This window comes from Streptomyces sp. NPDC050485 (assembly GCF_044458185.1).
Classification (GTDB): domain Bacteria; phylum Actinomycetota; class Actinomycetes; order Streptomycetales; family Streptomycetaceae; genus Streptomyces.
This window is the reverse complement of the sequence record NZ_JBITHR010000040.1, coordinates 1-44,133: the sequence shown is the minus strand read 5'-3', so window position 1 is coordinate 44,133 and position 44,133 is coordinate 1. Positions and strand designations below refer to the sequence as shown.

Genomic DNA, 44,133 nt, shown 5'->3' with positions numbered 1-44,133 from the left:
ACCTTGTACGTGACCTTGAGCACCGGGGAGTAGATGGAGTCGACCGGGATGCGGCCGATCTCCTGGCCCAGCTGCTTGTTCTGCACGGCGGAGACGTAGCCGCGACCGCGCTCGACGGTCAGCTCCATCTCCAGCTTGCCCTTGCCGTTGAGCGTGGCGAGCACCAGGTCGGGGTTGTGCACCTCGACACCGGCCGGCGGGGCGATGTCAGCAGCGGTGACCAGGCCGGGACCCTGCTTGCGCAGGTACATCACGACCGGCTCGTCGTGCTCCGAGGAGACGACCAGCTGCTTGATGTTCAGGATGAGGTCGGTGACGTCCTCCTTGACGCCCGGCACGGTGGTGAACTCGTGCAGGACACCGTCGATCCGGATGCTGGTGACAGCGGCACCGGGGATCGAGGAGAGGAGCGTGCGACGCAGGGAGTTGCCGAGCGTGTAGCCGAAGCCCGGCTCCAGGGGCTCGATGACGAACCGCGAGCGGTACTCGTCAACAACCTCTTCGGTCAGCGAAGGGCGCTGAGCGATAAGCATGTGGATTTCCTTCAGTCATGGGCACCCACTATTTGATGCCCTGCTGTGTACTGCGTACTGCAAGGGTACGGGCGGCACGCCTCAGGAGAGCCGTACCGCCCGGAACCTTCAAGCCGAAAAGCGGCCGAACCACAGATGCGTAACGCACCTGAGGTCAGACGCGCCTCCGCTTGGGGGGACGGCAGCCGTTGTGCGGCGTGGGGGTGACGTCCTGGATGGAGCCGACCTCAAGACCGGTCGCCTGAAGCGAACGGATGGCGGTCTCGCGACCCGAACCCGGGCCCTTGACGAAGACGTCAACCTTGCGCATGCCGTGCTCCTGCGCGCGGCGGGCGGCCGACTCGGCGGCCATCTGCGCGGCGAACGGAGTCGACTTGCGGGAGCCCTTGAAGCCGACGTGGCCGGCGGACGCCCAGGAGATCACGTTGCCCGAGGGGTCCGTGATCGAGACGATGGTGTTGTTGAACGTGCTCTTGATGTGCGCGTGGCCGTGAGCGACGTTCTTCTTTTCCTTGCGGCGCACCTTCTTGGCAGCGCCCTGACGACCCTTGGGGGGCATGTCTTACTCCAGCTGGAGAGGGGAGGTGATCGGTCCTACAGCGAAGACCGCTGAAAAGCGTCCGCTGTGGACTACTTCTTGCCCGGCTTCTTCTTACCGGCGATGGCGCGACGCGGGCCCTTGCGGGTACGAGCGTTCGTGCTGGTGCGCTGACCGTGGACCGGCAGACCACGACGGTGGCGCAGACCCTGGTAGCAGCCGATCTCGACCTTGCGGCGGATGTCGGCGGCGACCTCACGGCGAAGGTCACCCTCGGTGCGGAGGTTGGCGTCCACGTACTCGCGGATCTTGACCAGGTCCTCTTCGGCCAGGTCACGAACGCGGGTGTTCGGGTTCACGCCCGTCGAGGCGAGGATCTCCTTGGACCGGGTGCGCCCGATACCGAAGACGTAGGTGAGTGCGATCTCCACACGCTTTTCGCGCGGGATGTCAACACCGGAAACGCGTGCCATTTACTGGCTCCAGTTGTTTTCGGGGGTCTTCCGCAGTACCGCTCCCGACCGCCGTACTAGGTACGTTTCGGGTCCCCGGCCCCCGCCGGAGGTGTCACCAGCCGGGGAACCCGGCCAGGTGGGTGCTGCGTATGTACGTTTTGCTCGCGTCGCGGGAAGAACTGCGAAGTGCAGGTCGGTCGGCGTGCGTCAGCCCTGGCGCTGCTTGTGGCGCAGGTTGTCGCAGATGACCATGACCCGGCCGTGACGGCGGATCACCTTGCACTTGTCGCAGATCTTCTTGACGCTCGGCTTGACCTTCATGGGATGTCAGGTTCTCCGGGTCAGTGCCACCGCCGCCTGGAACAAGCGGCGCGGGCAAGATCTACTTGTACCGGTAGACGATCCGGCCACGCGTCAGGTCGTAGGGAGAGAGCTCCACCACAACCCGGTCATCCGGGAGGATACGGATGTAGTGCATCCGCATCTTGCCGCTGATGTGCGCGAGGACCTTGTGACCGTTCTGGAGTTCCACCTTGAACATGGCGTTCGGGAGGGACTCGATCACGGTGCCCTCGATTTCGATGGCACCTTGCTTCTTGGCCACGCTTCGCCTTTCGAATCGGCTACCTTGATCGACCCCCGCAGCCGTGTGTGGACACACGGGTACACGAGAGCCGACGCATCAGTCTACGTCAGGCCACGCGGAAAGACGAATCCGGGGAGTTTGCCCGCCATCGTAGATCCTTAAGCGGCCTTACGTACGTGTCTAGGCCAGCGGGTCGGGGGCGGTCGTCACGCCGTACTCGGCCAGCTTGGCCTTGCCGCCGTCCGGCATGGTCAGGACCAGCGGGCCGTTCTCGGTCAGCGCCACGGAGTGCTCCCAGTGCGAGGACCAGGTCCCGTCGGTCGTGATGACCGTCCAGTCGTCCTCCAGCACCTCGGTGCGGGGCGTGCCGAGCGAGACCATCGGCTCGATCGCCAGGCAGAAGCCGGGGATCAGCTTCGGGTTGTGCCGGCCGAGCAGGCGGCGCTTGTCGACGTAGTTCAGCAGGTGCGGGTCCATGTGCATCTCGGACCCGATGCCGTGGCCCCCGTAGTCCTCGATGATCCCGTACTTACCGGTCGCGGGGCGCGGCTGGCGGCGGATGTACGACTCGATGGCGCGCGAGATGTCGAGGAGCTTGTTGCCCTTCTTCACCGCGGCGAGGCCGGCCCACATCGACTCCTCGGTCACCCGGGAGAGCTCGACCAGCTCGGGCGCGTGGCCGGTGCCGACGAAGGCGGTGTACGCGGCGTCGCCGTGCCAGCCGTCGATGATCGCGCCGGCGTCGATGGAGATGATGTCGCCGTCCTTGAGAACGGTCTTGTCGTCCGGGATGCCGTGCACGACGACCTCGTTGACCGAGGTGCAGATGGTGGCGGGGAACCCGCCGTACCCCAGGAAGTTCGACTTGGCGCCGTGCTCGGCGAGCACCTTGCGGGCGACCTCGTCCAGGTCCTTCGTCGTGGACCCGGGCACCGCGGCCTCGCGGGTGGCGGCGTGCATCGCGGCGACGACCAGCCCCGCCTCGCGCATCTTCGCGATCTGCTCCGGGGTCTTGATCTCCACCATTGCGGCTGACGCCTTTCTGGGACGGGGTACGGGGTGCACGTCAACGATAACCGCAACATGTATGAGCCCCTCCGGCGATTGAGGAGCGGGGGTCCGGGGGCAGCGCCCCCGGACCGGCGGCCCGCAGACGCAGAACGGCCGCAGCGCCCCCACGAAGGGGGCACCGCGGCCGTGAAGCAGCGTAAGAACTAGGCAGCGTCGCGCCGCAGCGCATCCATCGCACGCTGGGTGACCTCATCGACCTTGCCCAGCGCAGAGATGGTGATGACCAGCCCCTGCGCGCGGTAGTAGTCGATGATCGGCTCGGTCTCGCTGTGGTAGACCTCGAGCCGCTTGCGCACGGTGTCCTCGGTGTCGTCCCCGCGCTGGTACAGCTCGCCGCCGCACTTGTCGCAGACGCCGTCCTGCTTCGGAGCGTTGTACGCCACGTGGAAGACGTGCGAGCTGTCGTTGCGGCAGATGCGCCGGCCGGCGATCCGCTTGACGACCTCGTCCTCGGGGACTTCCAGGTCGAGCACCGCGTCCAGCTTCACGCCGTCCGCCTTGAGCACCTCGTCCAGCGCTTCGGCCTGCACCACATTGCGCGGGAAGCCGTCGAGCAGGAAGCCGTTCTCGGCGTCCGGCGCTTCCATGCGGTCCTTGGCCATCCCGATGGTGACCTCGTCCGGTACCAGGTTGCCGGCATCCATGTACGCCTTGGCCTGCTTGCCGAGGTCCGTGCCCTGGCTGATGTTGGCACGGAAGAGGTCGCCCGTGGAGATGTGCGGGATCGCCAGGTTCTGGGCAAGGAACGCGGCCTGCGTTCCCTTGCCTGCACCGGGCGGTCCGACGAGGACGATTCGCATCAGCGGAGGAACCCTTCGTAATTGCGCTGCTGAAGCTGGCTCTCGATCTGCTTAACGGTCTCCAGACCCACACCCACGATGATGAGGATGCTCGTCCCGCCGAGCGGGAAGCTCTGGACACCGCCGAAGATGATCAACGCCATTGTCGGTACGAGCGCGATCAGCCCCAGATACAGCGACCCCGGCCAGGTGATCCGGTTGAGTACGTAGCTCAGGTACTCAGCGGTCGGTCGGCCAGCCCGGATGCCCGGGATGAAGCCACCATACTTCTTCATGTTGTCGGCGACTTCCTCGGGGTTGAACGAGATCGCCACGTAGAAGAACGCGAAGAACACGATCAGGAGGAAGTAGCTCACGATGTAGTAAGGATGGTCGCCCTTGGTCAAGTTGTCCTTGATCCAGGTCGCCCAGCCGGCCGTCGAGTTCGAGAACTGGACGATCAGCGCCGGGATGTAGAGCAGCGACGAGGCGAAGATGACCGGGATCACACCGGCCTGATTGACCTTCAGCGGAATGTAGGTCGAGGTTCCGCCGTACGACCGGCGGCCGATCATGCGCTTCGCGTACTGCACCGGGATGCGTCGCTGGGCCTGTTCGACGAAGACCACGAGCCCGACCATGACGAGACCGACGATGATCACGGTGCCGAACTCGATCCAGCCGCCTGCCAGATGACCCTGCTTCTTGATGGTCCACAGGGAGCTCGGGAAGCTGGAGGCGATCGAGATGAACATCAGGATGGACATGCCGTTGCCGATGCCCTTGTCGGTGATGAGCTCACCGAGCCACATGACGGCGGCGGTACCGGCGGTCATCGTGATGACCATCGTGATGGTGGTGAAGATCGAGCGGTTCGGAATGATCTCGCTGGCAACCTGGCAGCCGTTGAAGAGCGCACCGCTGCGGGCGGTGGCCACGAGGCCGGTGCCCTGGAGGATCGCCAGCGCGACGGTCAGATAACGCGTGTACTGCGTGATCTTGGCCGTGCCCGCCTGGCCCTCCTTCTTGAGGGCTTCGAGGCGTGGGATCACCACGGTCAGCAGCTGCAGGATGATGCTCGCCGTGATGTACGGCATGATGCCGAGCGCGAAGATCGTGATCTGCAGCAGCGCGCCGCCGCTGAACATGTTCACCAGGCCGAACAGACCGCTGTTCTGCTGAGCCTGGTCCACACAGGTCTGCACGTTCTTGTAGCTCACGCCGGGCATCGGCACATGCGTACCGAGCCGGTAGATCACGATGATGCCGAGTGTGAAGAGCAGCTTCTTGCGCAGGTCAGGCGTCTTGAACGCCTGGGCGAACGCGGTGAGCACGGTGCCTCCTGCGACCCCCGCGCAGTGCGTCAGAGGTGACGGTCTTGAGGTTCGACGAATAAGGATTGAAGGTCTTGATCTGCCAAAAATCCGTGCCGGAGCCGTCCAGGCACACAGCACGGAACTTAGACAGTGCACGCCACCTTACCGGCGACCGTGCCCCCCTAGGAACGACCAACCGGGGATGCCCCATATGAGAGGCATCCCCGGTCGGATGTTCAAGCCATCAAGCTGTCTCAGACAAGCTCGGTGACGGTGCCGCCGGCGGCGGCAATCTTCTCCTTGGCGGAGCCGGAGACGGCGTCAACCGACACCTGCAGCGCCACGGAGATCTCGCCCTGGCCCAGGACCTTGACGAGGCTGTTCTTGCGCACCGCGCCCTTGGCGACCAGGTCGGCCACCGTGACCTCTCCACCCTCGGGGTAGAGAGCGCCGAGCTTGTCCAGGTTGACAACCTGGTACTCGGTGCGGAACGGGTTCTTGAAGCCCTTCAGCTTCGGAAGACGCATGTGGAGGGGCATCTGGCCACCCTCGAAGCGCTCCGGAACCTGGTAACGGGCCTTCGTACCCTTGGTACCACGACCAGCGGTCTTACCCTTGGACGCCTCACCACGACCCACACGGGTCTTGGCGGTCTTGGCGCCCGGGGCAGGACGGAGGTTGTGGGCCTTCAGCGGGCTGTTCTCACCCATGTCAGTCAACCTCCTCAACCGTCACGAGGTGGCGGACGGTCTGCACCATGCCGCGGAACTCGGGGCGGTCCTCCTTGACAACCACGTCGTTCAGGCGCTTGAGCCCGAGCGAACGCAGCGTGTCGCGGTGGTTCTGCTTGCTACCGATGTACGACTTCGTCTGCGTGATCTTGAGACGGGACATTACGCACCCGCCCCAGCACGTGCACGAAGCAGAGCCGCGGGGGCGACGGCCTCGAGGGGCAGACCACGGCGAGCCGCGATCTCCTCGGGACGCTGCAGGCCCTTGAGGGCCGCCACGGTCGCGTGCACGATGTTGATCGCGTTGTCGGAGCCGAGCGACTTCGACAGGATGTCGTGAACGCCGGCGCACTCGAGCACCGCACGCACTGGGCCACCGGCGATAACACCGGTACCGGGGGAAGCAGGCTTCAGCAGGACGACGCCCGCGGCCTTCTCGCCCTGGATCGGGTGCGGGATGGTGCCCTGGATGCGCGGAACCTTGAAGAAGTTCTTCTTGGCCTCTTCGACACCCTTGGCGATGGCCGCGGGAACTTCCTTGGCCTTGCCGTAACCGACACCTACGGTGCCGTCACCGTCGCCCACCACGACCAGCGCGGTGAAGCTGAAGCGGCGACCACCCTTGACAACCTTGGCAACGCGGTTGATCGCGACAACGCGCTCAACGTAGGCGGTCTTCTCGGCGGCAGCGCCACCGTCGCGACCCTTCCGGTCCCGCCGCTCGCCGCCACCGGCACCGCTTCCGCGGCGCTGGGGTCCAGCCATTGGATTTACCTCTCTCTGTTACGTCCGTTAGTCCCGGAACCGGGGCTTAGAACTTCAGCCCGGCTTCGCGGGCGGCGTCAGCCAGAGCGGCAATGCGCCCGGCGTACCTGTTGCCACCACGGTCGAACACGACGGTCTCGACGCCGGCGGCCTTGGCGCGCTCAGCGACCAGGGCACCGACCTGCTTGGCCTGCGCGGACTTGTCGCCCTCGCCGCCACGGATCGAAGCGTCCAGGTTCGACGCCGACGCCAGGGTGTGACCCTTGAGGTCGTCGATGACCTGGGCGGTGATACCGCGGTTGGAACGCGTCACGACGAGGCGCGGACGCTCCGCCGAACCCGACACGTTCTTGCGGATGCGGATGTGGCGGCGCGCCTTGGCGGCACGCTTGTAAGCGTCGCCCTTGGCGATCTTCACACCGTATGCCATGGCTTACTTACCAGCCTTTCCGACCTTGCGGCGGATGACTTCGCCCGCGTACTTGACGCCCTTGGCCTTGTACGGGTCGGGCTTCCGCAGCTTGCGGATGTTGGCGGCGACCTCGCCGACCTTCTGCTTGTCGATGCCCTCGACGCTGAGCTTCGTGGGCGACTCGACCTTGAAGGTGATGCCCTCGGGGGCCTCGACGGTGATCGAGTGGCTGTATCCCAGCGCGAACTCCAGGTTGGAGCCCTTCGCCTGGACGCGGTAACCGACACCGCTGATCTCGAGCGCCTTGCTGTATCCCTGGGTCACACCGGTGATCATGTTGGCCACCAGCGTGCGGGACAGGCCGTGCAGGGCCTTGTTCTGACGCTCGTCGTTGGGGCGGGTGACGTTCAGAACGCCGTCCTCACCCTTCACGATCTCGATGGGAGCCGCAACGGCGTGCGTGAGGGAACCCTTGGGGCCCTTCACGTGGACCGTACGGCCATCGATGGTGACGTCCACACCGGCGGGAACCTGGATGGGGAGCTTGCCGATTCGCGACATTAGCTTTTCCTCCGTTCCCGACTACCAGACGTAGGCGAGGACTTCCCCACCTACGCCCTTCTTGCCTGCCTGCTGACCGGTGAGCAGACCGTGCGACGTGGAGATGATCGCCACGCCCAGGCCGCCGAGCACCTTCGGCAGGTTGGTGGACTTCGCGTACACGCGCAGACCGGGCTTCGAGATCCGCTTGATGCCCGCAATGGAGCGCTCACGGTTCGGCCCGAACTTCAGCTCGAGGACGAGGTTCTTGCCGACCTCGGCGTCCTCGACCTTCCAGCCGGTGATGAAGCCCTCCTGCTGGAGGATCTCCGCGATGTGCGACTTGATCTTGCTGTGCGGCATCACGACGGTGTCGTGGTACGCCGAGTTAGCGTTGCGCAGACGAGTGAGCATGTCTGCGATCGGGTCAGTCATGGTCATGAATCGGCCTTCGGCCTCTCTCGCCGCGGTTTCCTGTATGCGCCATCCCTCTCCCCACTCAGTGGCGGGACGGGTGCGGTGCGGGGACCTACGGCGTAGTAAGTCGTTATGGGCGGCGGACGCCCAACCCCACAAGCCTACGGCATATGGAGGAGGGCATCCGCCGACCAGATACTTACCGAGAGCGTCCGGAAATTCCCAAGTCCCTAAGGACAGCGGGGAATTACCAGGAGCTCTTGGTCACGCCCGGCAGCTCGCCACGGTGAGCCATCTCACGGAGGCACACGCGGCACAGGCCGAACTTGCGGTACACGGAGTGGGGACGACCGCAACGCTGGCAGCGGGTGTACGCGCGTACACCGAACTTCGGCTTGCGGGCGGCCTTCTCGATCAGAGCCTTCTTCGCCATCTCGCTTACGCCTCCTTGAAGGGGAAGCCGAGGTGACGAAGGAGCGCGCGGCCCTCGTCGTCGTTGGTCGCCGTGGTGACCACGGTGATGTCCATACCCCGGGTACGGTCGATCTTGTCCTGGTCGATCTCGTGGAACATGACCTGCTCGGTGAGACCGAAGGTGTAGTTGCCACGGCCGTCGAACTGCTTCGGCGACAGACCACGGAAGTCACGGATACGCGGCAGCGCGAGCGACAGCGTACGGTCCAGGAACTCCCACATGCGGTCACCACGGAGGGTGACGTGGCAGCCGATCGGCTGCCCCTCGCGCAGCTTGAACTGCGCGATGGACTTGCGGGCCTTGGTCACGGCCGGCTTCTGGCCGGTGATCGTGGTGAGGTCGCGAACCGCGCCGTCCATCAGCTTGGAGTCGCGGGCGGCGTCGCCCACACCCATGTTGACCACGATCTTGACGAGGCCGGGAACCTGCATGACGTTCTCGTACGAGAACTCCTCACGCAGCTTGCCCGCGATTTCCTCGCGGTACTTCGTCTTGAGACGCGGAGTGGTGGTGGTAGCCATCAGATGTCCTCACCCGTCCGCTTGGCAACGCGGATCTTGTTGCCCTCGTCGTCGAAGCGGAAACCGACGCGGGTAACGACCTTGTTGCCGTCCTTCTCCACGACGAGCTGAACGTTGCTCACGTGGATCGGGGCCTCGGTCGTCACAATGCCACCGGTCTGCGAACCGCGAGCGGTCTGGCCGGCCTTGGTGTGCTTCTTGACCCGGTTGACACCCTCGACCAGGACGCGGTCCTCGCGGGGGAAGGCCGCGATGACCTTGCCCTGCTTGCCCTTGTCCTTACCGGTGATGACCTGAACCAGGTCGCCCTTCTTGATCTTCATGCTTACAGCACCTCCGGCGCGAGCGAGATGATCTTCATGAACTTCTTCTCGCGCAGCTCCCGGCCCACCGGGCCGAAGATGCGGGTGCCGCGGGGGTCGCCATCGTTCTTGAGGATGACGGCCGCGTTCTCGTCGAAGCGGATGTACGAGCCGTCCTGACGACGACGCTCCTTGACGGTGCGCACGACGACAGCCTTGACGACGTCGCCCTTCTTCACGTTGCCACCGGGGATCGCGTCCTTGACGGTGGCGACGATGACGTCACCGATACCCGCGTAGCGGCGACCGGAGCCACCGAGCACACGGATGCAAAGGATTTCCTTCGCACCAGTGTTGTCGGCGACGCGCAGTCGCGACTCCTGCTGGATCACGTCTATCTCCTGATCGTCTGCCGGTTCCCGGCCGGGGCTTGATCTCTCAAGCCCCGGCCGAGCCTGGCGGAACCAACCTGAGGGAAACCCCTCAGATAATTACTTGGCCTTCTCGAGGATCTCGACGATGCGCCAGCGCTTGCTCGCCGACAGCGGACGCGTCTCCATGATGAGGACGCGGTCGCCGACACCGGCAGCGTTCTGCTCGTCGTGCGCCTTGAGCTTGTTCGTACGGCGGATGACCTTGCCGTACAGCGCGTGCTTCACACGGTCCTCGACAGCGACGACGACGGTCTTGTCCATCTTGTCGCTGACGACCAGACCCTCACGGGTCTTGCGGAAACCGCGCTGCTCAGTCGTCTCAGTCACATTCTTCTCGCTCATCAGACGCTCTCCACCGTCTCGATGCCCAGCTCGCGCTCGCGCATCAGGGTGTAGATCCGGGCGATGTCCTTACGGACGGACTTGAGCCGACCGTGGTTCTCGAGCTGGCCCGTCGCCGCCTGGAAGCGGAGGTTGAACAGCTCTTCCTTGGCTTCGCGGAGCTTGTTGAGAAGCTCCTCGTCACCCAGCTCGCGCAGTTCGGACGCCTTGGTTCCGGCCGACATCACGCCTCACCTGCCTCGCGCCGGACGATGCGGCACTTCATCGGGAGCTTGTGAGCAGCTCGGGTGAGCGCCTCACGAGCAATCTTCTCGTTCGGGTAGGACAGCTCGAACATCACCCGGCCCGGGTGAACGTTCGCGACCCACCACTCCGGAGAACCCTTACCGGAACCCATGCGGGTCTCGGCAGGCTTCTTCGTGAGCGGGCGGTCCGGGTAGATGTTGATCCAGACCTTGCCGCCACGCTTGATGTGGCGGGTCATCGCGATACGAGCCGCCTCGATCTGGCGGTTGGTCACGTACGCCGGCGTGAGGGCCTGAATGCCGTACTCGCCGAACGCAACCGTCGTACCACCCTTGGCCATACCGCGGCGCTTGGGGTGGTGCTGCTTGCGGTGCTTGACCCTACGGGGGATCAGCATTTCGGTCAGGCCTCCGTTCCGGTGCTCTCAGCCGGAGCGGCAGCGGCGGGAGCCTCGGCCTTGGGGGCCTCGGCAGCCGACGCAGCCTGCTGCGGCTTGCGGCCGCGACCGCCACGCTCGCCGCCACGGCCACCGCGGCCACCGGCCGGACGGTCGTTGGCGCCACCACGGGCCGGGCGGTTACCCGCACGGGCCGCTGCGTTCTCGGCGCGAACCTCGGCGATGTTCTTGACATCGCCCTTGTAGATCCAGACCTTCACGCCGATACGGCCGAAGGTCGTCTTGGCCTCGAAGAAGCCGTAGTCGATGTTCGCGCGCAGGGTGTGCAGCGGCACACGGCCTTCGCGGTAGAACTCCGAGCGGGACATCTCGGCGCCACCGAGACGGCCACCGCACTGGATCTTGATGCCCTTGGCGCCGGCCTTCATCGTGCCCTGCATGCTCTTGCGCATGGCACGACGGAAGGAGACGCGGGAGGAGAGCTGCTCGGCGACGGCCTGAGCGACCAGCTGAGCGTCCATCTCGGGGTTCTTGACCTCGAGGATGTTCAGCTGGACCTGCTTGCCCGTGAGCTTCTCGAGGTCGCCGCGGATGCGGTCGGCCTCGGCGCCACGGCGGCCGATGACGATGCCGGGACGCGCGGTGTGGATGTCCACCCGCACGCGGTCACGGGTGCGCTCGATCTCAACCTTCGAGATGCCGGCGCGCTCCATGCCGGACGTCATCATCCGACGGATGGCGACGTCTTCCTTGACGTAGTCCTTGTACAGCTTGTCGGCGTACCAACGGGACTTGAAGTCCGTGGTGATGCCGAGCCGGAACCCATGCGGGTTAACCTTCTGGCCCATTACCGGGTTCCTTCCTTGCTGCTGACGACCACGGTGATGTGGCTGGTCCGCTTACGGATCCGGTAGGCACGGCCCTGAGCACGCGGACGGAACCGCTTCAGGGTCGGGCCCTCGTCCACGTACGCCTCGCTGATGACCAGCGAAGAGGCGTCGGTGTGGTCGTAGTTGTGCGCGGCGTTGGCAATGGCGCTGTCCAGCACCTTGCCGACCGGCACGCTCGCGGCCTGCGGGGCGAAACGCAGGACCGCCTGAGCCTCCGTGGCATCCATGCCACGGATAAGGTCCACCACGCGGCGGGCCTTCATGGGCGTGACGCGGATGTACCGCGCCTGGGCCCTGGCTTCCATGGTTGTCCCTTCGGTGTAAGTCATAGTCGTTACCCACCCCGCGTTAGCGGCGCTTCGACTTCCGGTCGTCCTTGACGTGGCCGCGGAAGGTGCGAGTCGGCGAGAACTCGCCGAGCTTGTGGCCGACCATCGACTCGGAGACAAACACCGGGACGTGGGTCTTGCCGTTGTGCACCGCGATCGTGTGGCCGAGCATGGCCGGGATGATCATCGAGCGACGGGACCAGGTCTTGATGACGTTCTTGGTACCAGCTTCGTTCTGGGCGTCCACCTTCTTTACGAGGTGGCCGTCAACGAAGGGTCCCTTCTTGAGACTGCGCGGCATCTAAACCCGCTCCTAGCGCTTCTTGTTCGTCTTGCGGCGGCGGACGATGTACTTGCTCGATGCCTTCTTCGGCGAGCGAGTACGACCCTCCTTCTGACCCCACGGGCTGACCGGGTGGCGACCACCACTGGTCTTGCCCTCACCACCACCGTGCGGGTGGTCAACCGGGTTCATGGCGACACCGCGGACGGACGGGCGAACGCCCTTCCAGCGCATACGGCCGGCCTTGCCCCAGTTGATGTTCGACTGCTCGGCGTTGCCGACCTCGCCGATGGTGGCGCGGCAGCGGGCGTCGACCAGGCGAATTTCGCCGGACGGCATACGAAGGTGGGCCATCGTGCCCTCCTTCGCCAGCAGCTGCACCGAAGCACCCGCGGAGCGGGCGAACTTCGCGCCGCCGCCGGGACGCAGCTCGATGGCGTGGATGGTCGTACCGACCGGGATGTTGCGCAGCGCCAGGTTGTTGCCCGGCTTGATGTCGGCCCCGGGGCCGTTCTCAACGCGGTCACCCTGGCCGAGGCCACGGGGCGCGATGATGTAGCGCTTCTCGCCGTCTGCGTAGTGCAGGAGCGCGATGCGCGCGGTGCGGTTCGGGTCGTACTCGATGTGAGCGACCTTGGCCGGCACGCCGTCCTTGTCGTGACGACGGAAGTCGATCACGCGGTAGGCGCGCTTGTGGCCACCGCCCTGGTGACGGACGGTCACACGACCGGTGTTGTTACGGCCGCCCTTGCTGTGCAGGGGGCGGACCAGCGACTTCTCCGGCGTGGACCGCGTGATCTCGACGAAGTCGGCGACGCTGGAGCCACGACGGCCCGGAGTCGTCGGCTTGTACTTGCGGATACCCATTTCTCAGTCCTCGTCCGATATTCGGACCAGGGCGCTCCGTTAGGAGGCCTGGCCGAAGATGTCGATACGGTCGCCCTCAGCAAGGGTCACGATGGCGCGCTTGGTGTCGGCACGCTTGCCGAAACCGGTCTTCGTGCGCTTGCGCTTGCCCTGGCGGTTGATCGTGTTGACCCCGGTGACCTTGACCGAGAAGACCGCTTCCACGGCCTGCTTGATCTGGGTCTTGTTGGAGCCCGGCGCGACGATGAACGTGTACTTGTTCTCGTCGAGCAGCGCGTAGCTCTTCTCGGAGACGACCGGCTTGATCAGCAGGTCGCGCGGGTCCGTGAAGGTCTTGCTGGTGATCTCGGCCATCAGGCCTCGCTCCCCTCGTTGTCATCGGCCTTGGGGCCAGACACGAAGGACTCGAAAGCGGCCTGGGTGAAGACCACGTCGTCGGAGACGATCACGTCGTACGTGTTCAGCTGGCCCGGCTCCAGGATGTGGACCTGGGGCAGGTTGCGGGCGGACAGCCACGCGGCCTCGTCGGCGCGCTCGACGACCAGGAGCAGGTTGGCGCGCTCCGAGATCTTGCCGAACAGCGTCTTGGCGGCCTTGGTGGAAGCCGAACCCTCGACCACGCCGGTGACGACGTGGATGCGGGAGTGGCGCGCCCGGTCGGAGAGGGCACCGCGCAGGGCGGCTGCCTTCATCTTCTTCGGGGTGCGCTGCGAGTAGTCACGCGGCTGCGGGCCGTGGACGACGCCACCACCGGCGAACTGCGGCGCGCGGGTCGAACCCTGGCGCGCGCGGCCGGTGCCCTTCTGGCGGTACGGCTTGCGGCCACCACCACGGACTTCGCCGCGGGTCTTGGTCTTGTGCGTGCCCTGGCGGGCAGCTGCCAGCTGTGCGACGACGACCTGGTGGATCAGCGGAACGCTGGTCTTCGCGTCGAAGATCTCCGCGGGGAGCTCGACGGTACCGGCCTTGTCGCCTGCCGGCGAAAGGATGTCAATGGTGCTCATTACCTCAAGCCCCCTTGGCCGCGGTACGGACCAGGACGAGGCCGCCGTTCGGACCGGGGACTGCGCCCTTGATGAGCAGCAGACCCTTCTCCGCGTCAACCGCGTGGATGGTCAGGTTCTGGGTGGTGACACGCTCGTTGCCCATGCGGCCCGCCATGCGGACGCCCTTGAACACACGGCCAGGGGTGGCGCAGCCACCGATGGAACCGGGCGAGCGGTGCTTGCGCTGCACACCGTGTCCGGCGCCGAGGCCCCGGAAGTTGTGACGCTTCATGACACCGGCGAAGCCCTTGCCCTTGCTCTTGCCCGTGACGTCAACCTTGACGCCGGACTCGAACACCTCGGCAGTGATCTCCTGGCCCAGCGTGTACTCGCTGGCGTCAGGGGTGCGGAGCTCCACCAGGTGGCGGCGCGGGGTCACGTCGGCCTTGGCGAAGTGACCCTTGAGGGGCTTGTTCACCTTGCGCGGGTCGATCTCGCCGAAGGCGATCTGGACCGACTCGTAGCCGTCGACGTCGTTCGTGCGGACCTGCGTCACGACACACGGCCCGGCCTTGATGACGGTGACCGGGACAACCCGGTTGTTCTCGTCCCAGACCTGGGTCATGCCGAGCTTCTCGCCCAGGACGCCCTTGATGTTCTTGCTCATCTCGGCCCGTCCCTTCAGAGCTTGATCTCGATGTCGACACCGGCCGGGAGGTCGAGGCGCATCAGCGAGTCAACCGTCTTCGGCGTGGGGTCGAGGATGTCGATGAGGCGCTTGTGCGTGCGCATCTCGAAGTGCTCGCGAGAGTCCTTGTACTTGTGCGGCGACTTGATGACGCAGTACACGTTCTTCTCAGTGGGCAGCGGCACCGGGCCTGCGACCGACGCACCAGTGCGGGTCACCGTCTCGACGATCTTCTTCGCCGAGGAGTCGATGACCTCGTGGTCGTAGGCCTTGAGCCGGATGCGGATCTTCTGTCCCGCCATGGCTACCTAGTAGTCCTTTGTCTCGTAACGCTCTGGAACCCGGGGGTTCTACCGACTCTGTCTCCGACCCACGCGGTCGGGCGTGTCGCACTCCCTCTACGCAGAAATCCCATCAGGAATTTCCCAACCAAGGGGATGCGGGCCGTGGACCGCGGTGTGCTCAATGAAGAGCAGTCGGGGGCAGAACACCCACCGGGCGCCTGGCCGGTACCCCGCTGACACTTCCCGGAAGATTCCCGTACGTCCGCCCCAGCGCTGCCGCAAGCGACAGTTGGGGCGACGAGTACTGTGGGACTCGCTTCCGGTCCTCCCGGCGGGAGGCGCGCAGCATCGGCACTCAACCGAGCAACCCCGACAGTCTGCCATACCGGGCCATCGCCTGGCCAATCGCAGCGGGGAAGCGTACCCCACGTCACATGCGCTCACGCATCCGGCACGCGGGGTGCCCCCGCACCCCCGGGAGTCAGCCCCCGCTCCGAGGCGGGTACGACGCGTCCAAGACCCAGAAGTCGTCGCCTTCGGCGTCAATGGCGGAGATCCTGTGCCCGTCGAGAGACCGGGCGAGCAGTTCGATGTTGCCGTCGTTCCGGATCGGCCGGGAAATTTCGGATTCCTGAGTGACCCGGACCCGGATCCAGCCCACCGTGAGGCCGCCGGGCGCGGGCAGGGTGGGCGCGCCGGGCGCGGGGTGCGGACAGGAGAGCAGACCGAACGCGGTGGAGAAGTCGGCGAGGTGCTTGACGCCTGCCCGGATGGTCGTCGGGTTGCCGTGGACGAGGTCGGTGGACCGTTCGGTCTGCCCGAGCTGCTTCTCGCCGATGTGGGCGCCGAGGTCGGCCGCGAACGCGTCGCCGAAATCGTCCACCTGATCCGCGAGATGGTATGCACCGACCCGGTCCAAGAAGCCGCCTGCGGCGTGCGCCCCCTCGTCGACGCCGCTGCCACCACTCATACTCGGGCCTCCCCCCTCACGTCACATACGCCGGTGCCGAGCCGTCAGTCACGTACGCCAGTGCCGACTGCGAACGCATCCGTGCCGAGCGCGACCGCCTCCGGCACGATCCCGGCGACCGGCGGGAACACCACCCCGTCGGGGCTCCCCACGTCGAGCGCGACCCCGGCCGGGACACCGAGGGCGGGCACTATCACGTCCAACAGCCGTGCGCCGAGCACCCGTTGGCAGGACCAACCCCGGGCGCCTTCACCCCGTGCGACCGCGAACCGCGCCAGCGCCACCTCGTCGGAGAACGCGCAGATCCACCGGATCCCGCCTCTTTCAGCGGTCCACAACCCGTCCCCGACCGGTCCGGCCGCGCCGGCTACTCGCCCACAGCGACAGAGCCGGGTCACGCTTGGGCAGTGACAACCCGGACGGCAGGAGTGGTGACCGCAACGCGAATGCTCCCGGTCTCGTCAGCGGAGATCTGCGCGACACTGCGGTCCTCAGGATTGAGCCCGACCAGGGCACCCGCACCACGCCTGCGCACGATCCTGGAGTTGACCCACAGCCGCGTCCGCCGCCGCTCCGCGGCCGCCTCTTAGAGTTGAGCCCGCTCCGCCGCGGAGGACGCCATGCTCCAACTCCCCCTGAATGCCCACCGGTTCTCTTGCCCCTGCAAGCCTAGGGAGTCCCTCCCGTCACAGCATGAGTGCTTCTACTCATCCGTTGAACCGCGTCGCGGTGTGCCGGGGCGCGGTGCCCCGCGACATCAAAAGCCTTCAATCCCGGAGGGAAATCCCCAATCCCAACCCCTCCAGCCTCCCGTCACCCACACGGGTGACATCCGCCAACTCGGCTGGATTTGCTGGCTGTTGGGTGGCATATGCTCGCCGCGGCAGCCCCGGGTACGGGGCGGCGACAACCTCATACATGCATCGGCCCCCGGCCGGGACTGGCATCCCGATCGAGGGCCTGACCGCAAGGAAGAAAGAGCTTCCTCATGGCTTCTCAGCACCTTAGCGCGCCCTCGCGCGCCTCGTCCCACGTTCCCGACCGCACCCCACGGTCCGGTGGTGTCATCCACGCCAACACCCGGCACACCACCCGGCACACCGTCGTCGGCAACCACCTCGCCCAGCACCGCGAACTCTCCCTGCTCGCGATCGGCCTCGCCGTCCACATCCAGTCGCTTCCGGCCGGAGCCCGCATCAGCATCAAGGCCCTCGCGGCCCGCTTCCCCGAGAGCGAGGCCCGCATCGCGGCGGCGCTGCGCGAGCTGGAGGCGCACGGCTACCTGAAGCGCACCCGGGAGCGGCTGCCCAGCGGCCGGGTCGTCACCCGCACGGTGTCGTGCAACCAGCCCGGGGCGGACCGGCCCGTACCGACGGTCCGCCCCGCGACCACCCGCCCCGGACCGGCCCACCCGAGCGCAAGCCACCCCGGCGCCACCCGCCCCAGTACAAGCCACCCCACTGCGACCCGCCCGGCACCCACCCGCCCTGACCCCCTTCAGACCTGCGAATCCTGCGACCGGGCCTTCCGCGCACCCGGCCCCGGGCACTGCCGCGACTGCCGACCCCGCCTCACGGAGGCCGCCTAGCATGAACGTGACGACCCTTGCCCCTGGGCAGAGACCACAAGGAGCGCACGCCATGAGCATCGCCCCGGACGACGCACGGCGGGACACGCAGTACCTGTACCGGACGATGCGGGAGTTCGTTCAGTCGATGGACGACACCCTTCCCGGCAAATTCGAGATCACCAAGGAAGGGATCGTCCACGACATGATGGCGCCCGTCGGCCCGCATGAACTCACCACCCTGCGCGTACGGAAGCGCCTTGAGAAGGTGATGCCGGAGGAGCTTGTGGCCCATACGGGAACACCCGACGTGGAAGCCGAGGCCGAGCACATCATGCGCCACCCCGACATCATGGTGATCGCCGAAGCGGACATGGAAGTACCGGCTTCCTTCGACCCCCGCACCCTCATCGCCGCCGTCGAGATCGTCTCCCGCTCCAACCCCGACAACGACTGGGTGAGCAAGATGCGGGACTATCCTCTGCTCGGCATCCCCGTCTACGCGATCTTCGATCCCCGGACGGGAAGCGGTGCCGTTCTCTCCGACATCCACCCGACCCCGAACGGTCCGCGCTACGCCACCCGCAAGGACTTCGTCTACGGCGAGGACGTCACCATCGCCGACTGGACCATCTCCACCGAGGGCCTGCCCCGCTACGCGTGACCCGCTCTGCCCCGCCTCCGCCCCGCCTCCGCCCCGCTGGCCGTGAAAGCCCCTCGGTAGCATCGCCGATGTCGCCCCACCCCCAGCAGCACACCGGAAGAAGCGGACGGAACGTACGTGTACGACGCAAGCGGCACCGCAAGGCCGAGGACACGGCCCACCCGTCGCGCGGTTCTCGGGACCGCGGCCGCCGCCGGGCTCGCCGTCGGCGTCGCGGGGTGCTCCGTGCCCAGCACCGGGCGGGCGAAGCAGGCGGGCGCGACCGCTCCGCTCGCCGCCCCCCGCACCCCCCTCCTCCTCCAGATCCTCGCGCACCCCGACGACGACCTGTACTTCATGAACCCGGACACCCAGCACACCCTGGACTCCGGTGTTCCGCTGGTCAGCGTGTACGTCACCGGAGGCGAGGCCAACGGGGACAACCGGGTGGTGAGTGACACCAGCCCGCCCGTGTACGACAAGGCCGCCTATTCGTCCGCCCGGCACCAGGGGCTGCGGCAGGCGTACGCCGCCATCCTCGGGCTCGACAAGTACACCCCGTGGCAGAAGTCCGTCGCCGAGCTGCGCGGCGGGCACCGTGCCGAGGTCAACCGGCTCCAACACCGGGGCCGCAGCGTGGAGTTGGTGTTTCTCAACACCGCCATGCACACCCCGCTCGGCGGCCGGATGGGGCTGCCGAGCCTCTGGGACGACCGGAGTCTCCAGCTGCCCGTCGTCATCGCCACCGGGTCCCCGCTGCGACAGGCCAAGGCGTACACGTACGACGACATGGTCGATGTGCTGGCGGGGATCCTGGAGGACTACTCGCCCACCCTCGTCCAGACCCTCGACCCCGATCCCGACATCCAGCACAGCTCCCCCGCCGAGCGCTCGCACGACTCCGAGCAGCCGGGGTACGCCGATCACGCCGACCACACCGCCGCCGCCTCCTTCGCCTGGGCCGCGATGATCCGGCACGCCGAGCGGGGGAACGCGTTCCTCGCCACCGCCTACCGCGCCTACTACAACCGGCACTGGCCCAAGAACCTCCCCCCGAAGGTGCTCGCCGAGAAGGCCGCCCATCTCGTTCCGTACGGCGGAGCCAAGGACTGGCAGTGCGGGAATCCCGGGGGCTGCGGGGACTACAACGTCGGCGGGGACCGGCCGCTCACCAACTGGAAGGGGTGGGTCCGCTCGACCCACTACCGCCATCCCGGCGCCCGCCTGATCGTCTCCGACGACGCCGCCTACGGCGTGCTCGGGCTGCGGGCCGTGCGGTGGAGCCGGAACCCCGACGACAGCTGGGGTGCCCCGCAGGACCTCGGCGGTTCGCCGCTTGCCCCTGTCCTCGGCGGTGCAGCACTCCCCGACGGGCGGCAACTGCTCTTCGCGCTGCGCTTCTCCTCGCTCCAGGGACGGGCCGGCGCCAACACTCGCGAGATCGTTCTCCTCGAACAGGCCACGCCTGGTGGGGAGTTCGGCGCCTGGAAGGGGCTTGGCAACCCCGAGCGGGGTGACGACCGGGGGCGGCGGATCGGTCCGCCCGTCGCCGTCACCGCGCCCGACGGGCGCGTCCACCTCTTCGTACGCAACGCGGACCGGGGCATCAGCACCCGCGTCCGGGAAGCGGGCGGCGCCTGGTCGCCCTGGCGCGACCTCGGCGGGGAGTCCGTACAGGAGGGGCTGAGCACCGTCGCCGACGGACGCGGGCGCGTGCACGTCTTCGCGGCCGGCGCCGACACCGTGCACCACTGGACCCAGTCCGCCCCCGGCAAACCCCTCGCCCCCGCCCCGTCGCGGCTGCCGCTCGCCGTCGACGCGGTGGCCCCGGTCCCGCTGGGCGACGGCGTACAGCTCCTGTACCGCACCTCCACCGACCCGAAGAAGGCCCGCCAGGACCCCGGCTCCCCCGCCTCCCCGCACCTCGTATCCGTACAGGCGGACGGGCGGTCCGCCAAGCCCGTCGCGCTCGACGGGTACGGGCCCGTCGGTGCCGCCGGTGGTCATGTGCTGGGCAAGGACGAGCAGGGGCTCGTCCAACTGGCAAGCGGGGCGCGGGTGTTGAAGCGGGTACGGGGTGTCGTGCCCGTCGATCTGCCGACGCTGTACGTCCGTGACGGGCAGGCGCTCGCCGTGGGGCTCGGGGTGGACGCCGCCCCGTGGTCCTGGCGGCCCTGACCTCACAGAAGCAGCCCAGGACACAGCGAAGAGCCCCGCACCGAAAGGTGCGGGGCTCTTCTTGCAGCTCAGTGAGCTACCAGGTCAGACACCAGGTAATTACTTGGTGATCTTGACGACCTGGCCGGCGCCCACGGTCCGGCCACCCTCACGGATGGCGAACTTCAGGCCCTCTTCCATCGCGACAGGCTGGATGAGGTTGACGGTCATGGCGGTGTTGTCACCCGGCATGACCATCTCGGTGCCCTCGGGGAGGGTCACAACGCCCGTCACGTCAGTCGTACGGAAGTAGAACTGGGGACGGTAGTTGTTGAAGAACGGCGTGTGACGGCCACCCTCGTCCTTGGACAGGATGTACGCCTGGGCCTCGAACTCGGTGTGCGGCGTGACCGAACCGGGCTTGATGATGACCTGGCCGCGCTCGACGTCCTCGCGCTTGATGCCACGAAGCAGCAGACCGACGTTCTCACCGGCCTGGCCCTCGTCGAGCAGCTTGCGGAACATCTCGATGCCGGTGACCGTGGTGGTGGTCTTCTCCTGCTTGATGCCCACGATGTCAACAGTCTCGTTGACCTTCAGGACACCACGCTCGATACGACCGGTGACGACGGTGCCACGACCGGTGATCGTGAAGACGTCCTCGATCGGCATCAGGAACGGCTTGTCGACGTCGCGCTCGGGCTGCGGGATCGACTCGTCGACGGCGGCCATCAGGTTCAGGACCGACTGGCCCCACTCCTTGTCGCCCTCAAGCGCCTTGAGCGCCGAGACCTTGACGACCGGCAGGTCGTCGCCCGGGAAGTCGTACTCGGAGAGGAGCTCACGAACCTCGAGCTCGACGAGCTCCAGGATCTCCTCGTCGTCCACCATGTCGGCCTTGTTCAGGGCGACGACGATGTACGGAACGCCGACCTGGCGGGCCAGGAGCACGTGCTCCTTGGTCTGCGGCATCGGGCCGTCGGTGGCGGCAACCACGAGGATCGCGCCGTCCATCTGCGCGGCACCCGTGATCATGTTCTTGATGTAGTCCGCGTGACCGGGGCAGTCGACGTGGGCGTAGTGACGCGACTCGGTCTGGTACTCGACGTGCGCGATCGAGATCGTGATACCGCGCTGGCGCTCCTCAGGAGCCTTGTCGATCTGGTCGAAGGCCGAGGCCTCGTTCAGGTCCGGGTACGCGTCGTGCAGCACCTTGGTAATGGCGGCCGTGAGGGTCGTCTTACCGTGGTCAATGTGACCGATGGTGCCGATGTTGACGTGCGGCTTAGTCCGCTCGAACTTCGCCTTCGCCACTGAGTCCTCCTGTGGAGTGGTTCTGTACGCCTTGCTTCATCGGCGCCAGGTGATCTTTGCTGGGATGCCGGGACCCGGGGCATTCACCGTAAACCTGATGGTTTACGCCGAATGCCCCAGTGGCTCCGGTGATAAGCCTAAAGCGTGAACTCGGGAGAGTTACTCGCCCTTGGCCTTCGCGATGATCTCCTCGGCGACGTTCCGCGGAACCTCGGCGTAGGAGTCGAACTGCATCGAGTAGCTTGCGCGACCCGAGGTCTTGCTGCGGAGGTCGCCGACGTAGCCGAACATCTCCGAGAGGGGCACGAGGCCCTTCACGACGCGGGCGCCGCTGCGCTCCTCCATGGCCTGGATCTGGCCACGGCGGGAGTTGATGTCGCCGATGACCTCACCCATGTAGTCCTCGGGCGTGGTGACCTCAACGGACATCATCGGCTCGAGGAGCACGGGCGAAGCCTTGCGCGCGGCCTCCTTGAAGGCCTGCGAACCGGCGATCTTGAACGCGAGCTCGGAGGAGTCGACCTCGTGGTAGCCACCGTCGAGAAGGATGACGCGGACGCCAGTCATCTCGTAGCCGGCCAGGATGCCGAACTGCATGGCCTCCTGCGCACCCGCGTCCACCGACGGGATGTACTCCCGGGGGATGCGGCCACCGGTGACCTTGTTCACGAACTCGTACGACGCCTCGCCGCCCTCGATGGGCTCGATCGCGATCTGCACCTTGGCGAACTGACCGGTACCACCGGTCTGCTTCTTGTGGGTGTAGTCCACGCGCTCGACGACCTTGCGGATCGTCTCGCGGTACGCGACCTGCGGCTTGCCGACGTTCGCCTCGACCTTGAACTCGCGACGCATACGGTCGACGAGAACGTCGAGGTGAAGCTCGCCCATACCACCGATGATGGTCTGGCCGGTCTCCTCGTCCGAGTGCACCTGGAAGGAGGGGTCCTCCTCCGCGAGACGCTGGATGGCGACACCCAGCTTCTCCTGGTCACCCTTGGACTTGGGCTCGATGGCGACCTGAATGACCGGGGCCGGGAAGTCCATGGACTCCAGGATCACCGGGTTCTTGTCGTCACACAGCGTCTCACCGGTGGTGGTCTGCTTCAGGCCCATGACGGCGACGATGTCACCGGCGCCCACCGACTCGATCTCCTCACGCTTGTTCGCGTGCATGCGGTAGATCTTGCCGATGCGCTCCTTCTTGCCCTTGATGGGGTTCAGCACCGCAGTGCCGGCCTCAAGGCGACCGGAGTAGATCCGGATGAAGGTGAGCTTGCCCAGGTGCGGGTCGCTCGCGATCTTGAACGCGAGGGCGGCCAGCGGCTCGTCGTCGGACGGCTTGCGCTTGACGACGACCTCCGGGTCCTTGACGTCGTGGCCCTCGATGGCCTCGACGTCCAGGGGGGAGGGCAGGTAGCGCACGACGGCGTCGAGCAGGGGCTGAACGCCCTTGTTCTTGAACGCGGTGCCGCAGAACACGGGGGTGACGGTGGTGTCGCCGCCCTTGCCGGACGCGATGGTGATACGACGCACCGCGGCGTACAGCTGCTCCTCAGTGGGCTCGACGCCCTCCAGGAACAGCTCCATGATCTGGTCGTCGTTCTCCGCGACGGTCTCGACCAGCTTGCCGCGCCACTCTTCAGCGGCTTCGACGTGCGTGGCCGGGATGTCGACGACGTCGTACATCTCGCCCTTGGTGGCCTCTGCGGACCAGACAAGAGCCTTCATACGAACGAGGTCGACAACGCCCTCGAAGTTGGCCTCGGCACCGATCGGCAGCTGCATCACGATCGGGGTCGCGCCGAGGCGGTCCACGATCATGTCCACGCAGCGGTGGAACTCAGCGCCGGTGCGGTCGAGCTTGTTGACGAAGCAGATACGCGGAACGCCGTAACGGTCGGCCTGACGCCAGACCGTCTCCGACTGCGGCTCCACACCGGCGACACCGTCGAACACGGTGACGGCACCGTCGAGGACGCGGAGCGAACGCTCCACCTCGACCGTGAAGTCAACGTGACCCGGGGTGTCGATGATGTTGATGGTGTGGTCGACGTCCTCGAGCGGCCAGTGGCAGGTCGTCGCGGCGGACGTGATGGTGATGCCGCGCTCCTGCTCCTGCTCCATCCAGTCCATCGTGGCAGCGCCGTCGTGGACCTCACCGATCTTGTACGAGACACCGGTGTAGAACAGGATCCGCTCGGTGGTGGTCGTCTTGCCCGCGTCGATGTGAGCCATGATCCCGATGTTGCGGACCTTGGCCAGGTCAAGTGAAGTGGTAGCCATATCGGCTCAGTCTTCTCTCGGTCTCGATGTGGGTTGCGACTACCAGCGGTAGTGCGCGAAGGCCTTGTTGGACTCGGCCATCTTGTGGGTGTCCTCGCGCTTCTTGACCGCAGCGCCGAGGCCGTTGGAGGCGTCGAGCAGCTCGTTCATGAGGCGTTCGGTCATGGTCTTCTCACGGCGGGCGCGGGAGTAACCCACGACCCAGCGCAGCGCGAGGGTGGCGGCGCGACCGGGCTTGACCTCGATCGGCACCTGGTAGGTGGCGCCACCGACACGGCGGGACTTGACCTCAAGCGAGGGCTTGACGTTCTCAAGCGCGCGCTTCAGCGTGATGACCGGGTCAGCGCCGGTCTTCTCGCGGAGGCCTTCCATGGCGCCGTAGACGATGCGCTCGGCGGTGGAGCGCTTGCCGTCCAGGAGGATCTTGTTGATCAGCGAGGTGACAAGAGGAGAGCTGTAGACCGGGTCGATGATGACCGGGCGCTTCGGGGCGGGGCCCTTACGAGGCATTCTTACTTCTCCTTCTTGGCGCCGTAGCGGCTGCGGGCCTGCTTGCGGTTCTTGACACCCTGGGTGTCGAGCGAGCCGCGGATGATCTTGTAGCGAACACCCGGCAGGTCCTTCACACGGCCACCACGCACGAGCACGATCGAGTGCTCCTGCAGGTTGTGTCCCTCACCCGGGATGTAGGCCGTGACCTCGATGCCGGAGGTCAGACGCACACGCGCGACCTTACGGAGCGCCGAGTTCGGCTTCTTCGGGGTGGTCGTGAACACACGCGTGCAGACGCCGCGACGCTGGGGCGAACCCTCGAGCGCGGGCGTCTTGTTCTTCTCGACCTTGTCCTGCCGGCCCTTCCGGACCAGCTGCTGGATCGTAGGCACTACTTCTCCGGTTTCTGTGTGCCGTAGTAAAACTAACCTGGAACACGCCACCGACCCACGCGGTCGGGTGTGTCGAATACTGCACACCGCCACCCGAGGGCAGAAGAGGCGCAGATTGCGGTAGCCGGTCTAGGAGCTCACCCTGCGGACGTAGGCACGCAGCGGAGCCCAGGCACACCCCAGGCACAAGGTCTGAGCGTACCTACCTCATCGACTTGGGTCAAAACAAATGGCCACGCACGGAGCTCCGCACCCAGTGGGACATGTCACCGCATAACCTTCCGGCCACGCCGGTGAGACAAACCGTCTCACCAGGCGGCCATCCAGCCACTCGCCGGGGCACCGGAGAACCCCGAAGGGCGTCCACCCCGCGGTTGCGGGGTGGACGCCCTTCGGTGGACGTACGCCTTACTGGTTGTACGGACCGTAGTCGTAGTCCTCCAGCGGGACGGCCTGGCCGGAGCCGGTGCCGAACGGCGAGTAGTCGATGTCGTCGTAGCCGACGGCCGAGTACATCGCGGCCTTGGCTTCCTCGGTCGGCTCGACCCGGATGTTGCGGTAGCGGGACAGGCCCGTACCGGCCGGGATGAGCTTACCGATGATGACGTTCTCCTTGAGGCCGATCAGGGAGTCGGACTTGGCGTTGATCGCCGCGTCCGTCAGAACCCTGGTCGTCTCCTGGAAGGACGCCGCCGACAGCCACGACTCGGTGGCGAGCGAGGCCTTGGTGATACCCATCAGCTGCGGACGGCCGGAGGCGGGGTGACCGCCCTCGGTGACCACACGACGGTTCTCGGTCTCGAACTTCGACCGCTCGACCAGCTCGCCCGGCAGCAGCTCCGCGTCGCCGGACTCGATGATCGTCACACGGCGCAGCATCTGCCGGATGATGATCTCGATGTGCTTGTCGTGGATCGACACGCCCTGCGAGTTGTAGACCTTCTGGACTTCGCCGACCAGGTGGACCTGGACCGCGCGCTGACCGAGGATCCGCAGCACGTCGTGCGGGTTGGTGGCACCGACGGTGAGCTTCTGGCCCACCTCGACCGGGTCGCCCTCGCCCACCAGCAGACGGGCACGCTTGGAGATCGGGAACGCCGTCTCCTCGCTGCCGTCGTCCGGGGTGACGACGATCTTCTTGGTCTTCTCGGTCTCCTCGATGCGGATGCGGCCCTTGGCCTCCGAGATCGGCGCGACACCCTTGGGCGTACGGGCCTCGAAGAGCTCGACGACACGCGGCAGACCCTGCGTGATGTCGTCACCGGCCACACCACCGGTGTGGAAGGTACGCATCGTCAGCTGGGTACCGGGCTCACCGATGGACTGGGCGGCGATGATGCCGACCGCCTCACCGATGTCGACCAGCTTGCCGGTGGCCAGCGAGCGGCCGTAGCAGAAGGCACAGGTGCCGACCGCGGACTCGCAGGTCAGGACCGAGCGGGTCTTGACCTCCTCGACACCGGCGCCGACGAGGGCGTCGATGAGCACGTCACCGAGGTCCACGTTGGCCGGCGCGATGACCTTGCCGTCGACGACGACGTCCTCGGCGAGCATGCGGGCGTAGACGGAGGTCTCGACGTCCTCGGTCTTGCGCAGCACGCCGTCGGCGCCCCGCTCCGCGATCTTGAGCTTGAGGCCGCGGTCGGTGCCGCAGTCCTCCTCGCGGATGATGACGTCCTGCGAGACGTCCACCAGACGACGGGTCAGGTAACCCGAGTCGGCGGTACGCAGGGCGGTGTCCGCCAGACCCTTACGGGCACCGTGCGTGGAGATGAAGTACTCCAGAACGGTGAGGCCCTCACGGAAGGACGCCTTGATCGGACGCGGGATGGTCTCGTTCTTCGCGTTCGACACCAGACCACGCATACCGGCGATCTGACGCATCTGCATCATGTTTCCTCGGGCACCCGAGTCAACCATCATGAAGATGGGGTTCGTCTTGGGGAAGTTCGCGTTCATCGCCTCGGCAACCTCGTTGGTCGCCTTGGTCCAGATCGCGATGAGCTCCTGCGTGCGCTCGTCCTTGGTGATCAGACCGCGCTCGTACTGCTTCTGGACCTTCTCGTCCTGCGCCTCGTAGCCCTGGACGATGGCCTTCTTGGCCTCCGGGACGACGATGTCCGAGACGGCGACGGTGACGCCGGAACGGGTCGCCCAGTAGAAGCCGGCCGCCTTCAGGTTGTCGAGCGTCGCCGCCACGATGACCTTGGGGTAGCGCTCGGCGAGGTCGTTGACGATCTCGGAGAGCTGCTTCTTGCCCACCGAGTAGTCGACGAACGGGTAGTCCTCGGGCAGCAGCTCGTTGAAGAGCGCGCGGCCAAGGGACGTACGCAGCCGGAACGAGTCGCCCTGCTGCCAGGTCGTCTCGCCCTCCTCCTCGGCCGGCGGGGTCCAGCCGCGCGGCGGGACGGTGCCGATCGGGAAGCGGATGTCGACCTTCGCCTGGAGCGAGAGCTCCCGGGCGTCGAACGCCATGATCGCCTCGGCGGTCGAGTTGAAGGCACGACCGGCGCCCTTCACCTCGCGCTCCTCTTCGTCCGTGGTGAGGAAGAAGAGGCCGAGCACCATGTCCTGGGTCGGCATGGTGACGGGACGACCGTCGGCCGGCTTCAGGATGTTGTTCGAGGACAGCATCAGGATGCGGGCCTCGGCCTGCGCCTCCGCGGAGAGCGGCAGGTGGACGGCCATCTGGTCACCGTCGAAGTCCGCGTTGAACGCGGTGCAGACGAGCGGGTGGATCTGGATGGCCTTGCCCTCGACCAGCTGGGGCTCGAAGGCCTGGATGCCGAGGCGGTGCAGGGTGGGCGCACGGTTCAGCAGCACCGGGTGCTCGGCGATGACCTCTTCGAGGACGTCGTACACCACGGTGCGGCCGCGCTCGACCATGCGCTTGGCCGACTTGATGTTCTGCGCGTGGTTCAGGTCGACCAGGCGCTTCATCACGAACGGCTTGAAGAGCTCAAGGGCCATGGCCTTGGGCAGACCGCACTGGTGCAGCTTGAGCTGCGGACCGACGACGATCACGGAACGCGCGGAGTAGTCCACACGCTTACCGAGAAGGTTCTGACGGAATCGACCCTGCTTGCCCTTCAGCATGTCGCTGAGGGACTTCAGCGGGCGGTTGCCGGGGCCCGTGACCGGGCGGCCGCGACGACCGTTGTCGAACAGCGCGTCAACGGCCTCCTGAAGCATGCGCTTCTCGTTGTTGACGATGATCTCGGGGGCGCCGAGGTCGAGGAGTCGCTTCAGACGGTTGTTGCGGTTGATCACGCGGCGGTACAGGTCGTTCAGGTCGGAGGTCGCGAAGCGGCCACCGTCCAGCTGCACCATCGGACGCAGGTCCGGCGGGATGACCGGCACGCAGTCGAGCACCATGCCCTTGGGGCTGTTGCTGGTCTGCAGGAACGCGGAGACGACCTTGAGGCGCTTGAGCGCACGGGTCTTCTTCTGGCCCTTGCCGGTACGGATGATCTCGCGGAGGCGCTCGGCCTCCTCGTCCAGGTCGAAGGTCTCCAGGCGCTTCTGCAGGGCAGCGGCACCCATCGAGCCGTCGAAGTACGTGCCGAAACGGTCACGCAGCTCGCGGTAGAGCAGCTCGTCGCCCTCAAGGTCCTGGACCTTGAGGTTCTTGAAGCGGCTCCACACCTCGTCGAGACGGTCGATCTCGCGCTGCGAACGGTCGCGCAGCTGCTTCATCTCGCGCTCGGCACCCTCGCGCACCTTGCGGCGCACATCGGCCTTGGCACCCTCGGCCTCAAGCTCGGCGAGGTCCGTCTCGAGCTTCTTGGCACGGGCTTCGAGGTCCGAGTCGCGACGGTTCTCGATCTGCTGACGCTCGACGGAGACGTGCGCCTCCAGCGACGGCAGGTCGCGCGTACGGCGCTCCTCGTCCACGAACGTGATCATGTACGCGGCGAAGTAGATGACCTTTTCGAGGTCCTTCGGCGCGAGGTCGAGCAGGTAGCCAAGACGCGACGGAACGCCCTTGAAGTACCAGATGTGGGTCACGGGAGCGGCAAGCTCGATGTGGCCCATCCGCTCGCGGCGCACCTTGGCACGCGTGACCTCTACGCCACAGCGCTCACAGATGATGCCCTTGAAGCGGACGCGCTTGTACTTGCCGCAGTAGCACTCCCAGTCCCGGGTCGGACCGAAGATCTTCTCGCAGAAGAGTCCGTCCTTTTCGGGCTTGAGGGTGCGGTAGTTGATGGTCTCCGGCTTCTTGACCTCACCGTGGGACCACTGACGAATGTCGTCAGCAGTGGCGAGGCCGATCCGCAGCTCGTCGAAGAAGTTGACGTCGAGCACTTGTCGTCAATCCCTCTTTCGGGGTCGATTCTTCAAGATGGTCTGAGGGGGGTCCGGGGACGGCGGGGGACTCTCAGCGAGAGCCCCCCGCCAGACCCGTCAGACCTCTTCGACGCTGCTCGGCTCGCGCCGGGACAGGTCGATACCGAGCTCCTCCGCAGCGCGGAAGACGTCCTCGTCCGTGTCGCGCATCTCGATGGACATGCCGTCCGAGGACAGCACCTCCACGTTGAGGCAGAGCGACTGCATTTCCTTGATGAGCACCTTGAAGGACTCGGGAATGCCGGGCTCAGGGATGTTCTCGCCCTTGACGATCGCCTCGTAGACCTTCACGCGGCCGGTGACGTCGTCGGACTTGATGGTCAGCAGCTCCTGGAGGGCGTACGCGGCGCCATAAGCCTCCAGCGCCCACACCTCCATCTCACCGAAGCGCTGGCCACCGAACTGGGCCTTACCACCCAGCGGCTGCTGGGTGATCATCGAGTACGGACCGGTCGACCGGGCGTGCAGCTTGTCGTCGACCAGGTGGTGCAGCTTCAGGATGTACATGTACCCGACCGAGATCGGGTCCGGGAACGGCTCGCCGGAGCGGCCGTCGAACAGGTTGGCCTTGCCCGAGGGCTGGACCAGCCGGTCGCCGTCGCGGTTCGGGATCGTGGCCTCGAAGAGACCCGTGATCTCGTCCTCGCGGGCGCCGTCGAAGACCGGGGTCGCGACGTTGGTGCCGGCGGCGACCTGGTCGGCGCCGATCGCCTGGAGCCGCTGGGCCCAGTCGTCCGCCAGGCCGGAGACGTCCCAGCCGCGGCTGGCGAGCCAGCCGAGGTGGATCTCCAGGACCTGTCCCGGGTTCATTCGGGACGGGACACCCAGCGGGTTGAGGATGATGTCGACCGGGGTGCCGTCCTCCAGGAACGGCATGTCCTCGATCGGAAGGATCTTGGAGATGACACCCTTGTTGCCGTGCCGGCCGGCGAGCTTGTCACCGTCCGTGATCTTGCGCTTCTGCGCCACGTAGACGCGAACCAGCTGGTTCACACCCGGCGGCAGCTCGTCGCCCTCTTCACGGTCGAAGACGCGGACGCCGATGACCTTGCCGGTCTCGCCGTGCGGCACCTTCAGCGAGGTGTCACGGACCTCGCGGGCCTTCTCACCGAAGATCGCGCGCAGCAGGCGCTCCTCCGGCGTCAGCTCGGTCTCACCCTTGGGCGTGACCTTGCCGACGAGGATGTCGCCGGCGACGACCTCGGCACCGATGCGGATGATGCCGCGCTCGTCGAGGTCGGCGAGGACCTCCTCGGAGACGTTCGGGATGTCTCGGGTGATCTCCTCCGGGCCGAGCTTGGTGTCACGGGCGTCGACCTCGTGCTCCTCGATGTGGATCGAGGAGAGGACGTCGTCCTGCACGAGGCGCTGCGACAGGATGATCGCGTCCTCGTAGTTGTGACCCTCCCACGGCATGAACGCCACGAGCAGGTTCTTGCCCAGCGCCATCTCACCCTGCTGGGTGGCGGGACCGTCGGCCAGGACCTGGCCCTCGATCACGCGGGCGCCCTCGTCCACGACAACCTTCTGGTTGACCGAGGTGCCCTGGTTGGAGCGGGAGAACTTGGCGATCCGGTACGTGGTGTACGTGCCGTCGTCGTTGGCGACGGTGATGTAGTCCGCGGAGACCTCCTGGACCACACCCGCCTTCTCCGCCTTGATGACGTCACCGGCGTCGACCGCGCAGCGGTACTCCATGCCGGTGCCGACGAGCGGCGCCTCGGACGTGATCAGCGGCACGGCCTGACGCATCATGTTCGCGCCCATGAGGGCACGGTTGGCGTCGTCGTGCTCGAGGAACGGGATCATGGCGGTCGCGACCGACACCATCTGGCGCGGCGAGACGTCCATGTAGTCGACCTCGGTGCCGGGCACGTAGTCGACCTCACCGCCACGACGGCGGACCAGCACGCGCGGCTCGGTGAACTGCATCTCGTCGTTGAGCGCGGCGTTGGCCTGCGCGATGACGAAGCGGTCCTCCTCGTCGGCGGTGACGTAGTCGACCTCGTCGGTGACCTGGCCGTCGACGACCTTGCGGTACGGCGTCTCGATGAAGCCGAACGCGTTGACGCGGCCGTACGAGGCGAGCGAACCGATCAGACCGATGTTCGGGCCTTCGGGCGTCTCGATCGGGCACATGCGGCCGTAGTGCGACGGGTGCACGTCACGGACCTCGAAGCCGGCCCGCTCACGGGACAGACCACCCGGGCCGAGCGCCGACAGACGGCGCTTGTGGGTGAGACCCGACAGCGGGTTGTTCTGGTCCATGAACTGCGACAGCTGGCTGGTGCCGAAGAACTCCTTGATGGAGGCGACGACCGGCCGGATGTTGATCAGGGTCTGCGGCGTGATCGCCTCGACGTCCTGGGTCGTCATGCGCTCGCGCACGACGCGCTCCATACGAGCCAGACCCGTACGGACCTGGTTCTGGATGAGCTCGCCGACGTTGCGCAGACGGCGGTTGCCGAAGTGGTCGATGTCGTCGGTCTCGACGACGATGTTCCGACCCGACTCGCCGACCGTCTCGGTCTCACCGGCGTGCAGCTTGACCAGGTACTTGATGGTCGCGATGACGTCGTCGGTGGTGAGCACGCCGGCGTCCAGCGGCTCGTCCGCGCCGAGCTTCTTGTTCACCTTGTAGCGGCCGACCTTCGCGAGGTCGTAGCGCTTCGGGTTGAAGTAGAGGTTCTCGAGCAGCGTCTGAGCGGCCTCGCGCGTCGGCGGCTCGCCCGGGCGCAGCTTGCGGTAGATGTCGAGCAGCGCGTCGTCCTGGCCCTGGGTGTGGTCCTTCTCCAGGGTGGCGCGCATCGACTCGTACTCGCCGAACTCCTCCAGGATCTGCTCGGTGGTCCAACCGAGAGCCTTCAGGAGAACGGTGACGGACTGCTTGCGCTTGCGGTCGATGCGGACACCGACCATGTCGCGCTTGTCGATCTCCATCTCGAGCCAGGCACCCCGGGACGGGATGATCTTGGCCGTGAAGATGTCCTTGTCGGACGTCTTGTCGATGTTGGAGTCGAAGTAGACACCCGGCGAGCGGACCAGCTGCGACACGACGACACGCTCGGTGCCGTTGATGACGAAGGTGCCCTTGTTGGTCATGAGCGGGAAGTCGCCCATGAAGACCGTCTGGGACTTGATCTCGCCGGTCTCGTTGTTGGTGAACTCGGCGGTGACGAAGAGCGGGGCCGCGAACGTGAAGTCGCGCTCCTTGCACTCGTCGATCGAGTTCTTCGGCGGCTCGAAGCGGTGGTCGCGGAAGGTCAGCGACATCGACCCGGAGAAGTCCTCGATCGGGGAGATCTCTTCGAAGATCTCCTCCAGACCGGACTTGGTGGGGACGTCCTGTCCACTCTCGAGAGCGGCCTCGACCCGAGACTTCCAAGCGGCATTGCCGAGCAGCCAGTCAAAGCTCTCGGTCTGCAGCGCAAGAAGGTTCGGAACCTCGAGGGGCTCCTTGATCTTTGCAAAGGAGATGCGCAGCGGGGCGGTGCTGGCGCCGTTGTTCGTATTGGCGGTCGAGGCGTTGCGCGAGGCGGCCAAGAGGGGGTCCTTCCGAGGGCTCGGACTCACTACGCGCGTACCGGTCCCACGTGGGCACAGAGAGAGACGTTTCCCGGCTTGACCGAAGACGGCCAGGTCGGGGCAGTTCCATCAAAGATGCTCAAGCGAGGGCATGCCCCTGGTGACGGGCAGGGGACAGCTAACAGGCAGCGCAAAGGGACAGTGTAGCCACTCGGCACACTGATGTCCAGGGCGGATTTTTCGAGACCCGCATTGCTCTTCTCAAGTACCTCGGTACCTCGGTCAGCCGTGCGCCGCGCAGACGCAGATTAGTACTGCCCTCTTCGCCGTCGATCCATGCCTCGGATCCGGATCGTTGTGACGACGCGTCCTGAGAATTGCGCGCTGCGTGCGGTTCGTCAAGACCCCTCCGCTCCCCGGAGATCGCCGCGGGAGTCGTTGCGGGGCGCGTGCCTGCGTCATCGCCGAGCAGACGGCGAAGATCACCATACCCCCGACGGGCCGCGTGCAAGGCAGGCAGCGCGGGTACGCCGAAGGGCGACCACCCAGATGGGTGATCGCCCTTGGCGGTGTCCAGCGGCGCGCTGGCGCGCCTGCGAGACGGGTGCGGGTCTTAATGGACCCGCGAGGTGTTACTTGACCTCGACGGAGGCGCCGGCGCCCTTGAGGGACTCGGCGGCCTTCTCCGCGGCCTCCTTGGCGACCTTCTCGAGGACCGGCTTCGGAGCGCCGTCCACGAGGTCCTTGGCCTCCTTCAGACCCAGCGAGGTCAGCTCGCGCACGACCTTGATGACCTGGATCTTCTTCTCGCCGGCGCCGGTGAGGATGACGTCGAACTCGTCCTGCTCCTCGACGGCCTCGGCGGCCGGGCCACCGGCGGCGGGGCCGGCAACGGCGACGGCCGCGGCGGCGGTGACGTCGAACTTCTCCTCGAAGGCCTTCACGAACTCGGAGAGCTCGATGAGGGTCATCTCCTCGAACTGGGCGAGCAGGTCTTCCTGGGTGAGCTTCGCCATGATGGGCGATCCTTCCACTAATTCGGCGGGTGCCGGATGTACATGTAGGCGGGCGTACGTTCGGCCCGCTGCGACCGTCGCCCTAGCGGGCGGCGATCAATGCGCGAGCCGAGTTACTCGGCACCGCCCTGCTCGGCGAGCTTGACGCGAAGCGCTTCCGCAGTGCGGACGAACTTCGACGGCAGCGCCTGGAAGAGCGAGGCAGCCTGAGACTGCTTGCCCTTGAACGCGCCGGCCAGCTTGCTGAGCAGAACCTCGCGGGACTCGAGGTCCGCAAGCTTCTTGATCTCATCGGCGGACAGCGCCTTGCCATCAAGGACACCGCCCTTGATGATCAGGTTCGGGTTCTCCTTGGCGAAGTCACGAAGACCCTTCGCCGACTCCACCGGGTCACCGGTGATGAAGGCAACCGCCGTCGGACCAGTGAACTGGTCGTCCAGCGAAGTGATCCCGGCCTCGTTGGCCGCAATCTTGGTCAGCGTGTTCTTCACCACGGCGTACTGGGCGTTCTCACCGAGCGAACGACGCAGCGTCTTGAGCTGCGCCACGGTGAGACCCCGGTACTCGGTCAGCACGGCGGCGTTCGAGCTGCGGAACTGGTCCGCGAGCTCGGCTACCGCGGCAGCCTTGTCGGGCCTTGCCATAGAGCGTCGGCCTCCTTCCGGGTGATGAGGACCGCTCAGAAGGGGCTGAACAATACGAAACGCCCCGGCGCAGGCGCACGGGGCGTAGCTCAACCGACTGCGCCCAATGAAGAGCGGCATCCGGGAACTTTCCACGATCACCTGCGCGGGTCGTCCGCATCCAGCGGATCCTTCGGCCACCGCCCCCTCGAATGAAGGCACGGCAACGACCAGCGGTCTTTGGCTTCTGGGGAAGCGTACGTGACGTGGTCCGTGTCAAGCAAATCCGCCCGTACGGGGCGCTCGGGCCGGCTCGTACCGAGGGTCCTACGGGCCGGACGACCCCGCGCCCGTCAGGCGTCGCCGCCCGCGCCCGCGCCCTTCAGCAGCTCGGAGAACTCGAAGGTCTCCGACGCCGGCGGCGCGCCGACCGCGACCTTGGTGCCGTACTCCGAGTAGTGCGCGCTCATGGAGATCTTGCCCTGGGAGCTGTCGATGCCGACGTTCATCCGCACCGGGTAGCCGTCCTTGTTGAGCCAGAGCTCGGTGTCGTAGCCCTGGATGCCGGCCTGCTTCATGGTGTCGATGAGCTTCCGGCGGTCCAGGGCGGACATGGCGTCCAGATTCTGGTTGCTCGCGATCATCTCGTCGAGCGTCAGGGTGCCCTTGTAGTGGTCCGCCGGAGCGCCGTCGATCTGCTCGGTGCCGAGGTGCTTCACGTTCGGCGAGTCGGTCAGCAGGGCGAGCTGCTGGGCCGGGTCCTGTTTTTCCGCGCCGCCGGTCATCTGCTGGGCCGAGGCCGCGCTCCCGTCTCCCTTGGCCGGAGCGCCGAGGTCCATCTTCATCCAGCGCTTGCCGTCCATCTCCTTGGCCGCCGCCTCGCCCATGTCCATGTACATGACGTTGTTCAGCTGGACCATCCGGATCTTGTCCGGTGCGCCCCGCTTGGCCGACTTGAAGGCCCCGCCGCTTATGGTCATGTCCACCGCGGCCGGGTCCCACGACTGGACACCGGACATCTCCATGTCGCCTACGCCAGCGGCCCCCGCCCCCGGGATCGACATCTTCATGGTGACCTTCGCCGACTTGGCCGCCGAGGTCTTCTTGTAGGCCGCCTGGAGCGCCGTACGGGCATCTTTAGGGCTCGACTGCCCGGCGGCCTTCTTCGGCGCGTCTGCGGCCTTCTTGTCGCCCCCGCTCTGGCACCCGGCGGCCCCCGCCACCAGTACCGCCACCGCCGCCAGGGAGATTCCGGCGCGCTCGACCGATCTGCTCATGACCCCACCCCTTGATCAATTCAATGCAAAACCTTCACAACCGTAACTCGGCGCACTGACAGCGGACACAGAAATAAACCGGCCCCCGCGCCTCTGACGAGGTGCGGGGGCCGGTCTCAGTACGCGAAGCCCGCGACTGCCGGTGATCCGTGGGATCAGACGGCGGCCGGGTCCTCCTCGACGAGGAGGTTGCGGGTGCGGTTCGAGTCGAGCGCGATACCGGGGCCCATCGTGGTGGTGATGGTCGCCTTCTTGATGTACCGGCCCTTGGCGGCGGACGGCTTCAGACGGAGGATCTCCTCCAGAGCCGCACCGTAGTTCTCCACCAGCTTGGTGTCGTCGAAGGACACCTTGCCGATGATGAAGTGCAGGTTCGAGTGCTTGTCGACGCGGAACTCGATCTTGCCGCCCTTGATCTCCTCGACCGCCTTGGCGACGTCGGGGGTGACCGTACCGGTCTTCGGGTTCGGCATCAGGCCACGGGGACCGAGCACGCGGCCAAGGCGGCCGACCTTGCCCATGAGGTCCGGGGTGGCGACGACGGCGTCGAAGTCCAGACGGCCCTTCGAAACCTCGTCGATGAGCTCGTCGGAGCCGACGATGTCGGCGCCCGCGGCAAGCGCGGCCTCGGCACGGTCGCCGGTCGCGAAGACCAGGACCCGGGCGGTCTTACCGGTGCCGTGCGGGAGGTTCACGGTGCCACGGACCATCTGGTCGGCCTTGCGCGGGTCGACACCCAGGCGGAAGGCGACCTCGACGGTGCCGTCGAACTTGGTCGAGGAGGTCTCCTTGGCGAGACGGACGGCCTCGAGCGGCGCGTACAGCTTGTCCGCGTCGATCTTGGCGTCCGCAGCGCGGAGAGTCTTGCTGCGCTTCACTTCTGCTCCTGTGTTGGTTCGGAGATGGAGTCGTGGTGCGGGCCAGCGCATGGCCCTACCACTGGAGGTCAAACGGGGTGAGCTGAGATCAGCCCTCGACCGTGATGCCCATGGAACGGGCGGTGCCAGCGATGATCTTCGACGCGGCGTCGAGGTCGTTGGCGTTCAGGTCGGCGAGCTTCGTCGTGGCGATCTCGCGGACCTGGGCCTCGGTGATCTTGGCGACCTTGGTCTTGTGCGGCTCGCCGGAGCCCTTCTCGACACCAGCGGCCTTGAGGATCATCTTCGCGGCCGGCGGAGTCTTGGTGATGAAGGTGAAGGAGCGGTCTTCGTAGACCGTGATCTCCACCGGGATCACCCAGCCACGCTGCGACTCGGTCGCGGCGTTGTAGGCCTTGCAGAACTCCATGATGTTGACGCCGTGCTGGCCGAGCGCGGGGCCGACCGGCGGGGCCGGGTTCGCCGCACCGGCGTTGATCTGGAGCTTGATAAGCCCCGTGACCTTCTTCTTCTTGGGAGGCATTGCTCTCTCCGGGTCCTAGTGAGAGTGAACCGCCTGGCATCCGATCAACCGGATGCAGGCATACCGCACAACGATAACGGGTATAGCTGCGCGGCTAAAAACCGAGCAGGTCAGAGGGGCTGCGAGAGCCCCTCTGACCTGCTCGGAAGTGCTGGGTTCCAGAAGCCGCTAGTTCTTCTGGATCTGGTCGAAGCTGAGCTCGACCGGGGTCTCGCGGCCGAAGATCTCGACGAGGCCCTTGACCTTCTTCGAGTCGGCGTTGATCTCGTTGATGGTCGCCTGCAGCGTCGCGAACGGGCCGTCGGTGACGGTGACCGAGTCGCCCACCTCGAAGTCCAGGACCTGGACCTCGACCTTGCGCTGCGGAGCCGGCTTGCCCTCGGCCTCGGCGGCCTCGCGGGCGGCCTTCTCCTCGGCCTCCGGGGCGAGCATCTTGACGATCTCGTCCAGCGTCAGCGGGTACGGGTCGTAGGCGTTGCCCACGAAGCCGGTGACACCGGGGGTGTTGCGGACGACGCCCCAGGACTCGTTCGTCAGATCCATGCGGACGAGAACGTAACCGGGCAGCTTGTTCTGCCGGACGTTCTTGCGCTCGCCGTTCTTGATCTGGACGATCTCCTCTTCGGGGACCTCGGCCTGGTAGATGAACTCCTCGACGTTCAGCGAGACGGCACGCTGCTCAAGGTTGGCCTTCACCCGCTTCTCGTAACCGGCGTACGTGTGGATGACGTACCACTCGCCGGGCAGGAAGCGGAGCTCCTGGCGCAGGGCCTCGACCGGGTCGACCGGGGCGGCGGGCTCGGCCGGCTCCTCGTCCTCGACGGACTCGGAGGCTTCGACGGACTCGGCGGACTCCTCCGACTCGGCGTCCTCATCGGAGACCTCGGCGTCGGCGTCAGCCTCGGCCTCGGCGGTTTCGAGCTCGGCCTCATCGGCGGAGTCGACGTGCAGGGCAGCCTCTTCGGCCGCTTCGCCCGCAGCGGCGTCGGCAGCCTCGGCCTCGTCCTCGTCGGCCGCCTCGATGATCTCGAGCTCGTCCTCGACGGACTCGACCGACTCGATGGCGTCGTTCAGGTTCGGGTCAGACACGGTGGCTGCTTCTTCCTGGCTACAGATGGGGTGGAACATGCGAAAGGGGCGCCGTTGTGGGCGCCCTTCGCGGATCAGCCGAAGACGTACTTGACTACCTGCTGGAAGCCGGAGTCAATCAACGTCACGATGCCAATCATGATGACAACGAACACGATCACCACGGTGGTGTACGTCGTCAGCTGGCTGCGTGTCGGCCAGACAACTTTACGGAGTTCGGCGACAACCTGCCGGTAGAAGAGCGCGAGACGGCCCAGTGGGCCCTTCTTTCCGCGCTTACCGCCCTTACGGGCCTTCTTCTTCGAATCCTTGGACTCCGCTGCCTCGTCCTGGGCATCAGGCATGTCGATGGAGCCCACGGCGTCCGTCACGCTTCTCACCTGATTCCGGGTCATGGCCGTGCCGCGCCCGGTGGAGCCGCACGGCGGTGCATTGAAGTACGTACATGCGCACACATCCTGGCGAAGGTGTGTGTAGCAGGGCCGGAGGGACTTGAACCCCCAACCGCTGGTTTTGGAGACCAGTGCTCTACCAATTGAGCTACGACCCTTTGTGGTTCCCCCAACCTACCGCATCAAACGATGTGGTCGGTGAGGGCCAACAGCCAGTGAGTGTACGTGGTCAGAAGCCCGGCGTCGAACAGCTTGCTCCCGAACACTCCCCGACCTCCTCGGCACCACCTCCGCCAGTGGCCGATCGGACGCCTGTCCACATGCTGACCGGTCCGTGGAACGCGGGTGCTCCCGGCGTTCGGGGTCTGGGACGATGGCCGGCATGAGCGCTGCAACTCCCCCGCCTTCCGCCCCCACCGAGCGCCGGGTCTCCGCGCGCATCGGCGCCATCTCCGAGTCCGCGACCCTCGCCGTCGACGCCAAGGCCAAGGCCCTCAAGGCCGCCGGGCGCCCGGTGATCGGCTTCGGCGCCGGCGAGCCCGACTTCCCGACGCCGGACTACATCGTCGAAGCCGCCGTCGAGGCCTGCCGCAACCCGAAGTACCACCGCTACACGCCGGCCGGCGGACTGCCCGAGCTGAAGGCCGCGATCGCCGCGAAGACGCTGCGCGACTCCGGCTACGAGGTCGACGCCTCGCAGGTCCTGGTGACCAACGGCGGCAAGCAGGCGATCTACGAGGCCTTCGCGGCGATCCTCGACCCGGGCGACGAGGTCATCGTCCCGGCCCCGTACTGGACCACCTACCCCGAGTCGATCCGGCTCGCGGGCGGTGTCCCGGTCGAGGTGGTGGCCGACGAGACGACCGGATACCGGGTCTCGGTGGAGCAGTTGGAGGCGGCGCGCACGGAGCGTACGAAGGTCGTTCTCTTCGTCTCCCCGTCCAACCCGACCGGCGCCGTCTACAGCGAGGCCGACGCCGAGGCGATCGGGCGCTGGGCCGTCGAGCACGGCCTGTGGGTGATGACGGACGAGATCTACGAGCACCTGGTCTACGGCGACGCGAAGTTCACCTCGCTGCCCGCGATCGTGCCCGAGCTGCGCGACAAGTGCATCGTGGTCAACGGCGTGGCCAAGACCTTCGCGATGACCGGCTGGCGGGTCGGGTGGATCATCGGCCCGAAGGACGTGGTGAAGGCCGCGACCAACCTCCAGTCGCACGCCACGTCCAACGTCTCCAACGTCGCGCAGATCGCCGCGCTGGCCGCCGTCTCCGGGAACCTGGACGCGGTCGCCACGATGCGCAAGGCCTTCGACCGGCGCCGCCAGACCATGGTGCGGATGCTGAGCGAGATCGACGGCGTGGTCTGCCCCACCCCCGAGGGCGCCTTCTACGCCTACCCCTCGGTGAAGGGCCTGCTCGGCAAGGAGATCCGCGGCAAGCGCCCGCAGACCTCGACCGAGCTCGCGGCGCTGATCCTGGACGAGGCTGAGGTCGCGGTCGTCCCGGGCGAGGCCTTCGGCACGCCGGGCTACCTGCGGCTCTCGTACGCGCTGGGCGACGAGGACCTGATCGAGGGCGTCGCACGGCTCCAGAAGCTGTTGGGCGAGGCTCGGGACTAGCTCTGCGGCTTGTGCCGCTTCCGAGACGGGCCCCTGATGGGGGCCCGTTTCTGCGTTCGGGCAAGTACTCGATGGGGGAAGTGGCTACCGGTCCGACAAGTACATACGGCAAGATCCTGGGATGGAGCGTGTACCAGAGGTACGAGACGTACGGGACCTGCCCAAGGCTCATCTGCATCTGCACTTCACCGGGTCGATGCGGCCCGCCACCCTGCTGGAGCTCGCCGACAAGTACGGCGTGCGGCTGCCCGACGCGCTGACCGGCGCCGAGCCGCCGAAGCTTCGGGCCACCGACGAGCGCGGCTGGTTCCGCTTCCAGCGCCTTTACGACGCGGCCCGGTCCTGTCTGCGCGCCCCCGAGGACATTCAGCGCCTGGTGCGCGAGGCCGCCGAGGAGGACGTCAGGGACGGCTCCGGGTGGCTGGAGATCCAGGTCGACCCCACCTCGTACGCGCCGCTGCTCGGCGGGCTCATCCCGGCCCTGGAGATCATCCTGGACGCGGTCGACTCGGCGTCGCGCGAGACCGGGCTCGGTATGCGCGTCGTGGTCGCGGCGAACCGGATGAAGCACCCGCTCGACGCGCGCACGCTGGCCCGGCTCGCCGTCCGGTACGCCGATCGCGGGGTGGTCGGCTTCGGGCTCTCCAACGACGAACGCCGGGGCATGGCAAGGGACTTCGACCGCGCCTTCGCGATCGCCCGCGAGGGCGGCCTGCTCGCGGCCCCGCACGGCGGCGAGCTGTCGGGCCCGGCCTCCGTACGGGACTGCCTCGACGATCTGCACGCGCGGCGGGTCGGCCACGGGGTGCGGGCCGCCGAGGACCCCCGGCTGCTGCGCCGGCTGGCCGAAAAGGGCATCACCTGCGAGGTCTGCCCCGCTTCCAACGTCGCCCTCGGCGTCTACGAGAAGCCCGAGGACGTGCCGCTGCGGGTGCTGTACGAGGCGGGGGTCCCGATGGCGCTCGGCGCGGACGACCCGCTGCTCTTCGGCTCCCGCCTGGCCGCCCAGTACGAGATCGCCCGCCGCCACCACGCCTTCACCGACGCCGAACTGGCCGAACTGGCCCGCCAGTCGATCCGCGCGTCGGCCGCACCCGCGGACGTACGGGAGAAGCTGCTTGCGGGGGTCGCGGGGTGGCTGGCTAGCTGATGTCGGCCGGTTGCGTCGGCCGGCTGATTCCGCGCAGCAGCGTGCGGGCCATCGCGCTGGCGAACTCCGGCAGGGGCTGCGGGGGGCGGCCGTCCTCCGTCATGTCGTAGGCGAAGGCGCGCTGGGAGCAGGCGCCCAGGAGCAGGGACGCGGCCGCGTAGGTGTCGGCGTCCTGGCTGATGCGGCCCGCCCGCTGTTCGGTGCGGAGGTACGCGGCCACGCCCCGGATCGGCATGTGGGGGCCGGATCCGAGTTCGCGCAGGGCGTCGTCGTGGCGGCGTTTGAGCTGGGGATCCGCGTAGAGCGAGGCCGCGATCGGGAAGCTCTCCGCGTAGAACAGCGTGGCCTGGCGGGCGATCTCGGTCAGGTTCTCCTCCACCGACCGCTCCCCCGGCTCGGCGGCGAGCCGCTCCACCAGCGGGCCCAGCTTGGGCAGCCGCTCCTTGAGGACCGTCACGAAGAGGTCCTCCTTGCTCGGGAAATGCTTGTACAGCGCGGCCTCCGAGCAGCCCGCGGCCTTGGCGATCTCCTTCGTCGTGGTGCGGGCGAGGCCGATGGTGTGCATGAGCTCATGTGCGGCGTCGACGATGCGGACCCGGGTCGGCGGCGACTGCATGTGTGCTCCAACGAGGCTTGACGCATGGGTGAGTACTTACTCACTCTAGGGGGAGGGACAGGTGAGTGAATACTCACCTACCTCTTTCTCGACGGCTTACCCACCCTAGGAGGGTGACGCGATGAGGCTCACGGTTTTCGGTGCCACAGGGGGCATCGGCCAGGAGATCGTCAAGCAGGCGCTGGCATCCGGCCACGAGGTCACGGCGGTGGTGCGCGACCCGGCGAGGTTCGCCGTGACCGGCGCGGGTCTGGAGGTCTTCCGGGCCGACCTGACCGACCCCGAGTCGCTGCGCGAAGCGGTGACCGGGCGGCATGCGGTCCTCTCCGGACTGGGCGCCCGCAAGCGCTCGGACGCGGGGGTCGCGTCCCGGCTCACCCGGTCGGTGCTGGCCGCGATGGAGGCGGAGGGGACCCGGCGGCTGGTCGTCGTGAGCGCGGCGCCGCTGGGGCCCACCCCCGAGGGGCAGCCGCTCGTCGACCGCCTCATGCTGTCCGCGATCGGCGCGCTGCTCAAGGACGTCTACGCCGACCTGCGCGTCATGGAGGACGAGTTGGCGCGCAGCGCCACCGACTGGACCTCGGTCCGGCCGCCCCGGCTCCTGGACAGGCCGCTGACCGGGACGTACCGGGTCGCCATCGGCGCGAATCCGCGCAGCGGGCGGCTGATCTCGCGGGCGGACGTCGCCCACGCGATGCTGGCGTTCGTGGACGACCCGGCGACGGTCAAGCAGGGGGTGGGCGTGGCGTATTGAGGGGTGGGCAGGGGCGGAGGACTAGATCTCCACGCCGATCGCCACCGGCTCGTTCACCAGGGTCACTCCGAAGGCCCGCTCGACGCCCGCGACCACCTCGCGGGCCAGGGCCAGCAGGTCCTCGGTGGTGGCGCCGCCGCGGTTCGTGAGCGCGAGGGTGTGCTTGGTGGAGATACGGGCCGGTCCGGTCCCGTATCCCTTCGTGAATCCCGCCTTGTCAATCAGCCAGGCGGCGGACGTTTTGGTGCGGTCGGCGCCGACGGGCCAGGCGGGGGGCGTCACTTCGGCGCCGAGGCGCTCCTGGGCGCGGGCCAGGAAGGCCGCGTACGCCTCGTTGGGGAGGATCGGGTTGGTGAAGAACGAGCCCGCCGACCAGGTGTCGTGGTCCTCGGGGTCGAGCACCATGCCCTTGCCGGCCCGCAGCTTCAGGACGGTCTCGCGGGCGGTGGCTGCGGGGACCCGGTCGCCGGGCTCCACCCCCAGGACGCGGGCGGTCTCGGCGTACTTGACCGGCGCGGAGAGCCCCCCGGCGTCCTCCAGCTCGAAGACGACGCGGAGCACGACGTAGCGGTCGGGGTGCTGCTTGAAGCGGCTGTGGCGGTACGAGAAGTCGCACTCGGCGTTGGGGATGGTGACGGTGGTGCGGCTGTGGCGGTCGTACGCGACGACGTGGGTGAGGGTGCTGGAGACTTCCTGGCCGTACGCCCCGACGTTCTGGATCGGGGTGGCTCCGGCCGAGCCGGGGATGCCGGCGAGGCACTCGATCCCGGCGAGCCCGGCCTCCACGCTCCGGGCGACGGCCTCGCTCCACACCTCGCCCGCGGCGAGTTCGAGGCGGGTCCCGTCGAGGTCGAAGCCGCGGGTGGCGATGCGCAGGGCGGTACCGGCGAAGCCCTTGTCCCCGATGAGCAGGTTGCTGCCGCCGCCGATGACGAGCAGCGGGGTGCCGCTGTCGTCGGCCTCGCGTACGGCGTCGATCACCTCGGCATCGGTGACGGCCGTGACCAGCCGATCCGCCGGGCCGCCGAGGCGGAGGGTGGTCAGGGGGGCGAGGGGGGCATCGTGAAGTTCCTGCACGGGGTCCAGCGTACGGGTGCGGGTGAGCGGGGCGGTGCCGGCCTTCGGCGGGGCCGCGCGGCGGGGTCGCGGCTTCCCGAGTGCAGAACGGGGGGGGGGGGGGGGGGGGGGGGGGGGGGGGGGCCCCCCCCCCCCCCCCCCCGGCCGCCCTCCTCACACGCGAGACCCGGCCGCGCCCCCCTCACGCGCGAAATCCGGCCGCGCCCCCCTCACGCGCGAAATCCGGCCGCGCCC

The 44,133-nt window shown here is 67.0% G+C and carries 51 protein-coding genes, 1 tRNA gene and 1 pseudogene; 6 read left to right on the top strand and 47 right to left on the bottom strand.

The genetic code is table 11. The features are described 5' to 3' along the window. The 31 genes and pseudogenes from ACIBK6_RS39295 to ACIBK6_RS39145 form a co-directional block, all read right to left on the bottom strand. Positions 1-533, bottom strand: a pseudogene (locus ACIBK6_RS39295) (DNA-directed RNA polymerase subunit alpha); the annotation flags it as partial. A gap of 154 nt (positions 534-687) precedes the next feature. Beyond that, a complete protein-coding gene (gene rpsK, locus ACIBK6_RS39290; RefSeq protein WP_003956432.1) occupies positions 688-1,092 on the bottom strand; it encodes a 30S ribosomal protein S11 in 405 nt (134 codons plus the stop codon). 71 nt (positions 1,093-1,163) lie between these two features. Next, positions 1,164-1,544: a 30S ribosomal protein S13 gene (rpsM, locus tag ACIBK6_RS39285; protein WP_053727621.1), complete on the bottom strand. Its 381-nt coding sequence runs from the start codon at positions 1,542-1,544 to the stop codon at positions 1,164-1,166. 189 nt (positions 1,545-1,733) lie between these two features. Further along, on the bottom strand, positions 1,734-1,847 hold the full coding sequence (rpmJ, locus tag ACIBK6_RS39280; RefSeq protein WP_003956441.1) for a 50S ribosomal protein L36: 114 nt from the start codon (positions 1,845-1,847) through the stop codon (positions 1,734-1,736). Positions 1,848-1,908: 61 nt separating this feature from the next. Then, positions 1,909-2,130, bottom strand: a complete 222-nt coding sequence (gene infA / locus ACIBK6_RS39275; RefSeq protein WP_003956442.1) for a translation initiation factor IF-1 — start codon at positions 2,128-2,130, stop codon at positions 1,909-1,911. Positions 2,131-2,292: 162 nt separating this feature from the next. Then, positions 2,293-3,138, bottom strand: a complete 846-nt coding sequence (gene map / locus ACIBK6_RS39270; RefSeq protein WP_399057778.1) for a type I methionyl aminopeptidase — start codon at positions 3,136-3,138, stop codon at positions 2,293-2,295. A 188-nt stretch (positions 3,139-3,326) separates the two neighbouring features. Next, positions 3,327-3,983, bottom strand: coding sequence for an adenylate kinase (locus ACIBK6_RS39265; RefSeq protein WP_399057776.1), 657 nt, complete (start codon positions 3,981-3,983; stop codon positions 3,327-3,329). Then, positions 3,983-5,296 (bottom strand): preprotein translocase subunit SecY, encoded by a 1,314-nt coding sequence (gene secY, locus ACIBK6_RS39260; RefSeq protein WP_399057774.1) that lies wholly within the window; start codon positions 5,294-5,296, stop codon positions 3,983-3,985. Before secY ends, ACIBK6_RS39265 begins: the two co-directional genes overlap by 1 nt. A gap of 236 nt (positions 5,297-5,532) precedes the next feature. Continuing rightward, the gene (gene rplO / locus ACIBK6_RS39255) at positions 5,533-5,988 is read right to left on the bottom strand and encodes a 50S ribosomal protein L15 (RefSeq protein WP_053727617.1); all 456 of its coding nucleotides are present in this window, start codon (positions 5,986-5,988) and stop codon (positions 5,533-5,535) included. Between the two features lies 1 nt (position 5,989). Beyond that, positions 5,990-6,172 carry a 50S ribosomal protein L30 gene (gene rpmD / locus ACIBK6_RS39250; protein WP_329463561.1) on the bottom strand — a complete coding sequence of 61 codons (183 nt, stop codon included), beginning with the start codon at positions 6,170-6,172 and terminating at the stop codon, positions 5,990-5,992. After that, positions 6,172-6,774: a 30S ribosomal protein S5 gene (rpsE, locus tag ACIBK6_RS39245; RefSeq protein ID WP_053727616.1), complete on the bottom strand. Its 603-nt coding sequence runs from the start codon at positions 6,772-6,774 to the stop codon at positions 6,172-6,174. The genes rpmD and rpsE overlap by 1 nt, the downstream gene beginning before the upstream one ends. A gap of 46 nt (positions 6,775-6,820) precedes the next feature. Next, positions 6,821-7,204, bottom strand: a complete 384-nt coding sequence (gene rplR, locus ACIBK6_RS39240) for a 50S ribosomal protein L18 (protein ID WP_399057771.1) — start codon at positions 7,202-7,204, stop codon at positions 6,821-6,823. A 3-nt stretch (positions 7,205-7,207) separates the two neighbouring features. Next, positions 7,208-7,747, bottom strand: coding sequence for a 50S ribosomal protein L6 (rplF, locus tag ACIBK6_RS39235; RefSeq protein WP_399057769.1), 540 nt, complete (start codon positions 7,745-7,747; stop codon positions 7,208-7,210). Positions 7,748-7,768: 21 nt separating this feature from the next. After that, a complete protein-coding gene (rpsH, locus tag ACIBK6_RS39230; protein ID WP_067163170.1) occupies positions 7,769-8,167 on the bottom strand; it encodes a 30S ribosomal protein S8 in 399 nt (132 codons plus the stop codon). 223 nt (positions 8,168-8,390) lie between these two features. Further along, positions 8,391-8,576 (bottom strand): type Z 30S ribosomal protein S14, encoded by a 186-nt coding sequence (locus ACIBK6_RS39225; protein ID WP_399057766.1) that lies wholly within the window; start codon positions 8,574-8,576, stop codon positions 8,391-8,393. A 5-nt stretch (positions 8,577-8,581) separates the two neighbouring features. After that, positions 8,582-9,139: a 50S ribosomal protein L5 gene (gene rplE / locus ACIBK6_RS39220; protein WP_053727613.1), complete on the bottom strand. Its 558-nt coding sequence runs from the start codon at positions 9,137-9,139 to the stop codon at positions 8,582-8,584. Beyond that, positions 9,139-9,462 (bottom strand): 50S ribosomal protein L24, encoded by a 324-nt coding sequence (rplX, locus tag ACIBK6_RS39215; RefSeq protein ID WP_053727612.1) that lies wholly within the window; start codon positions 9,460-9,462, stop codon positions 9,139-9,141. Before rplX ends, rplE begins: the two co-directional genes overlap by 1 nt. Before the next feature lie 2 nt (positions 9,463-9,464). Then, positions 9,465-9,833: a 50S ribosomal protein L14 gene (gene rplN, locus ACIBK6_RS39210; RefSeq protein WP_053727611.1), complete on the bottom strand. Its 369-nt coding sequence runs from the start codon at positions 9,831-9,833 to the stop codon at positions 9,465-9,467. A gap of 99 nt (positions 9,834-9,932) precedes the next feature. Further along, positions 9,933-10,217: a 30S ribosomal protein S17 gene (gene rpsQ, locus ACIBK6_RS39205; protein ID WP_008739702.1), complete on the bottom strand. Its 285-nt coding sequence runs from the start codon at positions 10,215-10,217 to the stop codon at positions 9,933-9,935. Then, positions 10,217-10,441 (bottom strand): 50S ribosomal protein L29, encoded by a 225-nt coding sequence (gene rpmC / locus ACIBK6_RS39200; RefSeq protein WP_015610729.1) that lies wholly within the window; start codon positions 10,439-10,441, stop codon positions 10,217-10,219. The genes rpsQ and rpmC overlap by 1 nt, the downstream gene beginning before the upstream one ends. Beyond that, positions 10,441-10,860, bottom strand: coding sequence for a 50S ribosomal protein L16 (rplP, locus tag ACIBK6_RS39195; protein WP_053727610.1), 420 nt, complete (start codon positions 10,858-10,860; stop codon positions 10,441-10,443). The genes rpmC and rplP overlap by 1 nt, the downstream gene beginning before the upstream one ends. Positions 10,861-10,865: 5 nt before the next feature. Then, entirely contained in the window at positions 10,866-11,708 is an 843-nt protein-coding gene (rpsC, locus tag ACIBK6_RS39190) for a 30S ribosomal protein S3 (protein ID WP_399057764.1), read from the bottom strand. Next, entirely contained in the window at positions 11,708-12,055 is a 348-nt protein-coding gene (gene rplV, locus ACIBK6_RS39185) for a 50S ribosomal protein L22 (RefSeq protein WP_004571827.1), read from the bottom strand. Before rplV ends, rpsC begins: the two co-directional genes overlap by 1 nt. Before the next feature lie 43 nt (positions 12,056-12,098). Continuing rightward, entirely contained in the window at positions 12,099-12,380 is a 282-nt protein-coding gene (gene rpsS, locus ACIBK6_RS39180) for a 30S ribosomal protein S19 (RefSeq protein ID WP_100578122.1), read from the bottom strand. Positions 12,381-12,392: 12 nt separating this feature from the next. Continuing rightward, positions 12,393-13,229, bottom strand: coding sequence for a 50S ribosomal protein L2 (gene rplB / locus ACIBK6_RS39175; protein WP_120721901.1), 837 nt, complete (start codon positions 13,227-13,229; stop codon positions 12,393-12,395). A gap of 39 nt (positions 13,230-13,268) precedes the next feature. Then, complete coding sequence (gene rplW, locus ACIBK6_RS39170) at positions 13,269-13,583, bottom strand: 50S ribosomal protein L23 (protein WP_399057761.1); 315 nt, start codon at positions 13,581-13,583, stop codon at positions 13,269-13,271. Further along, positions 13,583-14,233, bottom strand: coding sequence for a 50S ribosomal protein L4 (gene rplD, locus ACIBK6_RS39165; protein ID WP_382588719.1), 651 nt, complete (start codon positions 14,231-14,233; stop codon positions 13,583-13,585). Before rplD ends, rplW begins: the two co-directional genes overlap by 1 nt. A gap of 4 nt (positions 14,234-14,237) precedes the next feature. Further along, positions 14,238-14,882, bottom strand: coding sequence for a 50S ribosomal protein L3 (gene rplC / locus ACIBK6_RS39160; RefSeq protein ID WP_399057759.1), 645 nt, complete (start codon positions 14,880-14,882; stop codon positions 14,238-14,240). 14 nt (positions 14,883-14,896) lie between these two features. Beyond that, a complete protein-coding gene (gene rpsJ, locus ACIBK6_RS39155; protein WP_003948644.1) occupies positions 14,897-15,205 on the bottom strand; it encodes a 30S ribosomal protein S10 in 309 nt (102 codons plus the stop codon). A gap of 463 nt (positions 15,206-15,668) precedes the next feature. Continuing rightward, complete coding sequence (locus ACIBK6_RS39150) at positions 15,669-16,157, bottom strand: putative T7SS-secreted protein (protein ID WP_399057757.1); 489 nt, start codon at positions 16,155-16,157, stop codon at positions 15,669-15,671. Positions 16,158-16,201: 44 nt separating this feature from the next. Further along, on the bottom strand, positions 16,202-16,495 hold the full coding sequence (locus tag ACIBK6_RS39145) for an SseB family protein (protein WP_399057755.1): 294 nt from the start codon (positions 16,493-16,495) through the stop codon (positions 16,202-16,204). Positions 16,496-17,145: 650 nt separating this feature from the next. On the opposite strand from ACIBK6_RS39145, the gene ACIBK6_RS39140 reads away from it, so the two are divergent. The 3 genes from ACIBK6_RS39140 (at position 17,146) to ACIBK6_RS39130 (ending at position 20,545) form a co-directional block, all read left to right on the top strand. Continuing rightward, on the top strand, positions 17,146-17,745 hold the full coding sequence (locus ACIBK6_RS39140) for a helix-turn-helix domain-containing protein (RefSeq protein ID WP_399057753.1): 600 nt from the start codon (positions 17,146-17,148) through the stop codon (positions 17,743-17,745). A gap of 52 nt (positions 17,746-17,797) precedes the next feature. Further along, on the top strand, positions 17,798-18,388 hold the full coding sequence (locus ACIBK6_RS39135; RefSeq protein ID WP_399057751.1) for a Uma2 family endonuclease: 591 nt from the start codon (positions 17,798-17,800) through the stop codon (positions 18,386-18,388). A gap of 117 nt (positions 18,389-18,505) precedes the next feature. After that, complete coding sequence (locus tag ACIBK6_RS39130) at positions 18,506-20,545, top strand: PIG-L family deacetylase (protein WP_399057749.1); 2,040 nt, start codon at positions 18,506-18,508, stop codon at positions 20,543-20,545. A 99-nt stretch (positions 20,546-20,644) separates the two neighbouring features. Here ACIBK6_RS39130 and tuf read toward each other — a convergent pair whose 3' ends face one another. The 14 genes from tuf to ACIBK6_RS39060 form a co-directional block, all read right to left on the bottom strand. Further along, a complete protein-coding gene (gene tuf, locus ACIBK6_RS39125; RefSeq protein WP_399057747.1) occupies positions 20,645-21,838 on the bottom strand; it encodes an elongation factor Tu in 1,194 nt (397 codons plus the stop codon). Between the two features lie 159 nt (positions 21,839-21,997). Then, positions 21,998-24,124 carry an elongation factor G gene (gene fusA / locus ACIBK6_RS39120; protein ID WP_399057746.1) on the bottom strand — a complete coding sequence of 709 codons (2,127 nt, stop codon included), beginning with the start codon at positions 24,122-24,124 and terminating at the stop codon, positions 21,998-22,000. A 39-nt stretch (positions 24,125-24,163) separates the two neighbouring features. After that, complete coding sequence (rpsG, locus tag ACIBK6_RS39115) at positions 24,164-24,634, bottom strand: 30S ribosomal protein S7 (RefSeq protein WP_018101248.1); 471 nt, start codon at positions 24,632-24,634, stop codon at positions 24,164-24,166. A 2-nt stretch (positions 24,635-24,636) separates the two neighbouring features. Then, entirely contained in the window at positions 24,637-25,008 is a 372-nt protein-coding gene (rpsL, locus tag ACIBK6_RS39110; protein ID WP_003948652.1) for a 30S ribosomal protein S12, read from the bottom strand. Between the two features lie 408 nt (positions 25,009-25,416). After that, positions 25,417-29,316, bottom strand: a complete 3,900-nt coding sequence (locus tag ACIBK6_RS39105; protein WP_399057745.1) for a DNA-directed RNA polymerase subunit beta' — start codon at positions 29,314-29,316, stop codon at positions 25,417-25,419. A gap of 99 nt (positions 29,317-29,415) precedes the next feature. Then, positions 29,416-32,901 carry a DNA-directed RNA polymerase subunit beta gene (rpoB, locus tag ACIBK6_RS39100; RefSeq protein WP_329463568.1) on the bottom strand — a complete coding sequence of 1,162 codons (3,486 nt, stop codon included), beginning with the start codon at positions 32,899-32,901 and terminating at the stop codon, positions 29,416-29,418. A 614-nt stretch (positions 32,902-33,515) separates the two neighbouring features. Continuing rightward, a complete protein-coding gene (gene rplL / locus ACIBK6_RS39095; RefSeq protein WP_399057742.1) occupies positions 33,516-33,899 on the bottom strand; it encodes a 50S ribosomal protein L7/L12 in 384 nt (127 codons plus the stop codon). Positions 33,900-34,012: 113 nt separating this feature from the next. Next, positions 34,013-34,543 (bottom strand): 50S ribosomal protein L10, encoded by a 531-nt coding sequence (gene rplJ, locus ACIBK6_RS39090; protein ID WP_328310989.1) that lies wholly within the window; start codon positions 34,541-34,543, stop codon positions 34,013-34,015. 332 nt (positions 34,544-34,875) lie between these two features. Next, the gene (locus tag ACIBK6_RS39085) at positions 34,876-35,799 is read right to left on the bottom strand and encodes a hypothetical protein (RefSeq protein ID WP_399057740.1); all 924 of its coding nucleotides are present in this window, start codon (positions 35,797-35,799) and stop codon (positions 34,876-34,878) included. A 155-nt stretch (positions 35,800-35,954) separates the two neighbouring features. Beyond that, positions 35,955-36,677 carry a 50S ribosomal protein L1 gene (rplA, locus tag ACIBK6_RS39080; protein WP_399057738.1) on the bottom strand — a complete coding sequence of 241 codons (723 nt, stop codon included), beginning with the start codon at positions 36,675-36,677 and terminating at the stop codon, positions 35,955-35,957. An 88-nt stretch (positions 36,678-36,765) separates the two neighbouring features. Continuing rightward, complete coding sequence (gene rplK / locus ACIBK6_RS39075) at positions 36,766-37,200, bottom strand: 50S ribosomal protein L11 (protein WP_053731185.1); 435 nt, start codon at positions 37,198-37,200, stop codon at positions 36,766-36,768. Positions 37,201-37,368: 168 nt separating this feature from the next. Then, entirely contained in the window at positions 37,369-38,289 is a 921-nt protein-coding gene (gene nusG, locus ACIBK6_RS39070; RefSeq protein WP_399057736.1) for a transcription termination/antitermination protein NusG, read from the bottom strand. A 74-nt stretch (positions 38,290-38,363) separates the two neighbouring features. Then, positions 38,364-38,660, bottom strand: a complete 297-nt coding sequence (secE, locus tag ACIBK6_RS39065) for a preprotein translocase subunit SecE (protein WP_399057734.1) — start codon at positions 38,658-38,660, stop codon at positions 38,364-38,366. A 106-nt stretch (positions 38,661-38,766) separates the two neighbouring features. Next, positions 38,767-38,839: transfer RNA gene (locus ACIBK6_RS39060), tRNA-Trp, on the bottom strand. A 224-nt stretch (positions 38,840-39,063) separates the two neighbouring features. Here ACIBK6_RS39060 and ACIBK6_RS39055 point away from each other — a divergent pair. Continuing rightward, positions 39,064-40,302 carry a pyridoxal phosphate-dependent aminotransferase gene (locus ACIBK6_RS39055; protein ID WP_399057732.1) on the top strand — a complete coding sequence of 413 codons (1,239 nt, stop codon included), beginning with the start codon at positions 39,064-39,066 and terminating at the stop codon, positions 40,300-40,302. A gap of 121 nt (positions 40,303-40,423) precedes the next feature. Continuing rightward, positions 40,424-41,452: an adenosine deaminase gene (locus ACIBK6_RS39050; RefSeq protein WP_399057730.1), complete on the top strand. Its 1,029-nt coding sequence runs from the start codon at positions 40,424-40,426 to the stop codon at positions 41,450-41,452. On the opposite strand, the gene ACIBK6_RS39045 is transcribed toward ACIBK6_RS39050, so the two are convergent. Beyond that, positions 41,445-42,068: a TetR/AcrR family transcriptional regulator gene (locus ACIBK6_RS39045; protein WP_399057728.1), complete on the bottom strand. Its 624-nt coding sequence runs from the start codon at positions 42,066-42,068 to the stop codon at positions 41,445-41,447. The two genes, ACIBK6_RS39050 and ACIBK6_RS39045, sit on opposite strands and share 8 nt — an antisense overlap. Before the next feature lie 121 nt (positions 42,069-42,189). On the opposite strand from ACIBK6_RS39045, the gene ACIBK6_RS39040 reads away from it, so the two are divergent. Further along, positions 42,190-42,822: an NAD(P)-dependent oxidoreductase gene (locus tag ACIBK6_RS39040; RefSeq protein WP_399057726.1), complete on the top strand. Its 633-nt coding sequence runs from the start codon at positions 42,190-42,192 to the stop codon at positions 42,820-42,822. 21 nt (positions 42,823-42,843) lie between these two features. Here ACIBK6_RS39040 and ACIBK6_RS39035 read toward each other — a convergent pair whose 3' ends face one another. Further along, positions 42,844-43,908, bottom strand: coding sequence for a UDP-N-acetylmuramate dehydrogenase (locus ACIBK6_RS39035; RefSeq protein WP_399057780.1), 1,065 nt, complete (start codon positions 43,906-43,908; stop codon positions 42,844-42,846). Between the last annotated feature and the right edge of the window lie 225 nt (positions 43,909-44,133).

Excerpts from the sequence above, each read along its gene's own strand:
- ACIBK6_RS39040 (WP_399057726.1), top strand. The coding sequence starts at position 42,190 with ATGAGGCTCACGGTTTTCGGTGCCACAGGGGGCATCGGCCAGGAGATC.
- ACIBK6_RS39085 (WP_399057740.1), bottom strand. The coding sequence starts at position 35,799 with ATGAGCAGATCGGTCGAGCGCGCCGGAATCTCCCTGGCGGCGGTGGCG.
- rplD (WP_382588719.1), bottom strand. The coding sequence starts at position 14,233 with ATGAGCACCATTGACATCCTTTCGCCGGCAGGCGACAAGGCCGGTACC.
- rpsS (WP_100578122.1), bottom strand. The coding sequence starts at position 12,380 with ATGCCGCGCAGTCTCAAGAAGGGACCCTTCGTTGACGGCCACCTCGTA.
- rpsC (WP_399057764.1), bottom strand. The coding sequence starts at position 11,708 with ATGGGCCAGAAGGTTAACCCGCATGGGTTCCGGCTCGGCATCACCACG.
- rpsQ (WP_008739702.1), bottom strand. The coding sequence starts at position 10,217 with ATGAGCGAGAAGAATGTGACTGAGACGACTGAGCAGCGCGGTTTCCGC.
- rplW (WP_399057761.1), bottom strand. The coding sequence starts at position 13,583 with ATGGCCGAGATCACCAGCAAGACCTTCACGGACCCGCGCGACCTGCTG.
- rplL (WP_399057742.1), bottom strand. The coding sequence starts at position 33,899 with ATGGCGAAGCTCACCCAGGAAGACCTGCTCGCCCAGTTCGAGGAGATG.
- fusA (WP_399057746.1), bottom strand. The coding sequence starts at position 24,124 with ATGGCTACCACTTCACTTGACCTGGCCAAGGTCCGCAACATCGGGATC.
- rplX (WP_053727612.1), bottom strand. The coding sequence starts at position 9,462 with ATGAAGATCAAGAAGGGCGACCTGGTTCAGGTCATCACCGGTAAGGAC.
- rplE (WP_053727613.1), bottom strand. The coding sequence starts at position 9,139 with ATGGCTACCACCACCACTCCGCGTCTCAAGACGAAGTACCGCGAGGAA.
- rpmJ (WP_003956441.1), bottom strand. The coding sequence starts at position 1,847 with ATGAAGGTCAAGCCGAGCGTCAAGAAGATCTGCGACAAGTGCAAGGTG.
- ACIBK6_RS39265 (WP_399057776.1), bottom strand. The coding sequence starts at position 3,983 with ATGCGAATCGTCCTCGTCGGACCGCCCGGTGCAGGCAAGGGAACGCAG.
- ACIBK6_RS39135 (WP_399057751.1), top strand. The coding sequence starts at position 17,798 with ATGAGCATCGCCCCGGACGACGCACGGCGGGACACGCAGTACCTGTAC.
- rplO (WP_053727617.1), bottom strand. The coding sequence starts at position 5,988 with ATGGGTGAGAACAGCCCGCTGAAGGCCCACAACCTCCGTCCTGCCCCG.
- rplP (WP_053727610.1), bottom strand. The coding sequence starts at position 10,860 with ATGCTGATCCCCCGTAGGGTCAAGCACCGCAAGCAGCACCACCCCAAG.
- ACIBK6_RS39225 (WP_399057766.1), bottom strand. The coding sequence starts at position 8,576 with ATGGCGAAGAAGGCTCTGATCGAGAAGGCCGCCCGCAAGCCGAAGTTC.
- ACIBK6_RS39150 (WP_399057757.1), bottom strand. The coding sequence starts at position 16,157 with ATGAGTGGTGGCAGCGGCGTCGACGAGGGGGCGCACGCCGCAGGCGGC.
- rpmC (WP_015610729.1), bottom strand. The coding sequence starts at position 10,441 with ATGTCGGCCGGAACCAAGGCGTCCGAACTGCGCGAGCTGGGTGACGAG.
- ACIBK6_RS39045 (WP_399057728.1), bottom strand. The coding sequence starts at position 42,068 with ATGCAGTCGCCGCCGACCCGGGTCCGCATCGTCGACGCCGCACATGAG.
- rpsM (WP_053727621.1), bottom strand. The coding sequence starts at position 1,544 with ATGGCACGCGTTTCCGGTGTTGACATCCCGCGCGAAAAGCGTGTGGAG.
- ACIBK6_RS39140 (WP_399057753.1), top strand. The coding sequence starts at position 17,146 with ATGGCTTCTCAGCACCTTAGCGCGCCCTCGCGCGCCTCGTCCCACGTT.
- rplC (WP_399057759.1), bottom strand. The coding sequence starts at position 14,882 with ATGAGCAAGAACATCAAGGGCGTCCTGGGCGAGAAGCTCGGCATGACC.
- rplR (WP_399057771.1), bottom strand. The coding sequence starts at position 7,204 with ATGGCATACGGTGTGAAGATCGCCAAGGGCGACGCTTACAAGCGTGCC.
- rpmD (WP_329463561.1), bottom strand. The coding sequence starts at position 6,172 with ATGTCCCGTCTCAAGATCACGCAGACGAAGTCGTACATCGGTAGCAAG.
- rplJ (WP_328310989.1), bottom strand. The coding sequence starts at position 34,543 with ATGGCAAGGCCCGACAAGGCTGCCGCGGTAGCCGAGCTCGCGGACCAG.
- rpsH (WP_067163170.1), bottom strand. The coding sequence starts at position 8,167 with ATGACCATGACTGACCCGATCGCAGACATGCTCACTCGTCTGCGCAAC.
- rplK (WP_053731185.1), bottom strand. The coding sequence starts at position 37,200 with ATGCCTCCCAAGAAGAAGAAGGTCACGGGGCTTATCAAGCTCCAGATC.
- map (WP_399057778.1), bottom strand. The coding sequence starts at position 3,138 with ATGGTGGAGATCAAGACCCCGGAGCAGATCGCGAAGATGCGCGAGGCG.
- rpsG (WP_018101248.1), bottom strand. The coding sequence starts at position 24,634 with ATGCCTCGTAAGGGCCCCGCCCCGAAGCGCCCGGTCATCATCGACCCG.
- rplV (WP_004571827.1), bottom strand. The coding sequence starts at position 12,055 with ATGGAAGCCAGGGCCCAGGCGCGGTACATCCGCGTCACGCCCATGAAG.
- ACIBK6_RS39055 (WP_399057732.1), top strand. The coding sequence starts at position 39,064 with ATGAGCGCTGCAACTCCCCCGCCTTCCGCCCCCACCGAGCGCCGGGTC.
- rplB (WP_120721901.1), bottom strand. The coding sequence starts at position 13,229 with ATGGGTATCCGCAAGTACAAGCCGACGACTCCGGGCCGTCGTGGCTCC.
- rpsE (WP_053727616.1), bottom strand. The coding sequence starts at position 6,774 with ATGGCTGGACCCCAGCGCCGCGGAAGCGGTGCCGGTGGCGGCGAGCGG.
- ACIBK6_RS39050 (WP_399057730.1), top strand. The coding sequence starts at position 40,424 with ATGGAGCGTGTACCAGAGGTACGAGACGTACGGGACCTGCCCAAGGCT.
- rplF (WP_399057769.1), bottom strand. The coding sequence starts at position 7,747 with ATGTCGCGAATCGGCAAGCTCCCCATCCAGGTTCCCGCCGGTGTGGAC.
- rpsJ (WP_003948644.1), bottom strand. The coding sequence starts at position 15,205 with ATGGCGGGACAGAAGATCCGCATCCGGCTCAAGGCCTACGACCACGAG.
- rpsK (WP_003956432.1), bottom strand. The coding sequence starts at position 1,092 with ATGCCCCCCAAGGGTCGTCAGGGCGCTGCCAAGAAGGTGCGCCGCAAG.